We start from the raw sequence: 57,671 nt of genomic DNA on the forward strand, positions 1-57,671 counted from the left end.
GAACTCTTTCGAATAAATCTTTTCATAAAATAACTCCTAAAGATGTTGTGAAATTAATTTCTTCGTTTTTTAAATATTTGTCGAATATTTTATTAATTATTTAGGTTTAAGATTATCAAAATTATTCAACAAATTAGTTTGCGCACATAAATTAATTACGCTTTTTCTTCTCTTTGCCAATGTCTATGTTTGGCAATCGCGCTAATAAATTCTTTACTTATTTGACTGGCTGCAGCAGTTGTACCCACGATCAGACCGGGGTCATCATCGGAGTCGGTGGCGACATTGGTACGTTTTATCAATTCATAGCCTTCACCATTACAAGCAATGGTTTTGCAATGCTTATAAGCATCATTAATAAAATCGCGCGTGTCGTTTTCTTTGCTCAGCGCAGCAATACTTTTTGCGCCGCCGGGTATATAAACAGCATCGAAAAGGACAGAACTGGTAGTTAATAAACTATGATCAACTAAAATTTCTGTGCCATCCATGCCGGTTATGCTGCCACCATGAGGCGCAATAATTTTTGTTTGAGCACCGGCTGCACTCAGCGCTTTTTGCATCGTTAACAGCGTAGTTTCATTAACTCCGTTAGCTGCTAAAATTGCAATTTTACGAGTATGAATATTATCTAGCGCTTGCTTGGCCATGCTTAGCGCAGGTGATGGCGTAATAGCTTTATTAATTGCTTTGGGTTGATAATCTTTTGGATTGCCATCGGCAGGAATGCTTCTATTAAGTGGCAGTTCGATTTTTACAGAAGGAGAAATACCTAAACCCGCTGCTACGCGAGCGCTTAAGTTTTTATCAATATGAGCTAACATTCCTACCATACGCTCACGAATAGCAGGTGTTTCTACTTTGCCTAATTCAAATTGCAATGCTTTTACCATATGTTGTTGTTCCCAATCAGCTTGACTGTGGAAAAACATCGCGGCTTGGCTAAAGTGATCAAAAAATTTCTCACTTCGCTGGTGAGTTTTTTGAGCATTAATTTTTTCGGGGTGACTCACAAAACCGCTCATATCGACACCGGCTTGCATAGGGCAACCGCCGCCTAAGCTATTGGGGGAATAATTTGCGCGGCCTTTATTAATAGTTTGGCGCATCAGCCCATCGCGCTGATTGTTATGTACTGGCGCAATTGAGCGGTTAATAGGAATTTCATGAAAATTGGGACCGCCTAAACGCAATAGTTGAGTGTCGGTATAGGAAAATAAACGGCCTTGAAGTAGGGGGTCGTTAGTAAAATCAATCCCAGGAACGATATGACCCGGATGAAATGCCACTTGTTCGGTTTCAGCGAAGAAATTATCTGGATTACGATTTAGCACCATTTTGCCAATGCGTTGAACTGGCACTAATTCTTCCGGAACTAATTTGGTGGGGTCTAACAAATCGAAATCAAAAAGATGTTCATCTTTTTCTTCAATAATTTGTACGCCGAATTCCCATTCAGGAAAATCGCCATTTTCAATTGCTTCTGCTAAATCACGACGATGAAAATCTGAATCTTTGCCTGAAATTTTTTGTGCTTCATCCCATACGACAGAATGTATGCCTAATAAAGGTTTCCAATGAAATTTTACAAAACGAGATTTTCCAGCGGCTGTGATCAAACGAAAGGTATGTACTCCAAAACCTTCCATCATTCGATAGCTACGCGGAATAGCGCGGTCGGACATCGTCCACATAATCATATGCATGGATTCCGGCATCAAAGAAATAAAATCCCAAAAAGTATCATGTGCAGAAGCCGCTTGTGGAATTTCTTTATCAGCCTCTGGTTTAGCGGCATGAATTAAATCAGGAAATTTAGTGGCATCTTGAATAAAAAAAACAGGCATATTATTGCCAACCAAATCGTAATTGCCTTCGGCAGTATAAAATTTTACTGAAAAACCTCTTACGTCACGCGCGAGATCGGTAGAACCGCGTGAACCTAACACAGTTGAAAATCGCACAAATACAGGTGTTTGCACGGCAGGATCTTGTAAAAAACCTGCTTTAGTTAAATGTGCTTGTGATTCATATACTTGAAAATAACCATGCGCTGCCGCACCTCGTGCATGTACCACACGTTCTGGAATGCGTTCATGATCGAAATGTGTGATTTTTTCACGAAGAATAAAGTCTTCTAATAAAGTCGGCCCGCGTTCACCTGCTTTTAAGGAATTTTGATCATCATTAATGCGCAAACCTTGATCGGTCGTAAGGTATTGTTCAGTGCCATCTTCTTTAAATGGCGTTAAATCAGCTTGTTTTAGATTTTTATCTTGTGGTTTGGACTTTTTCATGTGGACATCTCAAAATAAGAAGTAGGGCAAGATTGAAGCGTTCAGAGCAAAGGATCTGTGCGGGAACGCACGAAAAGTTATTTTGAGTTTGTTTTGCTAAATTTATATTTATACCAATTTACTAGGCTCTGCGCCTGGTCTGCGCCGGTATTAAAATGGCTGGTAATAAATACGTTGTATTTTTCGATTTATAGATAAGCATGGAAGAAATAGTAAGTGATACTATTTCCTCCATAGTTTTTTGCATGAAACTTTATTTATAATAAAATTTACATTATTGCCGCGCTCATTTTGCGGCAGCTGTCTGCACACGCTTTGCAAGCGACCACACAGGCTTCCATATCACCGACTTCATCACAGCTAGCTGCACACGCATCACATATCTTCGCGCAAATAGCACAAATGTCTTTATGAAAAGCAGAACCGCTTAACATGAAATGGGTGGATGTTTCGCAGATTTCTGCACAATTCATTAACAAGCGAAAATGTGCGGGTTCTACATGTTTATCTCCGACCGCTAAGCAATGCATCATCGCGGTATGTAAACAGGTTTGATGACAATTGTTACAAGCCTCAATACATGCCTGCATGTCTTTATTAATGTGGCGATCATGAGCTAGGTTGTTCATATTCATAAGATTCTCCAGATTTCTGATATAAGTTAGTAAATATAAATACAGCATCTTTAATGTATATTTTAGGATTCATTATTTCTGTTCGTTGAAACGCTTAAATAATTAAACAACATGAACTTTTACCAGCCGGAAAACCACTTAAATTATTAGTTATAAAAAAATAGGAATTAAAAAAGCCCGCGGGGAAGCGAGCTTTTTAATGAGAAAGTAGTTAATAAATAGATTAAATTTTTCTACGTATTAACAACAGAGCGCCACCTATGGCAATGGCACCAATACCTGCCCATACAGGTACATTGACTCGTTCTTTATCATCAATAGCAATGCTGACAGGCCCTACATCCGCTTTATGAGTTTCTTTGGTATAAGTAAAACCACCATAAACCAATGCTAAAGTACCGGCAATTATTAGTAAAATAGCAATAATTTTCTGTGCGCTCATATTAATTCCTCTTAATTTTTTTTAAACGTATTTTTTGAAATTACACTCTTCGGCCTTGGATGAGGCGCACTACTATTACGATAATAGCTAATACTAAAAGGATGTGAATAAAGCCGCCAACAGTGTAAGAGGTGACTAAGCCTAATAACCACAGAACCAATAAAATAACTGCAATAGTTTCTAACATGATAGAACTCCTTCGTTTTAATGAATAATCAGTAAGAAGAAGCTTAATTTAGCTTTGTAAGTGAATCTGTGCGTTATCGCACCTAAGTGTGTTTTTTATAGATAGTCAAAAACAGCTAATAGGGTACTCATGCTTCGAAGTATCGTTTATAGAAAGTGTTTTTTATGTTGTTTTCGTCATGGTTTGAAAATTTTATAATTTTAGTGGTTCGTTAATTATAATGCTTTTATGTTTATGAAAGAATAAGTGCCTCATTAATAAAAAAGCAGTCATTTTTACAAAATGACTGCTTTTAAGGGTAGATACAAAAATATATTTAGAATTTAAAAAACGCACCTATGCTGGCTACATCAAGATTATATTTTTGATCTAAATTGCCGCCATTTGCATCTTCATCTAGGTCTAGTTTATAGCGTTCGATTTCTAAACGAAGTGCTACTCTTTCGTTAAAATGGATATTCATCCCCGTGCCATAAAAGCGATCATTACCGCTAATATCGTCGCTATAGGTATTGAAATATTTTACGTCATTATTCCAGTGAAATTTTCCACCTTTGACAAAAGCTTCATACTTGTCAGCTACCGGTAAAAAATCCGATAACGACATATAGCCAACAGCAGCTACCGTCAAAGCAGTTAGTTCTGAGGAATAGCCTGATGATTCAGAAGATCCAAAATCACTCAACGCAGCTTCTATGCCGAAATAATCTTTGAGTTTGATTCCTCCAAAACCTTTAATGGCGATGTCCTTATCATCAAAATCAGATTTAGAGACACGAGTATGGCCTACGGCGCCACCAGCATAAAATTCTGCTGCTTGAACGTTGAAAGAAAAAAGTCCTAATAAACCAACACAGAATCCCATATTTAAGAAACGACTGGTTTTGGAGGTGAGAAGTATTAAATTCATATATAAACCTCTTAATTTGTTGTAGATAAAAATATTTCAGATTTGATCTTAACTTATTGTCAATATGGTTCTGTGCGGTTGCGCACCGACTAAAGAAGTATGAAAACATATCACACAAAAAAATGCCATCTGGTGATAACCAGATGGCATTGTGTTGTTTAGAGCAGATCTTTGCTAAAGATTTATAAATGATAGTTGTTTAAAGAATTAACGTTGACCGCGGTCTTGTTGGTTTTGGCCTTGCCCTGGGCGCTTACCTTGGTCTTGACGTTGAGCTTGACGTTCGCTTTCAGCTTGGTTGTCATCTTGATTTTCATCTTGGCTTTCATCTTGGTCAGCAGCATTAAGTTCATAACGACGTGGAGATTCTTCTTGTGAATCATTATCTACATTATTTTTTTGAAAGCTTTTATCTTGATTTTGGCCTAATTCAATATCTTGTGAAAATTTGTCATTACGATTTTTGGTTGGACGTGCGAAACCGTCTGCAAAATCATCGCTTTGATCGTCACGGGGGGTAACGTTAAAACCTTCTTGACGGTTTTTTTCCTGTTGATCAAAATTTGTTTTATCGACACCAGAGTGTTGATCCCGTTTGCTAGAATCTGATTTAGAATCTTGGTTATTGTGATCCGCATTTTGGTTTTGGCTTTTGTTGCTCTTATCACTACCTTTGTTATCCGTAGATGATGGATTTCTCGTGTTGTTATTCATGATAATTACCTCTGTTGTAAATTTAGGCACTTGGCATATGCTAAGTGTGTAGGCTTAGAGTAATTATTGTAGATTCACTTGTGCGTGCGTTATGTAACTTAAACTGAAAATAAATTCATCTTGTGAGTTACATTAGGTGCGATGACGCACAGAAGGATTGGCTCTAGGCTATTAATATGAAGCTGTAAATATTATAGTTTTTTTATTACTAGGAGATTACCATGGACAATAAATCAAATACTTTTCCACATGATATAAGTTCATCAGCAAAATCTGCTGTTTCTAATGCATCTATTAGTCGTCAAGCTAATAATGTGAAACAGTCGGTAAGTTCTTTAGCCAGCAGCTCGCGTTCACGCATATCAGAAGAATTTCATAATTTTCTGGCGGATATCGAAGAGCTGATTACTCAAACCACTTCTTTATCAGGTGAAGATTTAGCGCGTGCTAAAGAAAAACTGAATGAGCGTGTAGAAATGGCACGTGAATCTTTAGACGATATGGGCGGTGTTATTGCGCAACGTGCTCGTCAAACAGCGGCAGCTACAGATAATTATGTACGTGATCAACCGTGGACTGCGATCGGTATTGGCGCTGCATTGGGCGTAATACTGGGCGTTGTTTTAGCGCGTCGTCAATAAACTAGAGGATGCTGATATGACTTGGGTACCCCCAGTGACTAATGGAAGCCATTATGAACCATTACCCCACATACAGTCAGCTTCTAGAGGCGTAAATCCGCTGGATGCAATTCGTATATTGCGTTCAGCGGGTGGAGCCCTTATAGGGCAGATCTCTTTGTATGGGCAGCTTGCAGAAGTAGAGTGGGCAGAAGAGAAAGAGCGTCTTTTCAAAATGGGTTTAATACTCTTAGGAGGTTTAGCTTGTTTATTGTGCGCTATGCTGTTCGTAGGTGTAGTAGTTTTAATGTTAAGTTGGAATACCGAATATCGTCTAATAGCAGGGGTTAGTTTAATCTTTGTGTATTTAGCCGGCTTAGGCGTTGCCTATAAATATTTTAATTCTTGCTTAAAAAGATCAGTGCGTGCGTTTTCGGCCACACGTGAAGAAATTGCAGCGGATATTGAAATGCTTAGGAGTAAAGTATGACTACATTTACTAACCAATCATTGGCTGAGCAACGTAAAACTTTACGTGAACGGTTGCTCACTCAACGTCAATTAATTGCGCAGCAGATTCAAAAGCCTGCACGTACTGCTCCTGGAAATATGCGCAGTATGACTATGCGTTTATTAACGCGTAAACCTGCATTAACCACTGGTATTGTGTCAGGGTTAAGTACATTTTTAGTGCCAGGAAAGTTATTAAAATCCGTAAGTGTCATTATTGCCATTACAAAATTTATACAAGCCAGTAAAAGAAGTAGCTCCACATCTGATAATGCTAGCGTACAAGAAGACTATTAAATAATATAGCAACAGTTTTATTAAAACTGTTGCTATCTTTTCAAGCATGTATCTGGTTATTTATTTGGATCGTTAAAACGGTTTAAGCGGCTGCTTTTTAAAACAATCAAACCTAAAATAATAGCTGCAACTGCAATCAACCATTCAGTCGGAATATTAAGTAATGTGCCTGCGTAAATTAACCCGCTTATAAAAATGAGCGCGCCAATAATATATAAGTAATATGGCATGTGTTTACCTATCTGGAATATGTGGCTATGAAAACGAGATAAAATAAGGCAGGAAATATTTTCCTGCCTTATTAACGAGCGCTTTACTTAGTGACAGGCTTGTGGATCAAGTCACTTTTAACATCTTTAACGCCTTTAACATTCTTTGCGACTTGAACGGCTTTATCTATTTGCCATTTTGAATCAACAAAACCTGCTAATTGCACATTGCCATTAAAAGTAGTGACGCTAATGTCAAAAGAATTAACATCTTTTTCAGCTAATAAAGCGCTTTTGACTTTTGCAGTAATGCCCACATCAGTCATAACTTCGCCATTTTTTTGATCATTTTCGGCATTATTTTTGTCATATTTAGAAGTGTTCGTGCAAGCACTCAATAAACCGACGCTGCTAATAATGAAAATGCCAGCTAATAATTTATTAATCTTCATAATTTTATTTCCTTAGGTTTTTAAAATATGCGGATCGCATACCCTAGTATTGAATACCCCCTTATAACATTCTGTTCGATATCGAACATATGATTTAAGGTCAGTATTTTAATGGCGCTGCTAGCTCTTTCTATTTATTGGAGGTGAGGTTATTCAATTGTACGCTTTTCACACCTTGTACATTTTTGGTCAATTCTATGGCTAACGCACGTTCTGCGCCGCTATCCAGTGTGCCGGTAAGGGTAACCACTGCCTGGTCTGTAGTAACCGTTATGTTACTGCTATTGATATTACTGGAATATAACAGGGTAGATATTACTTTGGCAGTAATCCATCCGTCGTTAACGTTATATTTAACTTCAGTGGCAGCAGCTTCAAGTTTATTAGTAAAGGAATTGCTACCGATTAGCAATTGATTATTAACGGAGATAACACCCTTCGTGTTTTTAGCCAAATTTTCAGCAAGGGTTTTGGCTTCAGCGCTGTTGGCCCGACCACGTAAAGTAACTTTTCCGAATAAGGTGTCTACATTGATTTCTGTGCTATCCGTATATCGACTCCAAATGAGTTTGGATTTTATAGTAGTTGTGATAGTAGTATCGTCAATGATTTGACCATAACTCCGCTCTGATGGATTGAGCGCAGGTTTGTAGTTCTCTTGAACCATGAGTCTATTGTCGACGGTTCTGATGCCTTTTACCCCTAAGGCTATTTGTTCTGCTAAGTCTTTATTAATGTCTTCATTAACTATGCCCGTTATAGTGGCTTTGCCATCCCGAACAAACACTTTTATATCTTGTGTGTGTAAATAAGGATTTAATGCATAGGTTGTCCAAATTTGGCTTTCTTGACGTGCATCAATCACCTCTTGACTCATTTTATTTTCAGCAATGGAGGTGCTGCTTATGGCCATTAGGAACAAGACGCTAATAGACACGCTACAAGCTATTATTAATTTTCGAAATGTATTATAGAAATACATAGCTTCTCCTTGATATAAATATTTTGTGTTATTAATTCAAAGCGCTTATATAAATAATTTAAAATCGAAAAATAGGAAAAACCTACTGCTTGCAAGGCAAGCAGTAGGTTTAGGACGTAATTTTAATATTGATTTTTTTTAAAGAAATCTTCGACTTGTTTTTCTGCATCTTCACGTGATAAGGCATAACGTTCTTGAACTAGACCAGCCAGTTTTTGACCATTGCCTTCAATTTGCAATAACTCATCATCCGTTAACTTGCCCCAAGCAACTTTCGCATCGCCTGCATATTGCTTCCATTTTGCTTTTACTTGATCGCCATTTAAAATATTCATAATTAGATCTCCAGGTTGAAAGTGTTTAAATGGTTGCTCGCTCCACAGCGAGTTTCCATGAAACCATATTTGCGATTTTGGTGAAATTTTTCTGTGCGATGTCGCACGTATCACTGGGGAGAAGATTTTTTTAATAGAACGAACAAATATAAGAAGTAAAACGGGGAGGCAGGCTGATATAGAAAACTATATACCAGCCTGATTATTATCAATTAAAGTTTACGGCCTCGAATTAAGCGAATCAACACGATCACGATGGCGATAACCAATAAAATATGAATAAAACCACCAATGGTATGAGAAGACACTAGGCCTAACACCCATAAAATGAGCAAGACAACGGCAATAATTTCAAGCATGTTAAAAACCTCAAATATCAATTAATAGGACGCGGACGGCGCATGTTAATCGTTTTGAGGGTTATAGTTAAACCAATTTACGATAGCAGGCATATTTTTCTCGAAATTTCCGGGAATCGAAAAATTTAAAACGCCGGCGCGCGCAGCGCTTCGATTTTCAAAGTCGTGGGGCACACCGCCCGGCGCTAAGACAAAAGCGCCTTTGGGTGCTTCCACCCATTCACCGTTAATGAAAATTGACATAATGCCTTCCAGAACATAAAAAACGTCATCCTCATTTTCGTGTGAATGGATACCGGGACCTTTCGTATAGGGCTCTAGCCACCATTCGGAAATCGAGTATTTGCCATTTGTTTCAACATCGTCGGCTTTAAACACACTGCTTAAATTGCCCATCGAATAATGGCGACCTTCATTGGGTTGCAGGATGACAATTTGTGCGGTTTTTTTGCTCATACCATTACCGATTACTGAGAAATTATATTGTGGGAAATTATAGTTTAAGTTTTGCATGCACGAGGGTAGCTGTCTATCCCTACATTCCCAATGCGGCTTGGTAAGGGTCTATTTTCAAGAAGAGCCATAAATAGAGAGGGTTTTTAAATATCAGTAATTCCAATAACTACTATCGGAAATTGTGATTAACAAGAGAGCAGAGGCTTCTTATTATTGTAAACAAGGACAAAAGTTAGTTTTATTTTTCAGGGGGATATTTCTTAAAAATCTCTGCCATAGCTTTATTAATATGTTTAGTTATTTCTTCCAGATTTTCATCCGTACTTTCATCGGTATTGGGACTATCGACCACCGTTGGAATTTGAGAAAAGAAGCGCTAACGAGGTGCTCGTTTTATCTCGGTAACATCACGAGTAAGATCAAATGCCATTGGAGTTCATAGAAGAGGCCACAGGAGTGTGATCCATTTTAGAATAAATTGAACGGCCCATATAAAACTCTTCTGTATTTTGCCGGGGGACAATACCAATCATGTTAAATGCCATATTGGTTGCCTGCATTTCAAAATCATGTACTTTCATAGCCGGCTGGCGGGTAAGCCCACCGTTACCACCTACACACCATTGATAATACTTTTGTTGATGAAAGTTGTAGGTTCCCGACATAACTGTCTTATTGAATTGTTCTTCAAAGATTACTCTTGCCGGCGTTAGCTTCCAGTAAATTTCCATTGCTTCATTAAATTTTCCATCTAATAGCAACTTAAAATATTGGGTAAGGAATGGTTTTTCAGGCGATTGGAATACTTCATAACATCCTGCACCCATCCATTGCATTTTAAATCCTGCTGTTAGAAGAGGCGCATAGCGTTCTACCGGGCATCCTACAAGAATTTTGTCGCCTACCAAGGCATGACATTGCGCAAATAACCCCAGTTCACCCACTTTAATCGCAACTACATTTTCCAGATCAGCCACTTTTTCCAATATTTCTAACGGAAATCCGCTGGGATGAAATTTAGAAAAATGAAAATGGGGAGATGGATAAATGATTACATGCATATTTGTAGCATCGCAAAATCTTTTAGTTTGCTCATAAACTTCGGCTGCGGAGTGGGGATAAAACGAAGGTGGATATCCAAGCAAAATCCCGTTTACACCTGATTTTTCAGCATGTTCCATGAGTTCCATGTTGTCTTCAAACGAATCAAGGATCAATGAAACAGAAACCAGAATTTTCCCTTTGGCTTCATCAGCTGCAATTTCAACGAAACGCTTGGTCTCGCTTAAGGAAAGTCCTGTTTCAGTTGCGCACATGGCTGAAAAAAAGCCGTGTTTTATGCTTTGTCTTACATCCAATCGTATTCCATCTTCATCAAGATTTTTCATATCCTTGGTGAAAGAGGGGAAAAGGGTATTTTCAACACCTTTTAAATGCTCTTTTGCCCATTCTTTTAATTCTGATTTTTTTCTGTTCATTTATTTTACCTTTAAAGTACTTGGTGCGCTAATAACGCAATTTTATTGTTTTATAGGAAATTTTATTTTTTAGTTTGTGCAAAGCTGTTCTGGTCAATCCAAATCAATCACATTCATTTGAGATAACCAAAAGTTAATGAGTTATGGTTTAAAAGTCGTGTCCGATTATTGCTGAATTGGCAAACGAAAAATGAGGTGATTAAATTTTACTTTTTAGGTGGATATTTCTTAAAAATATCTGCGACAGATTGATTAATCAGTTTGGTTATTTCTTCAGGACTTTCATCGCTTATTTTGATCGTATTATTGCCGCGCCATTTTAAGGTTTCTGTTTGAGGTTCTAAAAAATCCACAATTATGCTTACATCACGTATGGTTTTGCTTTTACCTAGTGGAATACCTAATGAAATGCCCATCCCTAAACCACCGCTACCGCCACCTAAGCCAATACCACCGCGTTTATTGGATGATTCACTGGAAATAGTACTCTGGATATCTGTTCGCACTAACAAGTCAGGATTTGTTGTTGTCTCTATAAAGCCGGCATCTTTTAATTGCTGTGTGACCGCTTGTTTTGCGCGCTCATCTAATAAGGGATTTTGAGAGTTTGGAGCGGAAGCCGGAATTTTCCAGCTATAAGAATCAAACAGAGAAAAATCAGTTTGGACATCATAGTCCACCCGCGCTCTGTTGGTCTGGCAGGCGCTTAAGAATATGAAAGCTATGATCGCAAAATGATTAATTTTCAACATATCGTAATTATATATGGAGTTTAATTTATTTCTGTGCGGTACAGAACAGAGTTTAATAAAAAAATAGGGTGTTATGGTGGGATAAATTCCTTCCTTAAAAACATATAATAGCGCCTGCGGAGCTAGATAATGATAAATGCATTAAAAACGCAAGTTTGGTACGCACAGCTTACCAAACCTTTTTTTGCGCCGCCTGCTGAAATATTTGGTCCCGTATGGACGGTTCTCTATATTGTTATTGCGATTAGCTTTGGCTATGTTTTAATTCAGTTTATAAAACGTCGTTTACCTTTTTCAGTATTGTTACCGTTTATTTTAAATTTTATTTTTAATTTTACGTACCCTCCAATTCAATTTGGTTTAAAAAATAATTTTCTGGCTACTGTCGATATTATTATCGTGTTAGTGACCTTAATATGGGCAATGATTGCAATCTGGAAATATATAAAGTGGGTATCCTATGCCAACATTCCTTATTTGTTATGGGTGATTTTTGCAACCATCTTGCAAATCAGTATTACCTATTTAAATTAAGGGTTGTTGAGTCGTGTAATTATTTTTTAAAAGGGCATAATGAATAACATTGACACAGTAGTAGAGTTTTTTGCGCAACGAAATTTAAAAATTACGACAGCAGAATCGTTTACAGAGGGTTTAGCGGCGTCGTTGTTGAAAAAAGCCACTGGGTCAGAAGCGGTCTTTGAGTTTGGGTATGTTGTTTATTCAGAGCACGTAAAACATAGTTCTTTAAAAGTTTATCCAAAAAATATTTCTCTGTTGGGATTGGGCACTGAGCTGACCGCAAGAGAAATGGCTTTGGGTGCTTTAGAATTAAATAACTTCGATATGGCTCTAGCTATAACCGGATGCGCAGAATCGGAGGATGGGTTAGAAGAGGTTATGTGTTTTGCTTATGCTTTTCGTGGTAAAACGCAGATTTCTGTATTAAGTGAAGCCGTTAAGTTTAGTGGTGGTCATAACAAAATTAAACAAGCTGCTGCTGAACACGGGATTGTGCAATTACCGATTTATTACGAAAAACTTCAAACTCAAACGACTAAAGAGGGAAAGTTGTCAATGATAACTGAACCTTCTTGGCTCAACCGTCTTGGATTATAAATTGTATTTTTAAGCTTTAGCGTTTTAACGTTAATAGGGAAAGCTTATACCGGCTGGCATGAAAACAATGAAGAACATTTGAAAAAAGATTTGCCCATCTTTACATTGGGTGAGCATTTGTATTCAAGCCATTTTTTGAAAACTGCGCTATAAAATTGGCAAAGTTAATTTCTCTCCATTTATTGGTACTTTGTAATTTAGTTATGTATCAAAAAAAACTAATTATAAAAACATTAAACAACGGCTAATTAACTATTAATCCATTTTTTAAATATAAAAGGCTCCATAAAGGAGCCTTTTATATTTGGCGGCGGCGGGATTGTTCGGCTCATCCTTGAGCCTCACCCCTTTGGGGTCTTTGCTTTGCAAAGTCCAAAATCGTTCCAGACGATTTTGTCGACCCGCTACGCGGGTTGCTTAATTCCACGGTAATCAAAAATCATCAAAACAAAAGGCCCTTGCGGGCCTTTTGTTTTGATGATGGTGGAGGCGGCGGGAATCGAACCCGCGTCCGAAAGTGCTCCGCCTTTGGATACTACATGCTTAGTCGCTTATTTAGTTTAGCCGCGAAGCCACGAACCGACACGTTGCTGCTTGGCGAGTTCGGATTGCTTTAGTGACTACGACGCCGAACGCGGTCAGTCACGATCTTGTGTGGATGACCTCTGGGTCTGAGCGCACAAGCACATATCAGTCAGAGGTTAGCTGCGATTAAGCAGCTAAGGCGTAGTTGTCGTCGTTGGCAACTAAAAGTTTTGCAGCTGATTTACGAGGTGACTGCACCTCGGCATGCACCTCCAGTTTTGCTACCCCCGTCGAATCCAGGTCGCCCCCTTTTGGTTTGGTGATTCTACGTCAATTTCACCTTATAAGCTTAGGTTTAAGGGCATTGGTTAAAAATTCAAGGTGCCATATATATAGAGTGATTGAAAAGGCGGATTGATAATTGGCCATGGGGCGGCTTTGCTTTATTATGGCGGCTGGTTTTTCCTGTTGCTCAGTTCCCCGACGTCGTTCGCATTTAGCGCGGCACTTCGGCTATTGATAGTCTCCGAATTTGTTCTTTGAAGGTTGTTTTCATGCTGTCTGCCGCGCGTGTGTTGTTGTTCTATCCTGGTTCTAGTGCTTTATCATCTTTTCGCCACGCTAAATTACTGGCTGTTGCCCGGCAACAGGTGCCAGATTTGGCGGTATTGGAAAGCCATTATGTGCATTTGGTAGATAGTGCACCTTTAGACGTTGAGCAAACGCAGCGTTTAGCGACCTTGCTGCAATATGGTGAATTTCCTGCGCAACAAATTACCCAGCCCAACTTGATCGTGATTCCACGCATCGGCACGATTTCGCCGTGGGCATCGAAAGCGACCGATATTGCGCATAACGCAGGTTTAACGTTGGTACGGCGCATTGAACGCGCACAAGTATATTCATTGCAGTGCACGGATGCGCGCGACTTAACCACGAGTGAGTTCGCAGCATTAGCCGCTTTATTGCATGACCGTATGACTGAATCAGTATTAACTGATTTAGCGCAAGCGCACGTTTTGTTTGAAGAACAAACGCCGCGCGCTTTACAACGCATCGCCTTATTAAAAGAAGGGCGGGCGGCCTTAGTGATCGCGAATCAACGTTTAGGTTTAGCGTTGTCGGATGATGAAGTCGATTATCTTGTCGAAAAATTTACCGCCATGCAACGCGATCCTAGCGATGCAGAATTAATGATGTTCGCTCAAGCCAATTCGGAACATTGCCGACACAAAATTTTTAATGCTGACTGGGTCATTGATGGCGCGCCGCAGAAAAAATCATTATTCAAAATGATTAAGCATACGTATGAAACACATCCTGCGGGTGTGATTACTGCGTATTCAGATAATGCATCTATTATTGAAGGCGCTGTTGCGCAGCGTTTAAGTTTAAATGTTGATAGTGGTGAGTATCATCACATTACTGAAGCTGTGCATATTTTAATGAAAGTCGAAACGCATAATCATCCTACTGCTATTTCACCTTTCGCGGGTGCTGCGACGGGTTCGGGTGGAGAGATACGTGATGAAGGTGCAACCGGTCGTGGTTCGCGTGCGAAAGCGGGCTTGTGTGGATTTTCTGTTTCAAATTTAAAAATCCCGGGTTTTGAACAACCGTGGGAAAAAGATTTTGGTAAACCGGATCGTATTGCATCAGCGTTAGAGATTATGTTGCAAGGCCCGATTGGTGCCGCGGCTTTTAATAATGAATTTGGTCGGCCTAATATTGTTGGTTACTTCCGTACCTATGAAGAAGCTGTAAATGATAACGGCAGCACTTCACTGCGTGGTTATCATAAACCCATCATGATCGCCGGCGGCATGGGTAATGTGCGTCCGATGTTAACTAAAAAAGCGACATTGCCTGCGCGCACCGCAATCGTTGTGTTGGGTGGGCCCGCAATGTTAATTGGTTTAGGCGGTGGCGCTGCATCATCTGTTGCATCGGGTAGTAGTGCAGAGGCGTTAGATTTTGCGTCCGTGCAGCGCGGCAATCCTGAAATGCAGCGTCGTTGCCAAGAAGTGATTGATCGTTGCACTGCGTGCGGTGATGAAAATCCTATTTTGTCGATACACGATGTAGGTGCAGGTGGTTTATCGAATGCGTTGCCAGAAATTATTAATGATGCCGAGCGCGGTGGTCATTTTGATTTACGCAAAATTCCCTGTGATGAACGCGGCATGTCACCCATGGAAATTTGGTGTAATGAATCACAAGAGCGTTATATGTTGGCTATTTCACCGGAACGATTAACGCGCTTTGTTGAGTTTTGTGAACGAGAGCGCTGTCCTTATGCGGTGTTAGGTTACACGCAAATCGAAAAAGATTTAATCGTTGAAGATAGCTTGTTAAACGATACGCCCGTGCATATGCCCTTAGATGTATTGTTAGGCAAGCCACCTAAAATGGTACGACACGGCCAACATGCGAATAAATCATTACAGCGTTTTGATACTGCATCTATAGAGCTGCGTGACGCAGTTCGCCGCGTATTGCGCATGCCCAGTGTTGCTAGCAAAAACTTTTTAATTACGATTGGTGATCGCAGCGTCGGCGGTTTAGTGTGTCGCGATCAAATGGTCGGGCCGTGGCAAGTGCCTGTTTCGAATGTGGGTGTGACTACTACTACTTATGAATCTTATACCGGCGAAGCAATGGCGATGGGTGAACGTGCACCGTTGGCGTTAGTGTTAGCGCCTGCATCGGGTCGCATGGCAGTAGGTGAAGCGATTACGAATATATTGGCAGCGGATGTAAATGATTTAAGTGATATTAAATTATCTGCGAATTGGATGGCCGCTTGCGGCGATCCCGTAGAAGATGCGGCGTTATTTGATACCGTGCGTGCAGTGGGTGAGGAGTTATGTCCTGCTTTAGGCATTTGTATTCCAGTGGGTAAAGATTCTTTATCAATGCGCACTGCGTGGCAACAAGCAAGTACATCGCAAGTGATGACGGCACCCTTGTCTTTAGTAGTGTCTGCTTTTGCGCCGGTAACCGATGTACGTCGTACTTTAACGCCGATGTTGCGCACTGATATTGGCCAAACTGATTTAGTGTTATTAGATTTAGGTAAAGGCAGACAGCGTATGGGCGGTTCTGCTTTAGCGCAAAGCGTAAATCAAATTGGCCATGAAGCACCGGATTTAGACGATACCCATTTATTTAAATTGTTTTTTAAAACCATGACGCAACTAAAGCGCGAAGGTTTAATTAAAGCCTATCACGATCGTTCCGATGGTGGCTTGTTAGTCACACTGTGTGAAATGGCATTTGCTGCGCATTGTGGCATGACTATTAATCTAGATAGTTTAGGCAATGATCCAATTGCGGCTTTATTTAACGAAGAATTAGGCGTGGTGATTCAAGTGCGGCGCAGTGATCGCGCGAAAGTGCAGGCGATCTTAGCTAAATCTGGATTAGTGTCGATTGCGCATTTTTTAGGTTGGCATTCCGGCACTGATCAAATTCTAATTCGCCAAGCCGATGCGAATTTATTAATCGAGCATCGCAGCTATTTACAAAAGCTATGGACAGAAACCAGTTATCACTTGCAAAAATTACGCGATAACCCGCAGTGCGCGGAAGAAGAATTTAACGCCTTGCGTGATATTAACGATCCAGGCTTACATGCAACATTAAGTTTTGATCCGAAAGAAAATATAGTCGCGCCGTATATCAATAGCAAAACCAAACCAAAAATTGCTATTTTTCGCGAGCAGGGCGTCAATGGGCAGTGGGAAATGGCGGCTGCATTTGAACGTGCGGGTTTTATGCCTATTGATGTGCATGTTAGTGATTTACTGGCGCAACGCATCAATTTAAATGATTTTAAAGGTTTAGCTGCCTGTGGCGGTTTTTCTTATGGCGATGTATTAGGTGCGGGTGGTGGTTGGGCGAAAACCATTTTATTTAATTCACAGTTAGCAGATGCATTCAGTGAATTTTTTAAGCGCACCGATACGTTTGGTTTAGGTGTGTGTAATGGTTGCCAAATGATGTCGCAATTAAAAGACTTGGTGCCCGGCGCGCAACATTGGCCACAATTTTTACGTAATCGCTCTGAGCAATTTGAAGCACGTTTATCTATGGTTGAAATTATGCCTTCGCGTTCTATTTTATTACAAGGCATGGCAAGTACACGCGCACCTATTATAGTGTCGCATGGTGAAGGTCGTGCGGTATTTGCGAATAACGGATTGGCATCATCTGATATCGTCATGCGTTATGTAAATAATTACGGCGCGGCGACGGAGCAATATCCTTTTAATCCGAATGGTTCTCCTCAAGGCGCAACGGCGTTTACTAATGATGATGGTCGCTTCACTATTATGATGCCGCATCCTGAGCGAATATTCCGGAGCGTGCAAGCATCGTGGGCACCGCGTGAATGGGGCGAAGAAAGTCCATGGTTACGCTTATTTCAAAATGCACGTTCATGGATTGCGTAAAAAATTATTAATATTACAAAAAAAGGGAGCATAAGCTCCCTTTTTTATTTAAAACATTTATTTTTTGTTACGCGAGACGACGATATTTGATACGTTGTGGTTGATTGCCAGTATCGCCTTTGCGACGTTTATAGTCTTCTAAGTAATCCGCATAATTACCTTCAAACCAAGTGACTTCGCTGTTACCTTCAAAAGCTAAAATATGTGTGGCGATACGATCTAAAAACCATCGATCATGCGAAGTAACAATCGCGCAGCCGGGAAAATCTAATAACGCTTCTTCAAGTGCACGCAAGGTTTCAACATCTAAATCATTAGTCGGTTCGTCGAGCATTAAGACATTGCCGCCGCTGCGCAGTAGTTTAGCTAAATGCACACGATTACGTTCACCGCCCGATAAATCACCTACACGTTTTTGTTGATCGGCACCTTTGAAGTTAAAGCGTCCAACATAGGCACGTGAGGGGGTTTCATAACGACCGACTTGAATAATATCTTGGCCATCACCAATTTCTTCCCACACGGTTTTATCGTTATTGAGTGAGTCGCGGCTTTGATCGACATACGCAAGTTCAACGGTTTCGCCAATCGTGATCGTGCCGCTATCCGCTTGTTCTTGTCCGCTAATTAAACGGAACAGGGTAGTTTTACCCGCGCCGTTAGGACCGATTACACCGATAATGCCACCGGGCGGTAAACGGAAATTTAAATTTTCGTACAGCATTTTATCGCCGTAACTTTTGGTAACATTTTCAAACTCAATTACTTTGTCGCCTAAACGTGGACCGGGTGGAATATACAAATCTTTAGTTTCACTGCGTTTTTGATATTCTTGCGAAGATAACTCTTCAAAGCGACTTAAACGCGCTTTGCTTTTTGCATGCCGGCCTTTCGGATTACTGCGTACCCATTGCAATTCAGTTTCCATGGCTTTGCGACGTGCGGATGCTTGTTTTTCTTCAGTCGCTAAACGATTGCCTTTTTGCTCTAGCCATGAAGAATAATTACCTTCCCATGGAATGCCTTGACCGCGATCTAATTCTAAAATCCAACCAGCGACATTATCTAAGAAATAACGATCATGTGTAACCGCCACTACAGTGCCTGCGTATTCTTGTAAATACCGTTCTAACCACGCGACTGATTCTGCATCTAAATGGTTAGTTGGTTCATCAAGAATTAACATTTCGGGTGCCGATAATAATAAACGACATAAGGCCACGCGCCGACGTTCACCACCTGATAAATGTTCAACGCTGGCTTCCCAAGGTGGTAAGCGCAATGCATCAGCCGCGATTTCTAATTTGCGATCAATATCCCAACCGCCAACAGCTTCTATTTTATCTTGCAAATCGGCTTGATCGGCAAGCAGTTGATTCATTTCATCATCGCTCATGGGCTCAGCAAATTTCATACTGAGTTCATTAAATTGTTGTACTAATGCTTGGATACTAGCGACGGCTTCTTCAACATTGCCGCGCACGTTTTTAGTGTTGTCGAGTATGGGTTCTTGAGGCAAATAACCAATCTGCGTGCCGGGATGTGGACGTGCCTCGCCTAAGTGTTCTTTATCTATACCCGCCATGATGCGCAGCAAAGTTGATTTACCAGAACCGTTGTAACCGAGCAGGCCGATTTTCGCACCGGGGAAAAAATTTAAAGAAATGTTTTTTAAAATTTCTTTATTGGGTGGGACAACTTTGCCCACGCCGGACATGGTGTAAATATACTGCGCCATATGAACAATCACGTTTGAATAAGAATGGGCGCACATTATCAAGAATTTATGCGGTCTTTCCAAGGGAGAATGAGCGATTAAACGTCAACTAATTGGCGATTTGAGGCGTAAGGCAAGCAGATTACCCATTTATTCGCGGCATTGTTCTTGCAATAGCAGCTCTATTAAATTTTGTTATGGAGCACTACATGTCTGCCATTCTTCAGCAAATTTCTGTTGAACCTATTACTGCGTCTAAACCGCTAGAAATAGGCGATTTATTAGTCGCTTATCTTGAACAGCTTGGCGTTGAATACGTCTTTGGGATTCCCGGCGGCGCGATCGAGCCTTTATATAATGCGTTGGCGCGTAGTGCGCGCCGAGGCAGTGTCCGCGCCATTGTCGCGCGGCACGAAACCGGCGGCGCTTTTATGGCGCATGGTTATGCTCAAAACACGGGGCGTTTAGGTGTTTGTTGTGGAACTTCGGGGCCGGGCGCGACCAATTTAATCACGGGCGTTTCTTCAGCGTATGAAAGCCGCGTGCCTATGTTAGTCATTACTGCACAAACAGCGATTACACATTTTGGCAGAGATGCTTTTCAAGAATCATCGTGTACCGGTGTAAACGTGTTGGGCATGTTTGAATATTGCACGGCGTATAACACGTTGATTTCACATGTAGAACAATTTGAACATAAATTATGCGCTGCGATTATTACTGCTTTTCGTGAAAGTCGTCCGGTGCATATTAGTATTCCGGTTGATATTTTTAGAGCACCCGCAAACATCAAAAATCCTTCTTATAATTTAGAAAATTTTATGCAACAAGACAATCTGTTGGATCAAGTGGCTGTCGATAAATTAAAAATAATATTAGCCGAAGCAAAAAAACCAGTTTTCCTAATTGGCGAAAGTGCAGCAGAAGGAATTGGTCATATTGCAGAATTAGCGTCACGTTTGAATGCGCCGATGATTTCTACACCTTTGGGTAAAGGTTTGGTCAATGCTTATCATTCATTATATAGAGGTATATTTGGAGTATCCGGCCATCAAGAAGCTAGCGATTTGCTCGATAACCCCGATGTTGATGTAATCATTGCTATCGGTACTACACTCGGCGAATCCGCTAGTAATAGTTGGGATCCGCAATTATTACGCAATAAAAAATTAATTCATGTTGATGCACGATGGTCGCATTTTATGCATACGCCCATGGCAAGTTTGCATGTGCATGGAAGATTGTCAACCATACTTACACAGTTGCTAGAAGATTATCCTGTGAATAGTTGTTCGACATCGACTCTTACTGAAAATGACAACTTATCTTTCAGTTTGATAGAGCTTTATAAGTGCTATGAAGAAAATAAACTTTTAAATCCACAACGACTAATGTACGAATTGCCTAAAAAAATTCCTGTGCACACTCTCTATTTAGCGGACACAGGAAATAGTGTTTATTGGGCAGCGCATTATTTGCATCCTATTGATAGACGTATGAGTGGAGCACGTTCAATTAAAGGTGGAAATTTTCAAACAGGTATGGAATTTGGTTCTATGGGGTGGGCGATTGGTGCTGCGATTGGTGCTGCTTTAGGTAATAACGATATTCCAGTAGTGGCACTAGTCGGCGATGGTAGCTGGTTAATGAGCGGACAAGAGTTAACGGTTGCAGTACAAGAATCATTAAATATTATTTTTATAGTATTAAACGATGGGGCCTTAGGTACGATAAAACATGGGCAGCGTTTAGCGGGTGCAGAACAGTACGCTTATGAAATTAGTTTTGTTGATTTTGCGAAAATGGCTGAAGCGATGGGGGCGCGAGGCATAACGATTAATACTACAGAAGATTGGATCGCATTAGATTTCGCAAATTTATTACAAGAATCAGGTCCTTTAGTCATTGATGCACGCATTGATGGTGAGCAGGTTCCACCGATTAGTTCTCGTATGAAAGCGTTGGGCACAGTAAAGGCAGGGTATCATGACATTAATGAATAACGCTATTCATGGGGACATGATAAGCACAAAAATATGGCAAGAAGAAACTACTGCAGAATCTCCCTTTGTTGCACAACGCAGTTTATGTGCAGGTTACGATGTTTATAATCAAGTATTAGGCAACGCGAGTTGGGCGGAATTTTTATATTTATTATTTAAACAAGCACGACCCACAGCAAAACAAGCAACCATGCTCAATGATTTAGCGGTGGGTTTAGCGAATGCAGGTCCGCGCGATTTTGCAGTGCGCAGTGCTATTAATGCGTCTATTGCTGGTGGTACAGCAGCATCTGCATTGATGGCGGCATTAGCAACGGGTGCGGGTAGTTTGAATGGCGGGCATGCGGTGGTGTTGATGAGTCAATTGATTAAACAATGCGGTAGTGATCTTGCTGCTTGGCAATTGGCATTTTCCACCGCGCAGTTTTATCAGAATAAAGATTGGCCTGCTGCACCGCAGCCACCGGGATTTGATGCGATGTCAACATCCACATCAGAACCTGTTTTAAAAATGTTAACGCATTTTTCAGCATTAGATGAAACCGCTTATTGTGCGTGGTGGCGAGAAAATATTGCTACCTTAGAGTCTTATGCGGGTTGGCCCTTAGGCATGCACGGTGTTGCCGCTATTGTATTGTCTGCTTTAGATTTTACTGCGCGGCAAGCGGAATATTTATGGTTATTAATGCGTTTGCCCGGTGCCGCTGCGCATGCAGAAGAGCAATATATGCAATGGGGACAAACACAAGTATTCACCGATTGCATTGAATTTAAGAGACCATTAATCAATGCATAAACAACATAATCCAGTATTGGGCAAAGAGTTTCAGTTGAGTTTGCAAAAAGCCGCTGTACGTTGGCATACCCGTATGGGCTTGCTTTATCCAGGTGAAGAAGTGTGGTTACGCGATAAAAAATTATTAACTGATTTTCCGGAAAAAAATTGGTTTGCCATTTTGTTGTATGCCATCACAGGAAAAGATTTTACCGCCGCGCAATTACATATAATGGAAGCTATCTGGTCGATTTGTTTATGTTTTCCAGATCCGCGCATTTGGTGTAATCGAGTTGCCGCACTGGGTGGCACCGCAGGCACCACCGGCAGTTTGGCGATTGCGGCGGCGTTAGCAGTTTCCGAGTCAGAAATATACGGTCAAAAACCGGTGCGTCGTGCCGTACAGAGTTTATTAGATATAGAAAATGAATTAGGTAGTAAAAAATTGCCGGATATATTAGAGGAATGGAAAATAAAAAATAAATTAATTTATGGGTTTGGCAGACCAGTAGCATTAAGAGATGAGCGTGTGGTTACATTATTTTATTTATTAAAATATCATAATCTTCATGAAGAAAAATTTATCTGCTTAGCGTTTGATATTGAAATAATATTGCAACAGCGCAATCAACGCTTATTTTTAAATGCAGGCGGTATAATGGGAGCGATCGCCTGTGATTTTGGTCTCACTGCTCAGGAATTTTATTTGTTTACTTGCAGCGCGTATTCAGCGGGCATTACAGCTTGTTATTTAGATGCTTATCAGCAACCAGCTGGGCATTTTTTTCCTATGCCCGTGGGTGCTGTGAAGTACGCCGGACCAGAACATAGGGCCTGGTAATACGAAGCTACGTAAAGAAACTCTAAAGTCTACGGCTAGGAAGCCGTTATGAAGGGTAAGCAAGCATAAGGATGATTGCAAGCATGGATGCGTACTGCAAAAAACAGAGTTCTATCCTCTGCCAACTGTGCATGGGTTTTATGGTTGCGCTCTTCAGTCATGCCGCTGTTTCGGCCGAAGCATTTTTAGGCGCAGATGATGAGTTATTCGTTAGTATTGCGACTGGGCAAAGCAAATCTATCAAATTAGCACCGGCGGTAACCACGGTTGTGACTGCAGCGGAAATTACTGCCATGGGCGCAACGACATTGTCCGAGGTTCTAGAGTCAGTCCCAGGTTTACATGTATCAGCCAATGCCATTGGCTACGGCAAGCTTTATCTTACACGCGGCATTTATTCAGAATATAACCCACAATTTTTAGTGCTAATTGATGGTCAGCCCGTTACTGGTTTACAGTTTGGTAATCGAGGTTTCTATTTAGGCGAGTATTCTATTTATGGTATTGAGCGCGTAGAAATTTTACGTGGACCTGCATCTGCTGTATACGGCGCAGATGCTTTTTCTGGCATCGTTAATATCATTACAAAAAACGTTGAAGATATTGATAAAACTGAACTAGGCGTAGCGTTCGGTAGTTTTGAATCTAAAGAGGCATGGATTTTAGCTGCTCACGAATGGCAAGGATTAAAATTCGCTTACAGCTTAACGGCTTCATCATCAGATGGCAGTGATCAAATTATCGAAAGTGATGCGCAAAGCAATTTTGATTCATTATATGGAACACAAGTCTCCTATGCGCCGGGCAGTGTTAATGCGGCTTCTGAAAAAATAGCCGGACATTTAAAAATTAATTACAATGATTGGAATGCGCGTCTCGATTATCAAGTAAATCAGAATGTAGGTATGGGCGCTGGCGTCGCTTCTGCATTAGATCCGCTTGGCAAAGGTGATGCCGAGCGATATTTAGCTGAATTATCTTATGGCACAAATGTTTCAGATGTTTTGAAAGTTTCGTCATTTTTAAATTATCTCAATCTTCAATCAAATAGCTTCTTTTATTTATTTCCTGCGGGCGTAAATTTTAATAGCCCAATCCCTCCGCTGAATGGCGATTATTTTCCAGAAGGTGTTTTTGGTGAATTAGTTTTGCGCGAGCATCATATGCGTTTTGAGAGTTCTGCTTTTTATAGTGGTTTTGAGAATCAAAATTGGCGCGTAGGCGCCGGTTATTTGTTTCAAGATATGTATCATGTAGAAGAGCGTAAGAATTTTTATATCCAGCCTAATGGCATTCCCGGGAATTTGGGGAGCGTTGTTGATTATAGCGATAACAATGCATTTTTGCCGGAAACAGATCGTCGTGTTCAATATACGTTTTTGCAAAATGAGTGGCAGCTATATCCAGATTGGGAGCTGACCGCGGGTGTGCGTTATGATCGGTATTCTGATTTTGGTGATACAACTAATCCGCGTCTTGCTTTGGTTTGGCAAGCGGCTTATGACTTAACGTTTAAGGTTTTATACAGCGAAGCCTTTAGACCGCCTTCTTTTTCGGAACAATTTAATATTAATAATCCGGTAGCGTTAGGTAATCCTAATTTAAAACCAGAAGAAATTAATACGATTGAATTAGTGGTCGATTACAGCAGCAGTGATGTGTTGCGTCATACGTTTAATATATTCCAATATAAAGCCAACGATCTTATTCAATTTATTCCAGATGCAGCCCCTGCAACATCTAAAACCGCACAGAATATCGGCGAGCAAAGTGGTTATGGCGTTGAATATGAATGGAACTGGCGTATAGACGATGTTACCAAAATAAAAGGTAATATTGCGTGGCAACATTCGGTGCAAGGGGTTAACGATGATGCAACTATTCATTCGCCGGCTTTGCAAGCGTATTTGCAGGCCAATAGAAATTGGCTAGTGAATTTTGATAGCGGCATGACATTAAAATATGTTGCTGATCGAGAACGCGTCAGTTATGACGCGCGCGCACCTATTGATGATTATGTAACAGTCGACGGCTATGTGGCGTATTCATTTCTCAATTGCCATAAATCTAGATTGACATTACATGTAAAAAATATTTTTGATGAAGACATAAAAGAGCCTTCGGTTGGATCTGTGCCGCCGGTACCCACATCCATTCCTGATGATTTGCCTATGAGTGGAAGAAGCTTTTTATTAACACTAAAAACTTATTGGTAATTAAATACTTATGATAATTAAAAATATTTTGGCCATTCTAATTTTATTAGCATCTACTTCTGTATGCGCTGAGGATATGTTGCTATTCGGCGAAGATGATAAATCTTTTGTGGAAATCGCCAGTGGTCAACGCCAAAGTATCGCACGTGCACCGGCTATTGCTTCACTCATTACTGCTGATGATATTCGTCGCATGGGTGCTACGACTTTAGAAGAGGCGCTGGAATCTGTGCCGGGTTTGCATGTATCAGCGAATACGTTTTCTTATACTTCTGCATTTTATATTCGTGGTCTAGCTACTTCTAGTAACTCGCAAGTATTGGTGTTGGTTGACGGCGTGCCTATGACGCAACTATATGGCGGCAATCGTGGTTTTACGTGGAATAGCTTTCCTGCACAATTAATCGCACGTGTTGAAATTATTCGTGGCCCGGCCTCGGCGGTATATGGCGCAGAAGCATTGGCCGGTGTGATTAATGTGGTAACTCACGCTTCCCAAGGCACTAATGAAAGTGTGGGCGTACGTGCGGGATCTTATGACACCTATGCGGTATGGGTTAATGATTATTATAAAATTTCTGATTGGTCATTCGGGGTTAGTGCTTCATTTGGACAAACTGATGGCGCCACACCGCTTATTAAAAGCGATGCGCAATCATCACTAGACCGCCTTTTTTTTACTTCTGCTTCTTTGGCGCCAGGTCCCGCGCAGCTTGAAGGTAAAGGTCGTGATCTTTATTTGCACGTTAATAACCAAAGCGTCGAATTAGATATCGGATACATGGCGAGAAATGATTTAGGCACCGGCGGTGGCCTTATTGCAGTTATAGATACGGAAGGTAAACAAGATGGTGAGCGGATATTTTTGAATGGGACTTACCATATTCCAAGCGTCGGTGATTGGCGAGCTGACTTATCATTTAATTATATGAATAGCCAAACCGTAGCGGATTTGCGATTGTTGCCGCCAGGCATAGATTACACCTTCGCCGGTGGTGATTATTTTCCAGAAGGTGCTTTTGAAGATTTACGTATAAAAGAAAACCATTTCCGTATTGAACCTCGAATTTATTATGATGGATTTGATGCGCATAAACTGTGGTTAGCGCTGGGTTATTATAAAGGTGATATGTATGAAATTAGAGAAGCGCGAAATTTCATAGTAAATCAAAATGGTTTTCTTGTTTTGTTGCCTGGTTTAGTTGATGTATCGACTTTTCTTCCAACGTTACCTGAGCAATCTAAAACCGTAAAATATATAAGCGTGCAAGATCAGTGGCAAATGGCGGCTGATTGGGAGCTTACGACGGGTGTGAGAATAGATGAATATTCCGATTTTGGTACAGAGGTTAATCCTCGATTAGCGATTGTGTGGCAAAGCACCTATAACATAACTACTAAGATTCTGTATGGCCATGCCTTTAGATCACCATCTTATGAAGAACAATTTGTTCAAACAAGTCCACTTGCACAAGGTAATGATGACCTTCAGCCCGAAACTATAGATACGCTAGAGTTAGGTGTTGATTACGCTATAACAGATGATGTGCATATTACAGCAAATGTATTTATGTATGAGTTAAGCGATATGATCCGTTCAATCCAAGATCCTAATGAACCAAATCGTGCCCCCATTGAAAATGTAAACACTGTGCGCGCGCATGGCTATGAAGCGGAGTTAGCGTGGCATATTTCGCCTTCTTGGAATTTAAACGGTAACTACGCGTATCAAGAAACTGAAATACAAGAAACGGGTGACACATTAGAAGCTGCTCCTCGTCATAAAGTGTATGGCTTGTTGAGTTTTGATGGGATAGCAGGATTTAGCAGCAGTCTTAAATCGTTGTATGTTGCAGACAGACGACGGTTAAGTATTGATAGTCGTGATGAAGTTAAAAATTACAGTCGGTTTGATTGGATAGTTAATTACGAAAATGCCGCTCGCAAACACAATGTTCAGTTGGTAATAAAAAATTTATTAGACAAAGAATATAATGAAGCCACGTATTATGGGCGGCTTTATCTCCAAGATGACTTGCCGATGCCTGGTAGATCGCTATCTACCCAGTACGAGTATCGGTGGTGATTATGAAAACGATAAACTTATTTAAAGTGGCAATTAAATTGGATAATGTCATGCGAAATTTTCTTTTGGCTTGCGTGGTCTTTTTAATATGCGGAGTGACTACGAGTTATGCTGCGGAACGTACCGCAATTATTTTCCCTGATGTGCGTGAGCCATACCGTACTATTTTTAGAGACATTGTAACGGGTGTAAAAAATTCGTCAGCAGTGACGCCTTTAATTTACAGCTTTGATGAAAATTGGCGCGCAGAAGAATTACGCGCATGGGTTAGCACTAATCAGATCACCAATCTGGTGGTATTAGGTAATCAAGCATTAAATTTGGCGCATGCTGGAAATTTAACAGATGTACGTATTACTGCCGGCGCTATTACTAACTGGCCTAATCATGTCGCAGTGAATGGTGTTGCTTATTTGCCGGCGCCGAGCGCCTTATTCAAAGAGTTGACTCGTTATGCCAACACTGTCCGGCGTGTTCATGTGATCTATGAATCTTCGGTGAATGCATGGCAAGTTGAGATCGCCCAGCGTGAAATAGAACGATTAGGTTTTAGCTTGCAAGTCTATAAAGTTGCAAGCCTTCAAGAGGCAGCAAAAACATATAGCAATTTATTGTCTGGCATCAATCCAAAAACGGATGCGATATGGCTGCCATTAGATGATCAGTCATTAGATTCACGCGTTATTTTACCGATGATTCTTAAAGAATCATGGAATCGTGCGATTGTGGTGTTTTCAAGTAATCCCGCACATGTATCACGCGGTGTGTTGTTCTCTTTGTATCCTGATAGTCGTTATTTAGGACAACAATTAGTCCCGCTAAGCCAAGCAACTACTGCTTCAGTATTGCCTGCGGATAAACTGAAAAAGGCCTTTAATATACGTACAGCGGAACATCTAAATATAAATATTACGGATGCAGAACTAAAGAAAATTGATATTTTATTTCCTGCTCGCTAGGTAATTTTGCATTATGATGCAGACTATTAAAAATATAAAAAAAATAAATCGCTTTCATTATGGCTTTATGCAGCAATTGGGCATCGTATTCGCGATTGGTATACTTTTACTGGCTATTTGTTCTTCTATCGCGGTATCAACATTAACCTCAAAAATTGTTTCCAATCGGCTTGTTGACGAAGGTGCTCAGCTAACCAAAGTATTAGCCGATCAAAGTCCTTTGGCTTTGCTATATGGCAGCGCAGAAAATATTGAAGAAACCTTGAAAACCGTCATGCGGTCACCTGATGTCGTGGGCATAAGAATTATAGATAAAGAAGGCGATGTCTTAGTTTCGATGGGCGAATGGGAATTTTTAGATACCGATATTAATAAAGTTAAAGAAATTCATTTAATAAGTGAGACAGATGAAATTTGGGAATATGCGGCTCCTGTTTATGTGCATGACAATAGCACGTCTGATTCTGGTTTTTTATTAAATCAAGCTCCAGTGGTTTCCGCGCAACGCATTGGTAGTGTGCGTTTGGCGCTCAGCAAAAAAACTTTGCACGCTATGACGTCGTCTATTTATAAAACTAATACTGCCGTTACGGCTGGTTTGGCTATTTTGTTATTATTAGTAATTTTATTAGTAACCAAAAGGATTACTAATCCATTAAGAAATTTAGGTAATATAATGCTGCGTGCCCAGAATGGAGAAACGCATCTACGTGCTAATACGCCAGGCCCCATTGAAATTTATATTATGCAACAATCATTTAATAAAATGATGGATGTATTAGAAGCACGAGAAAGTGAATTAGTAAAAGCACGAGATATTGCATTAGAGTCGGCAAAAGCAAAAGGTGAGTTTGCTGCGAATGTCACGCATGAGCTGCGCACACCCATGAATGGAATTTTGGGTATGTTAGAGCTGTTAGCCGGCACGGGTTTAAATTTCAAACAAACTGAATATATAGAAACGGCTCAAAATTCTGCTCAAGCACTATTGTTATTGGTTAACGATATTCTGGATTTTTCAAAAATAGAAGCGGGTGCAGGGCAACTGAATCCAGAAGACTTTTATTTATATACTTTATTGGATGATGTAGTCGATTTGTTGTCGCATCAAGCAAACAAGAAAAATATTAGTTTAGGGTACGTAATTGATCCGTCAGTGCCTGCGGCGGTGCATGCAGATCAAAATAGAATGAGACAAATCGTTATTAATTTAATTGGTAATGCTATTAAGTTCACTGCAAAAGGCGGTGTAAAAATTAGAGTTTCTGTGATCAAAGATGCTGCTAATGACACTGAGATGCTAGAAATAGCCATCAAAGATACAGGCATAGGTATTCCTCACGAAGCGCAACAACGTATTTTTGAAGCTTTTCAACAAGCCGATGGCTCTACTTCTCGTCAATATGGCGGCACGGGATTGGGTTTGGCTATTTGTGCCAAGTTAATTAATTTTATGGAAGGCACTATTGCAGTAGAAAGTCATATAGGAGAAGGCAGCTGCTTTTCATTTAAAATTCCATTAAAGCGCGTCTTGCTTCCTCCTATACGTAAAAGAAGCGGAGTTAGTTCTATAGCTGGCGAGCATGTTGTGGTGTTTGCACAAGATACGGCGATGGCTGAAGAAGTAATGCATTTGTTAGATAGCTGGCAAGTTATGTCTGCACATGTTAACAGCCTTGAGGCCTACCAATTATTGTTGCGTGAAAGTAACAATAAGGTTGTATTAGTCGCACATGATGAAGTTGATTACGTAAAAAATCTCATTGCTCTATTAAGAGAAGAATACCCTTTATCTAAATTATCAATTATTTGGTTGTTACACGGTTCAGTCAGCAAGCTTAATATGCCGGCCGACAAAATTTCTGCGTTAATAGAATTGCCTGCCCAAGGAACACGTTTATATGATGCGATTGCGGCGGTAACCGGAAAAATAAAAACTCATTCAGGCACGGAAAAATCCACAGAGCCTTCGATCCCACGAGGTCGTCAAGTATTAGTAGTGGATGATAATCGCACTAATCAGCAAGTTGCTTTTGGTATGTTGGAACGTATGGGTTGCATTGTTGATTTGGCATCTGGCGGTAAAGAAGCATTAGATGTTGTATTTACTAAATCGTATGACTTGGTAATGATGGACGTGCAAATGCCTGGCATGGACGGTTACGAAGTTACTGATCAAATTCGTCGCTTAGAAGAAGGCACTAATCAACATATTCCGATTATTGCGATGACGGCAAATAATAGTGATGATGATGTGCGCCATTGCTTAGCAGTCGGGATGGATGATTTTCTTTCAAAACCTTTAAAAATGGCTTTCCTAAAAGAAAAACTAGCCATTTGGCTGAATACTGAATCGAATCACGCCATGGAAAACTATTTGCCGGCAGCAAATGAACAAGATAAACATTTAGCCGCCGTTACGAGTTTACATTTGATCAATGAAGAAACCTTGGCTGAGTTAAAGAAAAATGCCGGCAATGTGTTTATGGAAATGATTGAAGTTTATTTAGAAGACAGCGAACTTTATATCGAGTCTATAAAGCGTGCATTAGAAGAAAAAGATGAGAAATTATTAAGACGCTCGGCGCATTCATTAAAAGGCAGTAGTCGTAATTTTGGTGCTGAGCGATTAGGTGAAGTTTGCCGTATTTTAGAAGAATGTGGGGAACAAGCGGATATTGATAAAGCGCGTACTTATGTTAATACCTTGATTGATGCGTTGGGTGAAGTGAGTGCTTTATTGCAAGCTCAATTAAATGCCATAAAAAACAAACAAGCAGGTCCGGTTAAAAATAGCAAAACCAGTTCCAAAATATTAGTAGTTGATGATGATCGCAGTCAACGTATGACGTTGCGCGCGGTGCTAGAAAATGATGGTTACACAGTAGAAGAAGCTAATACTGGCGGACACGTAGTGACGATGTGCGCGAAATCTATGCCGGATTTATTATTGATGGATGCAATGATGCCAGGCATTGATGGTTATACTGCATGTCGTCGTATTCGTGAAATGCCGGGTGGTGCTCATGTGCCGGTGTTAATCGTAACGGCGCTGGATGATGAAGCTTCTATTGATAAAGCTTTTTCTGCTGGCGCTAATGATTTTATTCCGAAGCCAGTCAATTTTGCTGTTATGCGCCAACGTATTTCACGTTTATTAGAAGCTAGCAAAACTGAGCAACACGTACGTCATTTGGCTTACCATGATCCTTTGACGGGTTTGGCTAATAGAACTACGTTCATTGAAACGTTAAATGATTACTGCGTCAAAGCGCGTGGTAATGGCGAGATGGTAGCGGTTTTATTTTTAGATTTAGATAGATTTAAAATGGTTAATGACACGATGGGTCATGACGCCGGCGATTTATTATTAAAAGCAGTTACGCAACGCATACAAGGTGTTGTCCGAACTACTGATTTAGTTGCGCGTTTAGGTGGTGATGAATTTACCGTGATTTTAGGTGGTTTGAAAGAAATGGAAGTGATTGGGCGTATTGCGCAAAAAATATGCGAGTCGCTAGCGAAACCGTTTAATTTGTTAGAGCAAGAAGTTTATATTAGCAGCAGTATTGGCATCGCTATTTGTCCTAATGATAGCGACGATATTAATGTCATTATTAAATATGCCGATACGGCAATGTTTAAAGCCAAAGAAAACCGTAATACCTTTTGTTTTTATGAAGCAGGAATGGATACTATCATTGCAAAACGTATGGCCATGGAAGGTGCGATGCGGCGGGCTTTAGAGAGCGATCAGTTTTTATTGTATTATCAGCCGCAAGTTGCATTAAATACTTTACAAGTGACCGGTATGGAAGCATTAATTAGATGGCAACATCCTGAAAAAGGCATGGTTTCGCCGGCTGATTTTATTCCAATTGCAGAAGAAACAGGATTAATTGGTGCTTTAGGTTATTGGGTGTTGCGTGCAGGTTGTCAGCAGTTACGACGTTGGCTGGATAGTGGTTATAAACCTATTAAGTTATCGATTAACGTCTCTAGTCGTCAATTAGAAGATGTTAAGTTTTTAGAAAATGTATCAGTTATTTTACAAGAAACTCAGGTGCCTACACATTTGTTAGAGTTCGAAATTACCGAAAGTGCCATCATGAAAAATCCTGACGAAATGATTGAAGTGCTGCGAAAATTTCGGGAAATGGGTATAGAAATAGCGATTGATGATTTTGGTACAGGCCATTCTTCGTTAAGCTATTTAAAACGTTTGCCGGTTAACACTTTAAAAATTGATCGTTCTTTTGTTAATGATATTGATTCTAGTGATGATGCTGTTTTAGTCACGGGCATTATTGCTTTAGCGAAAAGTTTACGTTTAAAAATAGTCGCTGAAGGTGTGGAAACACAATCGCAGCAAGATTTTCTAGCTGCCTGTGACTGTGATACGGTGCAGGGCTTTTATTTGTATAAGCCAATGCCCGCTGCGGATTTTGAAAAGAGAATATTTTTAGCAGATCTTGAATCCGTTAAAGTAATTCATTCTGGATAGTGCTGTTAAGCTTTTTTTGTTTGTTTATTAATGGTGTTATTGGTTTCTCTTGCTTGAGGTTTTAAAAAACGATTAAGTGCTGCACGAATAATGGCATTAATCGATACGCCTTTTTCTTTAGCTAATTTATTCAGTGCTTCTAATTGGTCTTCGCTTACTTCAATAGTCAATTTGTGAAACTCAACCGGTTTGGTTTTGGGTTTTATAGGCGTTGTGTTATTGCTAGCCGCCGAGTTAGTTGCGGGAGAGGTTTTGGTGATAGCGGGAGATGTGTCATTGGCTGCGGGTTCTTTGCTGATGATACGCGCGGCAAAACGTTCTAATCCTTGTAGTGTGCGCAGCATTAAGCTATCGGGTTCTTCATTACGATGCGGTGCTTCGAATTCAATGGGTGCTTTGGCGGATCGATTATTAAAATTAATAATCCAACCTTCTGGAGTAGTAATTACTTTTTTATGTATAAATGCTTTCTGAGTTTGCCCTGCTTGTTGGGAGGTCAGTAAATGTTCGATGACGTCATGGGGTACTTTCATTTTTTCCAAACAATGACGTAACTCTTGTTGTTGTTCTTTGGGTAGTCCGACGCGCATAAATAACTCCGCTGCTGTCTAGGGTCTTACTCAATCACGCTGATTGAGCACGAGACATATATATAGTGTAGCTTTATGACAGGAATTCACCTGAATAAGTTTCAAGCTAATTATGAAACCACAGCATACTGTGGTTTCGCGCCTACAAAACCCCAAGATTTGCATGCTTCTAGGGGAGACTTGCAGTATTATTCGCAGCCCCTAGGGTGTCTCCTTTGGGGGTGTGTCTTTCGGGCTTAGGCCCGCATTTATAAACGTCCTGGTACGTCCAGGCTCAGCCTAATATAGGATCACGGTCAGATGTATAACAAATCCATGACAATTGCTGGTTTCGACGCTGATTTATGGCATGCCATTGAGCAAGAAACCTTACGCCAAGAAGAGCATATCGAGCTGATTGCTTCGGAAAATTATGCCAGTCCCCGAGTTTTGGCGGCACAAGGTTCTTCTTTGACCAATAAATACGCGGAAGGTTATCCGGGTAAGCGTTATTACGGGGGTTGTGAATATGTAGACATTGCTGAGCAGTTAGCAATTGACCGCGCTAAAGCCTTGTTTGGTGCTGATTATGCCAATGTGCAACCGCATTCCGGTTCGCAGGCGAATGCCGCTGTGTATCTGGCTTTGTTACAACCCGGCGATACCATTTTGGGTATGAGTTTGGCGCATGGTGGACATTTAACGCATGGCGCGAAGGTTAATTTTTCCGGCAAGCTTTTTAATGCCGTTCAATATGGTTTGGATACACGCACTGGCGAAATTGATTATGACCAATTAGATGCGTTGGCAGACGAGCATAAACCTAAAATGATCGTGGGTGGTTTTTCTGCTTATTCACGCGTAGTCGATTGGGCGCGTTTGCGTGCGGCGGCTGATCGCGTGGGTGCGTATTTAATGACCGATATCGCGCACGTAGCGGGTTTAGTGGCAGCAGGTGAATATCCTAATCCGATTGCATTAGCCGATGTGGTGACGACAACCACACATAAAACTTTACGCGGACCCCGCGGTGGTTTGATTTTGGCGCGCAGCAATCCCGACATTGAGAAAAAATTAAATTCGATGGTGTTTCCCGGTACTCAAGGCGGACCTTTAATGCATGTGATTGCAGCTAAAGCAGTCGCTTTTAAAGAAGCCTTGGAACCTGAATTTAAAACCTATCAGCAACAAGTGAAAAAAAATGCACGTGTGATGGCCAACACCTTAATTGAACGTGGTTATAAAATTGTTTCAGGCGGCACGGATAATCATTTGTTCTTGTTGGATTTAATCGACAAAAACATTACGGGCAAAGAAGCCGATGCGGTTTTAGGTAGCGCCAACATTACGGTAAATAAAAATGCAGTGCCTAACGATCCTCAATCACCTTTTGTCACCAGCGGGATTCGTATTGGTACACCTGCAATTACTACGCGCGGTTTTGGCGAAACAGAAAGTCGTGATTTAGCGAATTGGATTGCGGACATATTGGCTGACATTAATAATCCGCAAGTGATTGCAAGCGTGCGCGACAAAGTTTTGGATGTGTGTCGCCGTTTTCCCGTTTACGCAAATTAATACGTAACCTAAAGGCGAAACCTAGTGCGTTGTCCTTTTTGCGGTGCGCAAGATACCAAAGTCATAGACTCGCGTTTAGCGAGTGATGGCGATCAAGTGCGTCGACGCCGTGAATGTTCTGAATGCTCAGAACGTTTTACGACGTTTGAACAAGCTGAACTTAGTATGCCGCGCATTGTGAAAACCAATGGTAGTCGTGAACCTTTTACAGAAGAGAAATTGCGTGCGGGTATGTTGCGCGCATTAGAAAAGCGTCCCGTTAGTACCGACAGTATTGAAACCGCGGTTGCGCATATTAAACGTGAATTGTTGCATCGCGGTGAACGCGAAACGGCTTCACGCGTCATTGGTGATTTGGTTATGCAGGAATTACGTAAGCTGGATCAAATAGCTTATATTCGTTTTGTTTCTGTTTATCTTAGCTTCGCTGATATCGATGCGTTTCGTGAAGTGATTAATCGTTTAGAACAAGATCCCACACCTGAAATGCATCGTGATCAAATTTCTTTATTGCACGATTCTTGATTGGAATAAGAAATCAAGCGCATGCATAATTTTATATTTACAGCTGACGATTCGCGCTACATGGCGCAAGCTTTACGTTTAGCAGAGCAGGGTTTGTATACCACGGATCCTAATCCGCGCGTCGGTTGCGTCATCGTGCGCGAGCATAAAATTATTGGTGAAGGTTATCATCAAGTTGCTGGCGACGCGCATGCGGAAGTGCATGCTTTACGCGCAGCGGGTGAGCAAGCGCGTGGCGCGATTGTCTATGTAACGTTAGAACCGTGCGCACATCACGGCCGTACACCACCGTGTGTTGATGCATTAATTGCGGCAGGTGTTAGTGAAGTAGTGTTTGCTGTGCAAGATCCCAATCCGCGAGTTGCAGGTAAAGGCATGTTAGCGTTGCAAGCCGCGGGCATTCAAGTTCGTTGGGGTTTAATGAGCGAACAAGCGGAATTATTGAATGTGGGTTTTATAAGTCGTATGCGTCGTGGTCGCCCTTGGCTACGTTTAAAATTAGCCGGCAGTTTAGATGGTCGCACCGCATTAAAAAATGGTGAAAGTCAGTGGATCACGGAAGAAGCTGCGCGTACGGATGTACACCAGTGGCGTGCACGTGCGTCGGCTATTATGACCGGTAGTGGCACTATTATGACGGATGATCCACGTTTAAATGTACGTTGGACTGCGCCTCATCAATCATCGCCTAAAATTATTCCTCGCGTGATTTTAGATAGTCAGTTGCGCATACCAACAACAGCAAAAATTTTTCAACATCCGGGGCCTGTTTGGTTGATGAGCAAAGCTGGTTTAGTAGCTAGACCTGCTTTTCTAGATGATGCACAGACGCCAGTTGAAATTATTCAAATCTCCACTAATCAAGACAGGCGCTTACATTTGCCAGATGTGTTAAATGAGCTAGGCCGTCGTGAAATTAATGAATTGCATGTTGAATGTGGTGAAACATTAGCGGGCGCTTTATTAGAAGCGGGCTTAGTAGATGAGCTGATTGTTTATCTTGCGCCTTGTATTTTAGGTCGTGATGCACGTGCCATGTTTGGTTTGTCGATCATTAATAAATTATCTGCGCGAATAACGTTAGAGTTTGCCGATATTCGTCAAGTGGGACGCGATTTGCGTATCATTGCAAAACCTGTATTTCTGAATCAATAAGGCTTAAGCATGTCAACCATTGTAGTTGTACGTAAAAATAATCAAGCTTGCATCGCGGCGGATACGTTGACGACTTTTGGCGATTTAAAATTAACGGCTGCGCGCGATCGTTTTCACGAAAAAATTCAAATAAGCAACACGAGTTTTTTTGGTATTGTCGGTAGTGCAGCACATAGTTTGGTAATGGATGATGTGATCAGTGAAGGTGAAATTACTTTAGATTTAACGTCTCGCCATGCCATTTTTCAAAGTTTTTTAAAATTGCATAGCGTCTTAAAAGATCATTATTTTTTAAATCCAAAAGGCGAAGATAATGATCCGTATGAAAGTTCGCAAATTGACGCGTTGATTGCTAATCCTTCAGGGATTTTTGGTGTGTTTGGGTTGCGTGATGTAAATGAGTTTACGCAATTTTGGGCAATAGGTTCGGGCGCTGATTATGCTTTAGGTGCAATGCACGTGTTATATGATCAGCTTGAAAGTGCAGAAGCAATCGCGTTGGCGGGCGCTGCTGCAGGTGCGGCATTTGATAATGCATCGGGTTTGCCGCTTACGCATCGAGTTATTACCTTGGCAGGAAATTAAAATGTTTACCGGCATTATTGCTGATGTAGGTTCCATTGCATCATTAGAATCGCTGGGTGGCGATGCGCGCATTTCTATATCCGTAAATAATTTAAATTTAGCTGATGAAACGATGGGTGCAAGCATTGCGGTCAATGGCGTTTGTTTAACGCTGGTTGAAAAATCTCCACGGCATTTTTCGGCTGATGTTTCTTTGGAAACCTTGGCTCGTACTACTTTAGGCAAATTAGAAATTGGTAATCGTGTTAATTTAGAATCCGCACTGCGTCCTCAAACTGCTTTAGGTGGACATTTAGTCAGTGGTCATGTTGATGGTGTTGCAACGGTTGTATCGCGTGATGCTGATGCACGTTCAGAACGTTTTGTATTTTCTGCGCCAACGGGACTTGCACGTTATATAGCCACAAAAGGTTCGGTGTGTTTGGACGGTGTAAGTTTAACGGTGAACGAAGTAGATGCGCTGCACTTTGGCGTTAATATTGTGCCTCACACCTTAGCGAATACGATTATGGGTGATTATAAAATTGGCAGTATTGTTAATTTAGAAGTAGATATTATTGCGCGTTATTTAGAACGTTTATTAAATGCTCAGCAGAGCCATTGAGTGAAACTAACGATATGTCCTTAAATACGACCGAAGAAATTATTGAAGACCTACGTTTAGGTAAAATGGTCATCATCATGGATGATGAAGATCGAGAAAATGAAGGTGATTTAGTAATGGCGGCTGCAGCCGTCCGCCCTGAAGATATTAACTTCATGGCCTTATATGGTCGCGGTTTAATTTGTTTGACCTTAACGCGTGAACGTTGCAAACGTTTAAATTTGCCCTTGATGCCAAAATTTGGTCAAGGATTACATTCCACTAATTTTACTGTGTCTATTGAAGCGGCGCACGGCGTCACCACTGGCATTTCTGCGGCTGATCGTGCGGCGACGATTCGTGCCGCAACTAAACCCGATAGTAAACCGGAAGATTTAGTGCAACCCGGTCATGTGTTTCCATTGATGGCAGAAGACGGTGGTGTTTTAGTGCGTGCCGGTCATACAGAAGCAGGTTGTGATTTAGCGCGTTTAGCTGGTTTTGAAGCATCAGCAGTGATTGTGGAGATTTTAAAAGAAGACGGCAATATGGCGCGTCGTCCAGACTTAGAAGTTTTTGCGGCTAAACATAATTTAAAAATCGGTACTATCGAAGATTTAATTCGCTATCGAATCTTAAATGAACACACCGTTGAACGTATTGATGCAACACTTTTTTCCAGCGAATACGGTGATTTTGAATTAGTAGTTTTTAATGATCGCATTCATCATGCAACGCATATCGCATTAGTCAAAGGACCTATCGATTCAAATAAAACCACGTTAGTGCGCGTGCATGTAGAAAATCCTTTATATGATATGTTTGCCGCACGTGATAGCCGTGGGTGGCCCTTGCATGATGCGATGAAACGTATCGCATCGGCTGAGCAAGGTGTATTAGTTTTCTTAACACGCGCACATGCCGGTTTGGGTTTACTTGATCAAGTGCAGCGTTTAAAAGCGAGTCATAATCAGCAAGAAGTTGAATCTGATCAAAAGCCCACTGATTTACGTACCTATGGTATAGGTGCGCAAATCTTGGCAGATTTAGGTGTAAAGAAAATGCATATTTTAAGCGCACCTAAAGTCCTGCATGGTTTGGGTGCTTTTGGTTTGGAAGTGTTGGATTATATTTCTGAATAAGAATTAGCGAGCGATTATGTCAAACGATTTATTATATTCATCGGGTAAGACCTCGGCATTGCGTGCGGAAAATTTTCGTTTTGCAATTGTTGCAGCGCGTTTTAATGCGCATATCGTTGACAAATTATTAGCAGGCGCTGAAAAAGCTTTGCTCACACACGGTGCTGATTCTAAAGCGCTTACAGTGGTGCGTGTGCCTGGTGCGTTTGAATTGCCTTTAGCGGCGCAAAAATTAGCTGCGACGGGGCGTTATGATGCAGTGATTACCTTAGGCTGTGTCATTCGTGGTGACACACCCCATTTTGACTATGTTTGTAATGAATGCGCACGTGGCATTAATGAAGTTGCATTAAAATATAATATGCCGGTTATTTTTGGTGTATTAACGACCGATAATACGATGCAAGCCGAAGTACGTGCCGCAGATAATAATAACAAAGGCATTGATGCGGCTTTAACAGCGATTGAAATATTACAGCTTTATCAAACTGAGGCATTTAAACCCGCATGAGTATGAGTCGTCAACATCAAGGCCGACGTCATGCACGTCGTCGTGCGTTACAGGGCTTATATCAATGGCACATGAATGCGGTACCAGCGTCAGATATTTATACACAGTTTGTTGAGACGCAAGATATGCGCAACACTGACATGGAATATTTTAAACAGTTGTTAGTGGGTGTGATCGCTGGTGTTGAAGCGTGGGATCAGTTTATCAGTAGCTACGGTCATATCCCTTTAGTGCAAATGGATCCCGTAGAACGCAATATTTTACGAATTGCATTTTATGAGTTGCGTGAATGTTTAGATATTCCTTATCGCGTGACTATTAATGAAGCGGTTGAGCTCGCCAAAGTGTTTGGTGCAGAAGATGGCCACAAATATATTAATGCCGTATTAGATAAAGCCTGTAAAACATTACGTTCGGAAGAGCAAGGCCGTCCCTAATGGAATTTGATCTCATCAAACGTTTGACGGAATTAAATAGCGTACAACGTGAAGATGTGATTTTAGGGATTGGTGATGATGCGGCGCGCTTATTAGTGCCCGATGGTCATGAACTAATCGTTAGCATGGATACTTTGGTTAGTGGAGTGCATTTTCCAGAAAATACGACTCCACAAGCGATTGGCTACAAAGCGCTTGCCGTTAATTTAAGTGATTTAGCTGCGATGGGCGCAGAACCTGCGTGGGTAACATTAGCGTTAACGATGCCGCAAGCCAATTCTTTGTGGTTAGAAGCATTCGCGCAAGGTTTTTTAACACTAGCACGCGAACACAATGTGCAATTGATTGGTGGAGATACCACGCAAGGGCCACTCAGTATTACAGTGCAAGCGCATGGTTTTACACCACGAGGTCAAGCGTTGACGCGTGCAGGTGCAAAAGTAGGTGATTACATTGCCGTAACTGGCTATCTGGGTGATGCGGGTCGTGAACTTAAAAGCTTAAATAAATCATCACCACTTAATGATGCTATTAATCGTTTAAATTATCCTTATCCACGTGTGCAAGCAGGATTGGCATTGCTTGGCATTGCAACTGCTTGCATTGATATTTCAGATGGTTTGATTGCAGATTTAGGCCATATCTTAGAACGTAGTCAAGTTGGCGCGCGTGTTTTACTTGATAAAATTCCCATATCAGAAGCAAGTTTGCACAGTAAAGGTTTTCCTGTTTTAGAATTAGCGTTAACCGCAGGCGATGACTATGAGCTGTGTTTTACTTTTCCTGAGTCACGTATAGATGATATTAATAAAATTCAACATCAGCTCAGTTTGCCTATGACGCATATCGGGTTCATTGAAGAAACTAGAGGTTTACGTTTACACAGACCTGATGGCCGTCCTATAGAAATTGCTAATAATGGTTATCAGCATTTTTCTAAGAAAAAATAATGAACCAACCTAATTTTAAAACCTTATGGTCGCGTCCTATTCAATGTTTAGCATTTGGTTTTGGGGCGGGGCTGTCGCCTAAAGCGCCTGGCACTATAGGTACTCTCATCGCTATACCTATTTGGTGGGCGTTAATACAATTTTCTTTTACTTTTTATTTAATCGCCAGCATTTTTATTGCAATTGTCGGCATATATATTTGTCAGCGCGCCGCCGAGCAGTTAGGTGTACATGATCATGGTGGTATTGTTTGGGATGAAATTAGCGGCTTCTTATTAACTATGTTGTTTTTGCCGCCAACGTGGCAAGCCGTTGTTGCAGGATTTTTAGCTTTCCGCTTATTTGATATTGTAAAACCTTGGCCCATTAGTTGGTGTGATCGAAATGTGAAAGGTGGCTTCGGTATCATGCTCGACGACTGGCTAGCAGGTTTATTGGCTGGTTTTTTAATCTTCTTGCTGCAATATTATTGTCATTGCTTGTTCTAATTTTTGCGCTAGCAAGTTTTTCGAATTTATAAAAAACTATGTTAACATAGCGCGCTTTTATTTTTCTAAGACTATTTTAAAAAAGACAATAACACATCAAATGGAATTATTACTATGAGCATCATGCTGCGTTTATTTATTATTTTATTGTTTACACTTTCTCAATCTGCTTGCGTTAAAACCCCTGAAGCTGAAAAAACTGATGAAGTTTATTGGTTATCCAGTCAGAACTGGCAGCCAGGTGAGTGGCATTGGTGGTATCACATACAACAAGGCACTTCCTTATTTCCTTACGATTGGTTTGTGGCATTAGAACAACCGACGTTATCTTGGACAGTTTTTGGTGAAGTACCTTTATTTTCTGCGCCAGATTATTTAGGGCGCTTTGGATTTTTGCCGGATCATGAAAGCAAAATAAATCCAGATAGTTTGCCTGTTGGATTTGCCAAAGGGGATGAGTTTGTTGATCCCTATACAGACGAAGCTCAAACCGTATTAGATCTAACATGCGCGGCGTGTCACACTGGCCAATTAAATATTCGTAAAGATAATAAATTAATTGGTGTGCGTATCGATGGTGGCCCGGCCATGATCGATTTGCAGAGTTTTGAAAAAGCGTTAGGTTATTCCACGGTTTTCACCGATAAAATTCCAGGTCGCTTTGATCGTTTTGCTAAGCGTGTATTAAAAGAAAATTATAATGATCAAACTAAAGCAGCATTAAAAGCTAAATTCAGTGCTTTTTTAAAAACGGGTTTAGCTGAACAAAAAATTATTAAAGATAAAAAAATCTATCCAGTAGAACCTGGTTTTGCACGAGTTGATGCACTTGGACGTATTGGCAATCAAGTGTTCGGCTTTCAATTAAATCTAGATAATTTGCGACCTGCTGATGCGCCAGTAACTTATCCGCATCTTTGGGATACTTCATGGTTTGATTGGGTTCAATATAACGGTTCAGTACAACAGCCTATGGGACGCAGTGTAGGTGAAGCTTTAGGCGTGAAAGCACCTATTGTGTTGCGTGGCGATAAGAAAAATCATTTTAAAACTTCTGTGCATGTTGAAAATCTTCATAAAATTGAATCGTTATTAGCAGGTTCAAAACCTTATGCTGGTTTGCGTGCGCCAGCATGGCCAGAACAACATTTTGGCAAAATAGATCGTGACAAAGCCGCCCGCGGTAGAGCGCTGTATGAGGATTATTGTCAGAGTTGTCATTTGCCCACTATTGAAGTGTTGATGTCTGATTTGGATACGAAAGAACCAAAATATTGGACAGCTAAAAATAATCATGGCCGTCGTTTTATTAAAATGGTGATGGTTGATTTAGATGTTATTGGCACAGATCCTAAACAAGCTATCAATTTTATGGAACGCAAAGCGCAAACCGATGATCTTGGTTTAGGTGAGCAGGGGGCAGGCATTGGTTTGGATCATGTCAGTACCTCTGCTACACAACGTTATTATGCTGATAATAATTTCGATAAAACTAAACAAGATAAATATAATCAGTACCGAGATTTTGCCGAAGATGGTGCGCGTGAATTAAAAGCTTACAAAGCGCGTCCCTTAGATGGCGTGTGGGCAACGCCGCCATTTTTACATAATGGTTCGATCCCTAATCTTTATCAATTATTATCTCCGGTGGAAGAGCGTGTTGCGAGTTTTTATTTGGGCACACATGAGTTTGATCCGGTGCAGGTCGGTTATGTGCTAAAAGATATCAAAGGTGGTTTTTTATTTGATACCCGTATTATCGGTAACAGTAATAAAGGCCACGAGTTTGCTGATAAACCGCTAAGTAATGGGGTTATCGGTCCAATGTTAACCAAAGAAGATCGTTGGGCTTTGATAGAATTTTTGAAAAGGATCTAGATTTTAATATTTATTGCAAAAAAGGCGCTGTCCATGTGATAGCGCCTTTTTTTATTATTCGGTTTTATTTGTTATAAGATTTGCGTTTGGTTAAGACGCTTTATCACGAGCTTTGAGATAAAGCTCGTACATATACTTTTGCATATTCTGTGCGTGAGTTTCTATTTCTGTTTCCGTTGCTTTGGCGTCTATTATTAAAGGCTCACCAATCGTTAAAACAAAACGTGTGAAAGGTTTTGGCAATATAAAGCCATCCCAGGAATTAAATTTCCAGCATTTATCAGCGTGTACACTTAAGGGTATAACCGGTGCACCTGTAAAGCGCGACACAATCAATGCGCCCGATTTAAATTCATGTACTGGGCCGCGAGGCCCATCGGGTGTTATGCATAAAGAACGACCTTCACGTTTAATAATGTTAGTCATTTGGCGTAAGGCGCTAGCACCTGTTTTAGATGAAGATCCACGTACAGTAGGAATGCCCCAGTCGCGCATAGCGCCGGTTGGTATTTCTCCATCTTTGGAAGGACTGATGAGAAAGGTTAATTTAAGACGGCGTTGTTGATGCAATCGAATGATTAACATTGAGGGCGCCAACATATGTTGGTGCCAAAAACACGCAATAATAGGTTTTTTGGCAAGCAGAAATGGTTCTATATGTTGCATGCCTATAATGGTTTTACGAGATCCCCACCATAAAACACGTAGATATAATTTTAGAACTTGTCGGCCTAGCCAAAATTTGAAGGCTTTGTCTTTTTTGGGTGCGGTAGTTTCATCGCTCATAGTGAAGTGTTCCAAATAGCGTTAATGTATTTAATGGTAACTTCGCTGATGTTTTCGCTGGCTAAACATCCTGCATAGTTTTCATCAGGTGAAAAATAATGTAAATGCCATTTTTTTTTGTGTAACAAGGCAGATTTTTCAGCAGATAGATTATTGCTTAAACGAACTTTGCGCAAATTAGATAAACCAACGGTGCCCGCGGCTTTGATGACGGCTTCTAGAGCTGTCCAATGTTGATAAAATTCTTGTAAGTTAAGTTTATCAAAGTCAGGAATGCTATCTGCCAAATAAGTAGAAAACTGCTGATAATTGCGTTGACGAATATATTCAATATCCAGCCCAATACTTTGTTGACTGATGGCGCAACTGATGATGTCTTTAGAATGGCTTAAATTAAATTGCCAAGCGTTAAACTGATTTATTAAATAAGGTTTCGCATAATCATTGGGATAAACGAGGTCTTTAAAATCGAAATGTTGATGATGAATGGATTGCATGCCGAGCTGCAATAAGCGTAATCCGATGCTGCGACGATAGCGTAGCGCAGGATCTTTAAGTGTTAATACCGAATCGCGTTTGTCGCAAGGCAAGGTTTGCAGCCAATCATCTAGTGGCGCCAGCTCTGCTTGATTCATATGATGAATCAATAACAAGGAGGTGTTGAGCATTAGCTTATTAAACCGCTGATCTTTAACCAGCGTTGATAAAATGGTTTTGAAAAACTCTGCAATTTATTAATGCGCTGATCTAGATCCTTAGCAATGTCTTCAGGAGTTTGCACATAGGTTTGATTAGGCGTGAGCTGTTCAGCGAAATGTTGGAGCCAGGTATGCACGATAGTGGGAGTAACTTCTATATGACATTGCAAGGCTAAAATATTATTTAAAACCCATGCTTGATGTTGGCAGGCGGTGCTGCCAAATAAATGTTGTGCGGCAGTAGGAATTTCAAATTGCTCGCCATGCCAATGAAAAATTTCGCAGCTTAAATCTAAATCTTGTAACCATTCATTGCTGACAGCCGAGTTAACTGGATTAACAGGATGCCAGCCAATTTCACGATAGCCCATAGGCGCTACTTTTGCACCCAACGCTTTGCTAAGTAGTTGTCCTCCCAAGCAGTGTCCGAGCATCGGAATGTTGTGTTGATGTGCGTACTGAATTAATGCGAGCTCCGCGTGTATCCAGGGGAGGTCATCATTAACGCTCATGGGGCCGCCCATAAATACTAAGGCGCTGATTTCATTAACGTTATGTGGAATGGTATCGCCTTGTTCTATATTGATAATGCGATACGCTAATTTATGTTCATCAAATAGTTCCGTTAAATAACCCGGACCTTCGCAATGTATGTGTTGAAAAATAGTAATTTTTTTCATGATATAAATTAAGGTATAGCAATACCTAATTGATTGAACATGCGGGTCAGGGCAATGAGCGGTAAACCAATTAAAGCCGTGGGATCATCGCCTTCGAGTTTTTCAAATAAGCTAATGCCTAAACCTTCGGATTTAAAGCTGCCTGCTGCATTATAAGGTTGTTCCATCTGTAGATAGCGTTCGATTTGCGCTGGCGTCAATTGACGAAATAAAACGCTGAAATGAATATCTTCGCAAAAACTTTTTTGAGTTTGAATATCGAGCACACAAAGTCCGGTGTGGAAATGCACCCATTTGCCCGATGCTTGAGTGAGTTGCTGCACTGCATTTTGATGGTTGCCAGGTTTACCTAATATGTCGCCTTCAAGTTCTGCAACTTGATCAGAGCCAATGATAATAGCGTCAGGATATTGCGTACTGACGGCTTGCGCTTTTTCTTGTGCTAGACGTTTTACTAAATGCGTGGGCGCTTCGTGGTTTAAGCGGCTTTCATCAATATTCGGTGAACAAATTTCAAATTCAATATGTAAGCGTTCTAATAATTGCTTACGAAAAGGGGAGCTTGACGCAAGTATGATTTTTCTGTTGGACATATAATGACTTATTCGATTTCAATCAAGGTTTCGTCAGGATTAACGCTGTCGCCTTTTTGTACATGAATGGCGACAATTTTTCCATCAATAGGCGCTTGAATTTCGGTTTCCATTTTCATCGCTTCCGTAATCAGAATAGCATCACCTGTTTTGACCATAGCGCCTTGTTTGACTAATACTTCAATGATAGTGCCGGGCATTGTCGTTGTCACATGACCGGGTTTAGTAGCTTTCATACGTTTTGATTGTTTGCTACTGGTATTAGGTTGGCCTTTGCCACCATCTGGATTTATTACTTCAATTGTTTCTAAGAAAACTTCTTCGCGTTGTCCGTCTACCGTTAAATAGAAAGGACGTTTGTCTTGGGTTTTGTGGCCGGTACCATCAACACGAATATGATAGGTTTCACCATGCAAAGTAATTTCAAACTCTACAGGTATAGGTTCTTTTGATGCGTTATTAGGGCTTATAGATTTTAAAGGCTCGGGTACTAACGTGCCGGCGTTACGTTGTTCTAAAAATTCACCGCCGATATCAGGAAACATTGCATAAGTTAGTACATCTTCTTCGCTGTTGGCGAGGCCTGCAATTTTACTGCGTAATTTTTCTAATTCGTTAGGTAGTAAGTCTGCTGGACGACAATCAATCGTTTGCTCATCACCAATGGCTTGTCGGCGTAAAGCTTGATTAATTTTTCCCGGTGCTTGCCCATATTTGCCTTGTAAATATAATTTCACTTCATTCGTAATGGTTTTGTATCGTTCGCTAGTTAAAACATTCATCACCGCTTGGGTGCCGACAATTTGCGAAGTAGGCGTGACTAATGGTGGGTAACCTAAGTCGGTACGAACACGAGGAATTTCTTCTAACACCGCACTCATTTTGTTAAGTGCATTTTGTTGTTTAAGTTGATGGCTTAAATTAGAAATCATGCCGCCCGGTACTTGATTGATTTGTACGCGTGTATCAACACCGGTGTAGTCACTTTCAAATTGTTTATATTTTTTACGAACATCATGAAAATAAAAACCAATTTCTTGCAAGGCTTCTAGATTTAAACCGGTGTCGTAAGGTGTGTCACGTAAAGCGGCAACCATGCTTTCGGTAGGAGGATGACTTGCACCTCCTGCAAAAGCGGATATAGCGGTATCAATATGCGTGCAGCCATTTTTAATCGCTTCCCATTGGCATAACTCAGCAAGTCCAGAAGTCGCATGCGAATGTAATTGAATCGGTACATCTAGTGCAGCGACGAGCGCTTTGGTCAGTTCGCCGGTCGCTTGCGGCGTTAATAAACCGGCCATATCTTTAATGGCGATGCTGTCACAACCCATGTCACGCATTGCGATGGCCATCGTAACGAATTGTTCATTCGTGTGAACGGGGCTTACGGTATAAGAAATAGTGCCTTGTGCATGTTTACCGGCTTTTTTTACTGCTTCGATAGCCGTGCGTACATTGCGGACATCATTCATTGCATCAAAAATGCGAAATACATCGATGCCATTGGCGGCTGATTTTGCAATGAAAGCATTAACAACATCATCGGCATAGTGGCGATAGCCTAATAAGTTTTGACCCCGCAGTAACATTTGTAAACGCGTGTTGGGTAATGCGGCGCGGAGTTTACGTAAACGCTCCCACGGATCTTCTTTTAAGAATCGCACGCACGCATCAAAGGTTGCTCCGCCCCAGCACTCTAATGACCAATAGCCAATATCATCTAATTTTTTGCAAATAGGTAACATGTCTTCTGTGCGCATGCGGGTGGCGATTAAACACTGATGAGCGTCACGCAAGATGGTTTCGGTTATTTGTATTTGTGTCATGAATGATTCCGACGAGGACTAGTAGTGTATTTAAAGTTGTAAATGCGCTGCAATGGCTGCGCTGACAACCGCCGCGAGTTCATTGCGTGATGCTTTTACGGAGTATTGCGTCAATTCGGGATGTTGTTCAACAAAGCTAGTATCAAAAGAACCCGCGATGAAATCTGGATGTTGCAAAATTTGTTGATAATAAGGCAGTGTGGTTTTAACGCCTTGCACTTTAATATCTTTGAGCGAACGTTTAGCACGCGCGATAACGGCATCCCAATCTAATGCCCAAACAATTAATTTTAATAACATGGAATCATAATGCGGTGGAATATGATAACCAGTATAAATGCCACCATCGGTGCGCACGCCTGGCCCGCCAGCAGCAAAATAGCGTGTGATGCGACCAAAGCTGGGTAGAAAATCATTTTGCGGATCTTCTGCGTTAATGCGCATTTCCATCGCATAACCACGAATGCGAATATCTTCTTGCTTGAAGCGTAAGACTTCGCCTGCGGCAACACGAATTTGTTGTTGAACTAAATCGATGCCGGTAATAGTTTCGGTAACCGGATGTTCAACTTGCAAACGTGTGTTCATTTCCATGAAATAAAATTGTTGATCTTGAGTTAACAAAAATTCAACTGTTCCCGCATTTTCGTAATTGACAGCTTGCGCTGCGCGCACGGCGAGTGCGCCTAAATATTCGCGTTGTTCGCTATTAATTTGAGGAGATGGTGCAATTTCTAATAGTTTTTGATGACGACGTTGAATAGAACAATCGCGTTCATATAAATGTACGGTGTTGCCATGGCTGTCGGCTAACACTTGTACTTCGATGTGACGGGGATTGATGATGGCTTTTTCGATAAAGACATCGCTGTTGCCAAACGCTTTGGTCACTTCTGAAATAACACGATCATAATTGCGGATTAACTCCGCTTCGTTATGACAAAGCCGAATGCCGCGACCGCCGCCGCCCGCAGTGGCTTTTAACATCACGGGATAGCCAATTTCATTTGCGATCTGTTGCGCTTCTTCTAAGTTTGCCAGGCTGTGATCACTACCAGGCACGACTGGAATTTGCGCTTGCTGCATGGCTAAACGTGCTTCGATTTTATTGCCCATGCGACGAATGATGTCCGCATTAGGACCAATGAAACGAATACCGCGTGCCGCGCATTGTTCAGCCAAAGCCGGATTTTCAGATAAGAAACCATAACCCGGATGGATGGCATCGCAGCCGGTGGCCACCGCTAAATTGACGATTCGAGGAATGCTTAAGTAGCCGGCGACTGACTCGGGACCAATATTATAAGCTTCATCCGCTTTGCTAATGTGCAATCCATAGCGATCTGCATCGGTATAAATAGCCACGCATTTTATGTCCATTTCAGCGCAGGCGCGGGCAATTCGAACTGCAATTTCCCCGCGATTCGCAATCAGAATTTTTTGTATAGGTTTTTGAATATTCATTTTAAAATCAAAAGGATAGAGCTACTATTTAATCCTGTTAAGCATATGAAGGCCGGTCAAAAACCAAGGTTTGAAAGGAGGGCGAACATAATCCCGACGGCTTATGGGGCGCAAGTGTAGCAGGTTTGCTCTGAGTGAGGCTTTTCTGATAGCGCGTAAAACCGCAGAATCTTCAGCAGAAATAATGACTTATTGCATCATGATCTTTGACAGTGAGCCCATAGATTCATAGAATTGCGCGCCTATGCATCCGGACAAATTGCCTGACGTTCTGCACCCGGCAAGGTTCGCCAAAGCACGGCTGGATATTGCGGGATCTTTTCCTCAAAGTCGGCTGTTACGCTTAGCGGAATTGGTTGGTTTGCAAAGTGATGTAGACGTTGAGTTGAGCTTTGCTGAGACGCATTTTAATCGCATTAGCGTGCTCGGTCAGTTGCGTTGTACGGTGCGTTTAACGTGTCAGCGTTGTCTTGATGAGTTCGATTACATCTTGGATGCGCAAGTGAAGTTGTTAGTTACGACGGATGAAAAAGATTTAGCGCAAGCTGAATCGGAAGATTTCGAAGCGTTGCAAGTTGATGCCGATGGTTCTGTAACCACTGTGCGTTTGATTGAAGATGAACTGATTGTGCGATTACCCATTTTTCCCGCACATGAAACATTGGCAGCGTGTAATGCGGATATGTTGGTGCGTTTGCGTGCCGACTTAAGTACGGAGCCAGCAGTTGATAAACCTGTTGGATCACGACCCAATCCATTTGCGGTTTTGCAATCACTCAAATCACCGAGTGAAAAGTAGACATGATTGTTTTAATTTTTTAGTGGAGTATTTAGCATGGCTGTACAACAAGCCCGTATGACCCGTTCGCGTCGTGGCATGCGTCGTTCGCATGACGCATTGTCTGCACCGACTTTGTCAGTAGATTCAACTTCTGGCGAAACCCATATTCGTCATCAAATCACCGCTGATGGTTTTTATCGCGGTCGTAAAGTACTCGACTTAGCGAGTGCACCTGAAGTCGATAGCGAAGAATAATCTTTGAAATACCTCTGCGCCGAGCGAGCGGCCGATATCGGTTGTCTCGCTCGATGCGTTTTGTGGCGACCAAAAATAATCGTCACGTTTAAGGTGTTGAATGAGCCCTAAAATAATAAGCGTTGCACTGGACGCGATGAGTGGTGACCATGGCCCGCAAGTCACTGTGCCTGCTGCATTAACTATTGCTAAAGAATATCCGAATTTACATTTAATATTGGTTGGTCAAACACCCGTATTAGAATCTATATTAAAAATCCATCCTGATTATGCTGCGTGCGTTGAGCGTATAACGATTCAACATGCCTCAGAAATTGTAGCGATGGATGATCCGCCGGCGCAGGCGATGCGCAATAAAAAAGATTCTTCTATGCGCGTGATGATTAACCTCGTAAAAGAAGGCAAGGCGCACGCGTGTGTGAGCGCTGGCAATACAGGCGCATTAATGGCGACTGCACGATTTGTTTTAAAAATGATTCCAGGAATTGATCGTCCTGCTATTTGCTCGCCATTGCCCGCGATGCAGGGCCGTACTTATATATTAGACTTGGGTGCCAATGTTGATTGTACCGCTGAACATTTGCAGCAATTTGCAATTATGGGCAGTGTGTTAGCGTCAGCGGTGACCGGTATTGTGCGACCACGAGTGGGTTTATTAAATATTGGTGAAGAAGATATTAAAGGCAATGAAGTTGTTAAAGAAACCAGCGTCTTATTAAATAAAAGTTCTTTGAATTATATTGGCTACGTTGAAGCGAATGATATTTTTACACGCAAAGCCGATGTAGTCGTTGCTGATGGTTTTGTCGGGAATGTGTTATTAAAAACCGCAGAAGGCACCGCAAAATTAATGGCGCATTTTATGGAAGCAGAGTTTAAGCGTAACCTCTTCAGTAAAGTAGGCGCGTTGTGCGCGTTGCCCGCATTGCGCGGTTTGAAAAAAAGAATGGATCCACGTATGTATAACGGCGCGAGCTTATTAGGCTTGCAAGGTATCGTGGTTAAAAGTCATGGTGGCGCGGATCAAGTGGCATTTGCTGCGGCTATTCGTGTTGCAGTGCTTGAAGTTGAGCATAATGTATTGTCACATATTGCCGCAGGTATCAGCAGCGCCAGCGCTGAGCCGGTTAATTAAGGAGATTGTTTGTGGTGTATTCGCGGATTAAGAGCACGGGTGGATATTTACCTGATAAAGTTTTAACTAATAAAGACTTAGAAAAAATAGTTGAAACCTCGGATGAATGGATTCGTGATCGTACGGGTATAAGCGAGCGGCATATCGCAGAAAATCAAACCGCCACTGATTTGGCTGAGCATGCTTTGCGTTCGGCTTTAGAAGCTGCTTCTATGGAAGCCAGCGCTTTAGAATTAATTATTGTTGCAACCTGTACGCAAGAAAGTAGCTTTCCGAGTACCGCAGCACGTTTGCAAAAACGTTTTAATGTAAAAGGTTTCGCTGCCTTTGACGTGAATGCGGCTTGCTCTGGTTTTATTTACGGCATCGCCATTGCGGATGCGATGATTCGTTCAGGACAAGTTAAAACGGCTGCCGTTATAGGCGCCGAAAAAATGTCGTCTATCGTTGATTGGACTGATCGTGAAACTTGCGTGTTGTTTGGTGATGGCGCGGGCGCCATTATTTTAGAAGCAGCTGCTGAACAAGGTGTGATTTCTACTCATATTCATGCCGATGGCAGTTACGAAGATTTGTTGTATCACGAACCCGTGTGCAATGTGATTAAAATGAAAGGCAATGAAGTGTTTCGAGTCGCGGTGCGTACCTTAGAACGTATTGTTGATGAAACCTTAGAAGCTAATAACATGACTAAAGAAGATGTGGATTGGTTAATTCCGCATCAAGCAAATATGCGTATTATGTCGGCGACAGCAAAAAAATTAAATTTGCCGGCGGATCGTATGGTGGTAACAGTTGATAAACATGGCAATACCTCAGCGGCCTCCATTCCTTTAGCATTAAATCATGCAGTGCGCGCAGGCAGCATAAAACGTGGTGAAGTGTTATTGATGGAAGCGTTTGGCGGCGGTTTTACATGGGGTTCCGCTTTAGTACGTTATTAATCACTGGGCAGTGAAGATGATAAAACTATTGGTCGTAGACGATCATGATTTAGTGCGTGCCGGCGTGGTGCGTTTGTTAAGTGATGTGCCAGAAATAGAAGTCATCGGTCAATGTTCTAGCGGCGAAGATGCATTGAAGGCGTGTCAAGAAAAATTCCCCGACGTAGTGTTGATGGATTTGCATATGCCCGGTATGGGCGGCATGGAAGCTGCAAAACGTATTATTGATCGTTATAAAAAAACGCGGGTAATCATTCTCACCGCGGAATCTGAAACACCCATTTCAAAACATACTATTAAATTTGGTGTAGCAGGCTATCTCACCAAAGGTTGCGATTTAGATGAAATGATTCGTGCCATTAAACAAGTGTGTGTAGGACAGCGTTATATTTCTCCGGTGGTTGCGCAAAAACTAGCGTTATCTATTTTAGATGGCGACATGTCGCCGTTGGATAGATTATCTAAACGAGAAATTGAAGTGTTAATTCGAATTAGCCAAGGTTTTAGTAATCGGCATATTGCAGAAGAATTACATTTAAGCCCTAAAACCACGAGCACCTATCGCTCACGCTTGCTAGAAAAACTTAATTGTGCAAATGATGTTGAGTTGACTCGCATGTGTATGGAAGGCGGATTGCTCAATCGCCCCGCAAGTCGACCCGGCACCGATGATGTATGAGTGTGTATTTTAATTTAGAGTGTCAGCAATGTCCTCGGTTAGCCCAGCACTTAAAACAAATTAGAGTTACTCACCCCGATTATTTTGCGAAACCCGTGCCGCCGTTTGGTGATCCGCACGCGCGTTTGGTGATAGTAGGCTTAGCACCGGGTATGCATGGCGCAAATCGTACTGGCCGACCTTTTACCGGTGATCATGCGGGTATTTTGTTGTATGAAACCTTATATCGTTTTGGTTTTTCTACTCAAGCGGTTGCTGAACATGTGGATGATGGTTTGATATTAAAAAATTGCCGTATTACGAATGCTGTCAAATGTTTACCGCCGGAAAACAAACCCACGACTGACGAAATTAATATGTGCAATCAATATTTAGCGGCAGAGTTAATAAACGCCGTGCCGCATGATGCTGTGATAGTTGCGTTAGGAACGGTGGCGCATAATGCCGTATTAGCTGGATTCAAATTAAAAAAATCGTCTTATCCTTTTGCGCATGCAGCGCAACATAAACTTCCATCAGGACAATGGTTAATTGATAGTTATCATTGCAGTCGTTACAACACGCAAACTCGCCGTTTAACCACGGAGATGTTTCACGCTGTATTCGCCACGGCCAAGCATTTACTTGATTAATTATTATGTTCGACGCCAAAGCTTTTCTCGCTAATGTCAGCACCTTGCCGGGTGTTTATTGGATGCTGGGTGAGCGCGATGTTATTTTATATGTGGGTAAGGCCAAAAATCTTAAAAATCGTTTAAGTAGTTATTTTCGTCAAAGCGGTTTAGCGGTCAAAACTCAAGCATTGATGGCGCAAGTGGTCAATGTTCAAATTACTATTACACGCAATGAAGTGGAAGCTTTGTTGCTGGAAAGTAATTTAATTAAAGCGCATAAACCCCGTTATAACGTTTTATTGCGCGATGATAAAAGTTATCCCAATATTTTTATTTCGCCGCATGTGTATCCGCAGCTGGCATTTGATCGGGGCAAACAACGCGGTCAAGGTGAATATTTTGGACCTTATCCAAGCACGGTCGCGGTGCGCGACACGCTAAACTTATTACAAAAAGTTTTCCAAATTCGACCCTGTGAAGATAATTTTTTCAATAATCGCTCGAGACCGTGTTTGCAATACCAAATTAAACGCTGCACAGCGCCTTGCGTAGCATTCATCAGTCCAGGAGATTATCAACGGGATGTTGATAGCGCGCGTTTATTTTTGCAAGGTAAAAATCAAGCCGTGATTGATCGCTTAATTGCGCAAATGGATGTTGCTGCGGAAAAATTGGATTATGAACATGCCGCACGGTTACGCGATCAAGTACAACAATTGCGACGCGTGCATGAGCAGCAATATATAAGCGGTGAAAAAGGCGATCTGGATATCGTCGCGGTCGCTGTGGAAAATGGCCTAAGTTGTGTGCAAGTATTTTTTATTCGCCATGGGCGTAATTTGGGGAATAAAAGTTTTTTCCCGAGCACGCCCGCTAATGCTACGGCGGAAGAAATTGCGCAGGCTTTTATTTCGCAGTATTACAGTCAAGGCCAACGCGTGCCTGCAGAAATTATTGTGAATGTAGAAATTTCCGAGCGCGACTTGCTAGAAGTCGCGTTGCAAGAAGTGATGCAAAGTAAACAACGCATCATTATTACGCATCGAGTTAGAGGCGAGCGATTACGTTGGCTCAATATGGCGCAAGCGAACGCGGATAATGCATTGAAGGCGCGTTTACGTTCGCGGCAAGGCATGACGGAGCGTTTAGAGGATTTAACTGAAGCGTTGAGCTTGGAAACGCCGCCTACGCGTATGGAATGTTTTGATATTTCGCATACGCAAGGCGAAGCTACCGTAGGTGCTTGTGTCGTGTTTGATAGTAATGGCCCGCTGAAAACGGATTATCGTCGTTTTAATATCGAAGGAATTACACCGGGTGATGATTACGCTGCGATGCGTCAAGCACTGGAGCGCCGCTATACGCGACTTAAACGCGGTGAAGGTCGCTTACCCGATATTTTATTTATTGATGGCGGTAAAGGGCAGGTAGCAGAAGCGGTAGCGGTACTCACTGAATTACAAGTGGAAGGCGTGTTGATTGTTGGCATCGCTAAAGGCGCTGAACGAATTCCAGGGCAAGAAAAATTAATTTTACCGACACTAGCACGAACCTTGTTACTCAGTCCGGAACGCCCGGGTTTTCATTTGATACAACAAATTCGTGATGAAGCGCATCGCTTTGCGATTGCGGGACATCGCGCACGTCGTGGTCAAGCACGCCAACGATCTGTCTTAGAAGATATTCCGGGCTTAGGACCGAAACGTCGTCAGCAATTACTCAAAGCGTTTGGCGGTTGGCAAGGTGTGAAACAAGCCGGCATTGAAGAGCTGGCCAAAGTTCAAGGAATCAGCCCTAAGCTCGCGGAAGCCATATACAATAGTCTGCATACGGATGAGAGTTAATCATGCTTTGGACTTTACCTAATATATTGACCGTTTCCCGAATGCTGCTCATTCCCGTAATGATGCTGATATTTTTTCTGCCTTATTCGTGGAGCTCACCAGTAACCGCAGTAATATTTTCGCTTGCAGCAATTACAGATTGGTTAGATGGCTATTTGGCACGTCGTTTAAAACAGCATTCCGCGTTTGGCGCGTTCCTTGATCCCGTTGCCGACAAGCTCATGGTCGCCGTTGCACTGGTTCTCGTCTTATATAAAGAACCTACATTAGTGTTAGCCGTAGCAACGGCGGTTATCATTGGTCGTGAAATAACTATTTCGGCTTTACGTGAATGGATGGCGGAATTAGGCAAACGCGCCAGCGTGTCCGTCTCAGCTTTAGGTAAATTTAAAACCACCTTTCAAATGATCGCCATTATTTTGCTGCTATATCGTGAACCTTTATTCGGCATATCAATTTATCACCTGGGTTATGTGTGTTTAATTATCGCCGCGATCTTGACGGTGGTCTCCATGTTGATTTATCTGCGCGCGGCGTGGCCCTACATGAAAGAAAACGCAAACTAATATCTTCCGAAAGAAAGCATTTGATTGCTTGACTCAAATAAACGCGCCGCTACAATACGCACCTCACCAGGCGGGAATAGCTCAGTTGGTAGAGCACGACCTTGCCAAGGTCGGGGTCGAGGGTTCGAGTCCCTTTTCCCGCTCCAAATATTTTGCAGGAAACCTCGGTTTACCGAGGTTTTTTGTTTTAGGTGATGTGGTGTTGGTGGCAGACTTGTCATCAACAACATAATAAGAGAGGATTAAGCGACCCAGAGGCTGGGTGGCAGAGTGGTTATGTACCGGCCTGCAAAGCCGAGGATGCCGGTTCGATTCCGGCCCCAGCCTCCATTTCGCTTTGCGGCGCTAAACAAAGTAAGTGTAAGTTCAAGATGCCCGGGTGGCGAAATTGGTAGACGCAAGGGACTTAAAATCCCTCGAGGCTTAACCCCTCATGCCGGTTCAAGTCCGGCCCCGGGCACCATTAGTTAGTATCGAAATTTTAGTAAGCTATCGTCTAGATACCTATATATATTCACAATCTCTATGTGGCGCTGAAGTACATTTATGTCTCAACACGCTCACGATCATCAAGTTCACGCGCCAGATCACGATCATCATCAGCATTTTAATTTACAAAATCGCCGCGCATTTATATTCGCGTTAATTTTAAATGGCGGTTTCGTCATTGTTGAATTAGCGTTTGGTATCTTTGCGCATTCTTTAGCGTTAATTGCTGATGCCATTCATAACTTCGGTGATGTTTTAGGTTTGATGTTAGCGTGGGCGGCTTTGCATTTTGCCCAACGCAAAGCGACGGCGCGGTTTACGTACGGGTTTGGTAGTGCGACTATTTTGGCCGCTTTAGTGAACGCTATTTTATTAATACTAGTAGCGTGTGGCATTGCTTGGGAAGCGTTACATCGTATGCAACAGCCTATTGCAGTTAATACTTCGGTAATGATGGCGGTTGCAGGCATTGGCATTGTGATTAATGCAGCAACGGCGTGGTTGTTTGTTGCGCGTCAACACGAAGATATCAATATCAAAGGCGTGTATTTGCATATGGTGGCCGATGCTTTGGTGTCGGTGGGTGTGGTATTAACCGGTATCGGTATTGCCTTCACTGCATGGCAATGGTTAGATCCAGCCATCAGCGTGCTTATCGCAGTTGTGATTATCGGCAGCACGTGGTCTTTATTGCGTGATGCTGTGCGCATGGCTTTACATGCAGCACCGAATAATATTGATGTTGAAGAAGTGCGCGCTTATCTTCAAAGTTTACCAGGGGTCGCACAAGTACATGATTTACATGTTTGGCCTATCAGCACGACTATCACCGCATTGACTGCTCATTTGCTGATACCAGAAGGTAAGACGAGCGATGCTTTCTTATTAAATACCGCTGCTACCATTAAACAAAAATTTGGCATTGGGCATAGTACTTTGCAAATTGAAACATCTTCGACTACGGAACATATGTGTCATAGTTGGGATGCTGATAATTAATATTTAAACGGGATTTCTATACTTTAAATATTTTTGCACAAGGCTATCGATAATCCATAACAATAATAATGAAATACCTA

Annotated in this window: 57 protein-coding genes, 3 tRNA genes and 1 other RNA gene (2 of these 61 cut by a window edge); 36 read left to right on the forward strand and 25 right to left on the reverse strand. The window is 41.6% G+C overall.

Annotated elements, in window-relative coordinates:
* From H0W44_06095 to H0W44_06125, 7 genes are all read right to left on the reverse strand, one after another.
* On the reverse strand, positions 1–26 hold the 5' end (the start) of the coding sequence (locus H0W44_06095; GenBank protein ID MBA3582011.1) for a DUF4142 domain-containing protein. Its footprint begins 613 nt before the window's first position; the window shows 26 of its 639 coding nt (coding positions 1–26); its start codon is at positions 24–26; its stop codon lies beyond the left edge, outside the window.
* A gap of 129 nt (positions 27–155) precedes the next feature.
* Positions 156–2,297, reverse strand: coding sequence for a catalase (locus tag H0W44_06100; GenBank protein ID MBA3582012.1), 2,142 nt, complete (start codon positions 2,295–2,297; stop codon positions 156–158).
* 269 nt (positions 2,298–2,566) lie between these two features.
* The gene (locus tag H0W44_06105; GenBank protein ID MBA3582013.1) at positions 2,567–2,926 is read right to left on the reverse strand and encodes a four-helix bundle copper-binding protein; all 360 of its coding nucleotides are present in this window, start codon (positions 2,924–2,926) and stop codon (positions 2,567–2,569) included.
* 229 nt (positions 2,927–3,155) lie between these two features.
* Positions 3,156–3,374, reverse strand: a complete 219-nt coding sequence (locus H0W44_06110; GenBank protein ID MBA3582014.1) for a hypothetical protein — start codon at positions 3,372–3,374, stop codon at positions 3,156–3,158.
* A gap of 40 nt (positions 3,375–3,414) precedes the next feature.
* Positions 3,415–3,561, reverse strand: coding sequence for a lmo0937 family membrane protein (locus H0W44_06115; protein MBA3582015.1), 147 nt, complete (start codon positions 3,559–3,561; stop codon positions 3,415–3,417).
* Positions 3,562–3,877: 316 nt separating this feature from the next.
* Positions 3,878–4,471, reverse strand: a complete 594-nt coding sequence (locus H0W44_06120) for a porin family protein (protein MBA3582016.1) — start codon at positions 4,469–4,471, stop codon at positions 3,878–3,880.
* Between the two features lie 207 nt (positions 4,472–4,678).
* Positions 4,679–5,185, reverse strand: a complete 507-nt coding sequence (locus H0W44_06125) for a hypothetical protein (GenBank protein MBA3582017.1) — start codon at positions 5,183–5,185, stop codon at positions 4,679–4,681.
* Between the two features lie 221 nt (positions 5,186–5,406).
* Between H0W44_06125 and H0W44_06130 the strand changes: the two genes are divergently transcribed.
* Genes H0W44_06130 through H0W44_06140 form a run of 3 tightly spaced genes read left to right on the forward strand, consistent with a single transcriptional unit; the run spans position 5,407 to position 6,612 of the window.
* Complete coding sequence (locus H0W44_06130) at positions 5,407–5,826, forward strand: DUF883 domain-containing protein (GenBank protein ID MBA3582018.1); 420 nt, start codon at positions 5,407–5,409, stop codon at positions 5,824–5,826.
* 16 nt (positions 5,827–5,842) lie between these two features.
* On the forward strand, positions 5,843–6,295 hold the full coding sequence (locus H0W44_06135) for a phage holin family protein (protein ID MBA3582019.1): 453 nt from the start codon (positions 5,843–5,845) through the stop codon (positions 6,293–6,295).
* A complete protein-coding gene (locus H0W44_06140; GenBank protein MBA3582020.1) occupies positions 6,292–6,612 on the forward strand; it encodes a hypothetical protein in 321 nt (106 codons plus the stop codon). The genes H0W44_06135 and H0W44_06140 overlap by 4 nt, the downstream gene beginning before the upstream one ends.
* Before the next feature lie 56 nt (positions 6,613–6,668).
* Here H0W44_06140 and H0W44_06145 read toward each other — a convergent pair whose 3' ends face one another.
* From H0W44_06145 to H0W44_06180, 8 genes are all read right to left on the reverse strand, one after another.
* The gene (locus H0W44_06145; protein MBA3582021.1) at positions 6,669–6,842 is read right to left on the reverse strand and encodes a hypothetical protein; all 174 of its coding nucleotides are present in this window, start codon (positions 6,840–6,842) and stop codon (positions 6,669–6,671) included.
* A gap of 83 nt (positions 6,843–6,925) precedes the next feature.
* Positions 6,926–7,273 carry a BON domain-containing protein gene (locus H0W44_06150; protein ID MBA3582022.1) on the reverse strand — a complete coding sequence of 116 codons (348 nt, stop codon included), beginning with the start codon at positions 7,271–7,273 and terminating at the stop codon, positions 6,926–6,928.
* 130 nt (positions 7,274–7,403) lie between these two features.
* On the reverse strand, positions 7,404–8,255 hold the full coding sequence (locus H0W44_06155) for a BON domain-containing protein (GenBank protein MBA3582023.1): 852 nt from the start codon (positions 8,253–8,255) through the stop codon (positions 7,404–7,406).
* A gap of 122 nt (positions 8,256–8,377) precedes the next feature.
* Positions 8,378–8,590: a CsbD family protein gene (locus H0W44_06160; protein MBA3582024.1), complete on the reverse strand. Its 213-nt coding sequence runs from the start codon at positions 8,588–8,590 to the stop codon at positions 8,378–8,380.
* 212 nt (positions 8,591–8,802) lie between these two features.
* Complete coding sequence (locus H0W44_06165) at positions 8,803–8,949, reverse strand: lmo0937 family membrane protein (GenBank protein MBA3582025.1); 147 nt, start codon at positions 8,947–8,949, stop codon at positions 8,803–8,805.
* Positions 8,950–8,994: 45 nt separating this feature from the next.
* A complete protein-coding gene (locus tag H0W44_06170; protein ID MBA3582026.1) occupies positions 8,995–9,405 on the reverse strand; it encodes a cupin domain-containing protein in 411 nt (136 codons plus the stop codon).
* Between the two features lie 419 nt (positions 9,406–9,824).
* The gene (locus H0W44_06175; GenBank protein ID MBA3582027.1) at positions 9,825–10,883 is read right to left on the reverse strand and encodes a dihydrodipicolinate synthase family protein; all 1,059 of its coding nucleotides are present in this window, start codon (positions 10,881–10,883) and stop codon (positions 9,825–9,827) included.
* Positions 10,884–11,089: 206 nt separating this feature from the next.
* Positions 11,090–11,635 (reverse strand): DUF4136 domain-containing protein, encoded by a 546-nt coding sequence (locus H0W44_06180; protein ID MBA3582028.1) that lies wholly within the window; start codon positions 11,633–11,635, stop codon positions 11,090–11,092.
* Between the two features lie 129 nt (positions 11,636–11,764).
* Here H0W44_06180 and H0W44_06185 point away from each other — a divergent pair, with 129 nt between their 5' ends.
* Positions 11,765–12,169, forward strand: coding sequence for a tryptophan-rich sensory protein (locus tag H0W44_06185; GenBank protein ID MBA3582029.1), 405 nt, complete (start codon positions 11,765–11,767; stop codon positions 12,167–12,169).
* A 39-nt stretch (positions 12,170–12,208) separates the two neighbouring features.
* A complete protein-coding gene (locus H0W44_06190) occupies positions 12,209–12,754 on the forward strand; it encodes a nicotinamide-nucleotide amidohydrolase family protein (protein MBA3582030.1) in 546 nt (181 codons plus the stop codon).
* Between the two features lie 481 nt (positions 12,755–13,235).
* Here H0W44_06190 and ssrA read toward each other — a convergent pair.
* Positions 13,236–13,588: a transfer-messenger RNA gene (ssrA, locus tag H0W44_06195) on the reverse strand.
* Positions 13,589–13,854: 266 nt separating this feature from the next.
* Between ssrA and purL the strand changes: the two genes are divergently transcribed.
* Positions 13,855–17,733, forward strand: a complete 3,879-nt coding sequence (gene purL / locus H0W44_06200) for a phosphoribosylformylglycinamidine synthase (GenBank protein MBA3582031.1) — start codon at positions 13,855–13,857, stop codon at positions 17,731–17,733.
* A gap of 67 nt (positions 17,734–17,800) precedes the next feature.
* Here purL and ettA read toward each other — a convergent pair whose 3' ends face one another.
* Positions 17,801–19,471 (reverse strand): energy-dependent translational throttle protein EttA, encoded by a 1,671-nt coding sequence (gene ettA / locus H0W44_06205; GenBank protein ID MBA3582032.1) that lies wholly within the window; start codon positions 19,469–19,471, stop codon positions 17,801–17,803.
* Between the two features lie 188 nt (positions 19,472–19,659).
* Between ettA and H0W44_06210 the strand changes: the two genes are divergently transcribed.
* The 7 genes from H0W44_06210 to H0W44_06240 all read left to right on the forward strand — a co-directional run bounded on the left by H0W44_06210 (position 19,660) and on the right by H0W44_06240 (position 32,834).
* Positions 19,660–21,453 (forward strand): thiamine pyrophosphate-binding protein, encoded by a 1,794-nt coding sequence (locus tag H0W44_06210; protein MBA3582033.1) that lies wholly within the window; start codon positions 19,660–19,662, stop codon positions 21,451–21,453.
* Positions 21,437–22,249 carry a citryl-CoA lyase gene (locus tag H0W44_06215; GenBank protein MBA3582034.1) on the forward strand — a complete coding sequence of 271 codons (813 nt, stop codon included), beginning with the start codon at positions 21,437–21,439 and terminating at the stop codon, positions 22,247–22,249. Before H0W44_06210 ends, H0W44_06215 begins: the two co-directional genes overlap by 17 nt.
* Positions 22,242–23,069 (forward strand): hypothetical protein, encoded by an 828-nt coding sequence (locus tag H0W44_06220; GenBank protein MBA3582035.1) that lies wholly within the window; start codon positions 22,242–22,244, stop codon positions 23,067–23,069. Before H0W44_06215 ends, H0W44_06220 begins: the two co-directional genes overlap by 8 nt.
* 83 nt (positions 23,070–23,152) lie before the next feature.
* Positions 23,153–25,285, forward strand: coding sequence for a TonB-dependent receptor (locus tag H0W44_06225; GenBank protein ID MBA3582036.1), 2,133 nt, complete (start codon positions 23,153–23,155; stop codon positions 25,283–25,285).
* A 76-nt stretch (positions 25,286–25,361) separates the two neighbouring features.
* Positions 25,362–27,371, forward strand: coding sequence for a TonB-dependent receptor (locus H0W44_06230; protein MBA3582037.1), 2,010 nt, complete (start codon positions 25,362–25,364; stop codon positions 27,369–27,371).
* Positions 27,372–27,421: 50 nt separating this feature from the next.
* Complete coding sequence (locus H0W44_06235) at positions 27,422–28,330, forward strand: hypothetical protein (protein ID MBA3582038.1); 909 nt, start codon at positions 27,422–27,424, stop codon at positions 28,328–28,330.
* Positions 28,331–28,343: 13 nt separating this feature from the next.
* Positions 28,344–32,834 (forward strand): EAL domain-containing protein, encoded by a 4,491-nt coding sequence (locus tag H0W44_06240; protein ID MBA3582039.1) that lies wholly within the window; start codon positions 28,344–28,346, stop codon positions 32,832–32,834.
* Between the two features lie 5 nt (positions 32,835–32,839).
* Here H0W44_06240 and H0W44_06245 read toward each other — a convergent pair whose 3' ends face one another.
* Positions 32,840–33,424, reverse strand: coding sequence for a CopG family transcriptional regulator (locus tag H0W44_06245; GenBank protein ID MBA3582040.1), 585 nt, complete (start codon positions 33,422–33,424; stop codon positions 32,840–32,842).
* Positions 33,425–33,724: 300 nt separating this feature from the next.
* Between H0W44_06245 and H0W44_06250 the strand changes: the two genes are divergently transcribed.
* From H0W44_06250 to H0W44_06300, 11 genes are all read left to right on the forward strand, one after another.
* Entirely contained in the window at positions 33,725–34,981 is a 1,257-nt protein-coding gene (locus H0W44_06250) for a serine hydroxymethyltransferase (GenBank protein ID MBA3582041.1), read from the forward strand.
* A gap of 24 nt (positions 34,982–35,005) precedes the next feature.
* The gene (nrdR, locus tag H0W44_06255; protein MBA3582042.1) at positions 35,006–35,506 is read left to right on the forward strand and encodes a transcriptional regulator NrdR; all 501 of its coding nucleotides are present in this window, start codon (positions 35,006–35,008) and stop codon (positions 35,504–35,506) included.
* Positions 35,507–35,566: 60 nt separating this feature from the next.
* Positions 35,567–36,661 carry a bifunctional diaminohydroxyphosphoribosylaminopyrimidine deaminase/5-amino-6-(5-phosphoribosylamino)uracil reductase RibD gene (ribD, locus tag H0W44_06260; protein MBA3582043.1) on the forward strand — a complete coding sequence of 365 codons (1,095 nt, stop codon included), beginning with the start codon at positions 35,567–35,569 and terminating at the stop codon, positions 36,659–36,661.
* 9 nt (positions 36,662–36,670) lie between these two features.
* Positions 36,671–37,246: an MFS transporter gene (locus H0W44_06265; protein MBA3582044.1), complete on the forward strand. Its 576-nt coding sequence runs from the start codon at positions 36,671–36,673 to the stop codon at positions 37,244–37,246.
* Between the two features lies 1 nt (position 37,247).
* Positions 37,248–37,850 (forward strand): riboflavin synthase, encoded by a 603-nt coding sequence (locus tag H0W44_06270; protein MBA3582045.1) that lies wholly within the window; start codon positions 37,248–37,250, stop codon positions 37,848–37,850.
* A gap of 14 nt (positions 37,851–37,864) precedes the next feature.
* Positions 37,865–38,971: a 3,4-dihydroxy-2-butanone-4-phosphate synthase gene (gene ribB, locus H0W44_06275; GenBank protein MBA3582046.1), complete on the forward strand. Its 1,107-nt coding sequence runs from the start codon at positions 37,865–37,867 to the stop codon at positions 38,969–38,971.
* A gap of 16 nt (positions 38,972–38,987) precedes the next feature.
* Entirely contained in the window at positions 38,988–39,482 is a 495-nt protein-coding gene (locus H0W44_06280; GenBank protein MBA3582047.1) for a 6,7-dimethyl-8-ribityllumazine synthase, read from the forward strand.
* Between the two features lie 2 nt (positions 39,483–39,484).
* The gene (nusB, locus tag H0W44_06285; protein MBA3582048.1) at positions 39,485–39,919 is read left to right on the forward strand and encodes a transcription antitermination factor NusB; all 435 of its coding nucleotides are present in this window, start codon (positions 39,485–39,487) and stop codon (positions 39,917–39,919) included.
* Positions 39,919–40,869 (forward strand): thiamine-phosphate kinase, encoded by a 951-nt coding sequence (gene thiL / locus H0W44_06290; GenBank protein ID MBA3582049.1) that lies wholly within the window; start codon positions 39,919–39,921, stop codon positions 40,867–40,869. Before nusB ends, thiL begins: the two co-directional genes overlap by 1 nt.
* Positions 40,869–41,357, forward strand: a complete 489-nt coding sequence (locus H0W44_06295; protein ID MBA3582050.1) for a phosphatidylglycerophosphatase A — start codon at positions 40,869–40,871, stop codon at positions 41,355–41,357. The genes thiL and H0W44_06295 overlap by 1 nt, the downstream gene beginning before the upstream one ends.
* Positions 41,358–41,471: 114 nt before the next feature.
* Positions 41,472–43,235 (forward strand): hypothetical protein, encoded by a 1,764-nt coding sequence (locus tag H0W44_06300; GenBank protein ID MBA3582051.1) that lies wholly within the window; start codon positions 41,472–41,474, stop codon positions 43,233–43,235.
* A gap of 90 nt (positions 43,236–43,325) precedes the next feature.
* On the opposite strand, the gene H0W44_06305 is transcribed toward H0W44_06300, so the two are convergent.
* The 6 genes from H0W44_06305 to H0W44_06330 are packed head-to-tail and all read right to left on the reverse strand — an operon-like array spanning position 43,326 to position 49,285.
* Positions 43,326–44,021: a lysophospholipid acyltransferase family protein gene (locus H0W44_06305; GenBank protein MBA3582052.1), complete on the reverse strand. Its 696-nt coding sequence runs from the start codon at positions 44,019–44,021 to the stop codon at positions 43,326–43,328.
* Positions 44,018–44,689 (reverse strand): 4'-phosphopantetheinyl transferase superfamily protein, encoded by a 672-nt coding sequence (locus H0W44_06310; protein MBA3582053.1) that lies wholly within the window; start codon positions 44,687–44,689, stop codon positions 44,018–44,020. Before H0W44_06310 ends, H0W44_06305 begins: the two co-directional genes overlap by 4 nt.
* Positions 44,689–45,399 (reverse strand): type 1 glutamine amidotransferase, encoded by a 711-nt coding sequence (locus tag H0W44_06315; GenBank protein ID MBA3582054.1) that lies wholly within the window; start codon positions 45,397–45,399, stop codon positions 44,689–44,691. Before H0W44_06315 ends, H0W44_06310 begins: the two co-directional genes overlap by 1 nt.
* Positions 45,400–45,407: 8 nt before the next feature.
* Positions 45,408–45,992: a septum formation inhibitor Maf gene (gene maf, locus H0W44_06320; GenBank protein MBA3582055.1), complete on the reverse strand. Its 585-nt coding sequence runs from the start codon at positions 45,990–45,992 to the stop codon at positions 45,408–45,410.
* 8 nt (positions 45,993–46,000) lie between these two features.
* On the reverse strand, positions 46,001–47,821 hold the full coding sequence (oadA, locus tag H0W44_06325) for a sodium-extruding oxaloacetate decarboxylase subunit alpha (protein ID MBA3582056.1): 1,821 nt from the start codon (positions 47,819–47,821) through the stop codon (positions 46,001–46,003).
* Between the two features lie 30 nt (positions 47,822–47,851).
* Complete coding sequence (locus tag H0W44_06330) at positions 47,852–49,285, reverse strand: acetyl-CoA carboxylase biotin carboxylase subunit (GenBank protein ID MBA3582057.1); 1,434 nt, start codon at positions 49,283–49,285, stop codon at positions 47,852–47,854.
* A gap of 244 nt (positions 49,286–49,529) precedes the next feature.
* Between H0W44_06330 and H0W44_06335 the strand changes: the two genes are divergently transcribed.
* From H0W44_06335 to H0W44_06390, 12 genes are all read left to right on the forward strand, one after another.
* Positions 49,530–50,084: a DUF177 domain-containing protein gene (locus H0W44_06335; protein MBA3582058.1), complete on the forward strand. Its 555-nt coding sequence runs from the start codon at positions 49,530–49,532 to the stop codon at positions 50,082–50,084.
* Between the two features lie 36 nt (positions 50,085–50,120).
* Positions 50,121–50,321, forward strand: coding sequence for a 50S ribosomal protein L32 (gene rpmF, locus H0W44_06340; protein MBA3582059.1), 201 nt, complete (start codon positions 50,121–50,123; stop codon positions 50,319–50,321).
* A 100-nt stretch (positions 50,322–50,421) separates the two neighbouring features.
* Entirely contained in the window at positions 50,422–51,456 is a 1,035-nt protein-coding gene (gene plsX / locus H0W44_06345; GenBank protein ID MBA3582060.1) for a phosphate acyltransferase PlsX, read from the forward strand.
* Positions 51,457–51,467: 11 nt separating this feature from the next.
* Positions 51,468–52,400 carry a ketoacyl-ACP synthase III gene (locus tag H0W44_06350; GenBank protein ID MBA3582061.1) on the forward strand — a complete coding sequence of 311 codons (933 nt, stop codon included), beginning with the start codon at positions 51,468–51,470 and terminating at the stop codon, positions 52,398–52,400.
* A 16-nt stretch (positions 52,401–52,416) separates the two neighbouring features.
* A complete protein-coding gene (locus H0W44_06355; protein MBA3582062.1) occupies positions 52,417–53,079 on the forward strand; it encodes a response regulator in 663 nt (220 codons plus the stop codon).
* Positions 53,076–53,711, forward strand: a complete 636-nt coding sequence (locus tag H0W44_06360; GenBank protein ID MBA3582063.1) for a uracil-DNA glycosylase — start codon at positions 53,076–53,078, stop codon at positions 53,709–53,711. Before H0W44_06355 ends, H0W44_06360 begins: the two co-directional genes overlap by 4 nt.
* 5 nt (positions 53,712–53,716) lie before the next feature.
* On the forward strand, positions 53,717–55,537 hold the full coding sequence (uvrC, locus tag H0W44_06365) for an excinuclease ABC subunit UvrC (GenBank protein MBA3582064.1): 1,821 nt from the start codon (positions 53,717–53,719) through the stop codon (positions 55,535–55,537).
* A 2-nt stretch (positions 55,538–55,539) separates the two neighbouring features.
* Entirely contained in the window at positions 55,540–56,103 is a 564-nt protein-coding gene (gene pgsA / locus H0W44_06370; GenBank protein ID MBA3582065.1) for a CDP-diacylglycerol--glycerol-3-phosphate 3-phosphatidyltransferase, read from the forward strand.
* Positions 56,104–56,173: 70 nt separating this feature from the next.
* Positions 56,174–56,249: transfer RNA gene (locus tag H0W44_06375), tRNA-Gly, on the forward strand.
* A gap of 110 nt (positions 56,250–56,359) precedes the next feature.
* A tRNA-Cys gene (locus H0W44_06380) sits at positions 56,360–56,433 on the forward strand.
* 43 nt (positions 56,434–56,476) lie between these two features.
* Positions 56,477–56,566: transfer RNA gene (locus H0W44_06385), tRNA-Leu, on the forward strand.
* Between the two features lie 83 nt (positions 56,567–56,649).
* Positions 56,650–57,591 carry a cation transporter gene (locus H0W44_06390; protein MBA3582066.1) on the forward strand — a complete coding sequence of 314 codons (942 nt, stop codon included), beginning with the start codon at positions 56,650–56,652 and terminating at the stop codon, positions 57,589–57,591.
* Between the two features lie 3 nt (positions 57,592–57,594).
* Here H0W44_06390 and H0W44_06395 read toward each other — a convergent pair whose 3' ends face one another.
* On the reverse strand, positions 57,595–57,671 hold the end of the coding sequence (locus H0W44_06395) for a PepSY domain-containing protein (GenBank protein MBA3582067.1). It continues 1,318 nt past the right edge of the window; the window shows 77 of its 1,395 coding nt (coding positions 1,319–1,395); its start codon lies off the right edge, out of view; its stop codon occupies positions 57,595–57,597.

The sequence above is a fragment of the Gammaproteobacteria bacterium genome, assembly GCA_013817245.1.
GTDB lineage: Bacteria > Pseudomonadota > Gammaproteobacteria > HTCC5015 > HTCC5015 > JACDDA01.

Coding starts and splice junctions, on each gene's coding strand:
- H0W44_06100 (MBA3582012.1), bottom strand. CDS start 2,297: ATGAAAAAGTCCAAACCACAAGATAAAAATCTAAAACAAGCTGATTTA.
- H0W44_06105 (MBA3582013.1), bottom strand. CDS start 2,926: ATGAACAACCTAGCTCATGATCGCCACATTAATAAAGACATGCAGGCA.
- H0W44_06110 (MBA3582014.1), bottom strand. CDS start 3,374: ATGAGCGCACAGAAAATTATTGCTATTTTACTAATAATTGCCGGTACT.
- H0W44_06115 (MBA3582015.1), bottom strand. CDS start 3,561: ATGTTAGAAACTATTGCAGTTATTTTATTGGTTCTGTGGTTATTAGGC.
- H0W44_06120 (MBA3582016.1), bottom strand. CDS start 4,471: ATGAATTTAATACTTCTCACCTCCAAAACCAGTCGTTTCTTAAATATG.
- H0W44_06125 (MBA3582017.1), bottom strand. CDS start 5,185: ATGAATAACAACACGAGAAATCCATCATCTACGGATAACAAAGGTAGT.
- H0W44_06130 (MBA3582018.1), top strand. CDS start 5,407: ATGGACAATAAATCAAATACTTTTCCACATGATATAAGTTCATCAGCA.
- H0W44_06135 (MBA3582019.1), top strand. CDS start 5,843: ATGACTTGGGTACCCCCAGTGACTAATGGAAGCCATTATGAACCATTA.
- H0W44_06140 (MBA3582020.1), top strand. CDS start 6,292: ATGACTACATTTACTAACCAATCATTGGCTGAGCAACGTAAAACTTTA.
- H0W44_06145 (MBA3582021.1), bottom strand. CDS start 6,842: ATGCCATATTACTTATATATTATTGGCGCGCTCATTTTTATAAGCGGG.
- H0W44_06150 (MBA3582022.1), bottom strand. CDS start 7,273: ATGAAGATTAATAAATTATTAGCTGGCATTTTCATTATTAGCAGCGTC.
- H0W44_06155 (MBA3582023.1), bottom strand. CDS start 8,255: ATGTATTTCTATAATACATTTCGAAAATTAATAATAGCTTGTAGCGTG.
- H0W44_06160 (MBA3582024.1), bottom strand. CDS start 8,590: ATGAATATTTTAAATGGCGATCAAGTAAAAGCAAAATGGAAGCAATAT.
- H0W44_06165 (MBA3582025.1), bottom strand. CDS start 8,949: ATGCTTGAAATTATTGCCGTTGTCTTGCTCATTTTATGGGTGTTAGGC.
- H0W44_06170 (MBA3582026.1), bottom strand. CDS start 9,405: ATGAGCAAAAAAACCGCACAAATTGTCATCCTGCAACCCAATGAAGGT.
- H0W44_06175 (MBA3582027.1), bottom strand. CDS start 10,883: ATGAACAGAAAAAAATCAGAATTAAAAGAATGGGCAAAAGAGCATTTA.
- H0W44_06180 (MBA3582028.1), bottom strand. CDS start 11,635: ATGTTGAAAATTAATCATTTTGCGATCATAGCTTTCATATTCTTAAGC.
- H0W44_06185 (MBA3582029.1), top strand. CDS start 11,765: ATGATAAATGCATTAAAAACGCAAGTTTGGTACGCACAGCTTACCAAA.
- H0W44_06190 (MBA3582030.1), top strand. CDS start 12,209: ATGAATAACATTGACACAGTAGTAGAGTTTTTTGCGCAACGAAATTTA.
- ettA (MBA3582032.1), bottom strand. CDS start 19,471: ATGGCGCAGTATATTTACACCATGTCCGGCGTGGGCAAAGTTGTCCCA.
- H0W44_06210 (MBA3582033.1), top strand. CDS start 19,660: ATGTCTGCCATTCTTCAGCAAATTTCTGTTGAACCTATTACTGCGTCT.
- H0W44_06215 (MBA3582034.1), top strand. CDS start 21,437: ATGACATTAATGAATAACGCTATTCATGGGGACATGATAAGCACAAAA.
- H0W44_06220 (MBA3582035.1), top strand. CDS start 22,242: ATGCATAAACAACATAATCCAGTATTGGGCAAAGAGTTTCAGTTGAGT.
- H0W44_06225 (MBA3582036.1), top strand. CDS start 23,153: ATGGATGCGTACTGCAAAAAACAGAGTTCTATCCTCTGCCAACTGTGC.
- H0W44_06230 (MBA3582037.1), top strand. CDS start 25,362: ATGTTGCTATTCGGCGAAGATGATAAATCTTTTGTGGAAATCGCCAGT.
- H0W44_06235 (MBA3582038.1), top strand. CDS start 27,422: ATGCGAAATTTTCTTTTGGCTTGCGTGGTCTTTTTAATATGCGGAGTG.
- H0W44_06240 (MBA3582039.1), top strand. CDS start 28,344: ATGATGCAGACTATTAAAAATATAAAAAAAATAAATCGCTTTCATTAT.
- H0W44_06245 (MBA3582040.1), bottom strand. CDS start 33,424: ATGCGCGTCGGACTACCCAAAGAACAACAACAAGAGTTACGTCATTGT.
- H0W44_06250 (MBA3582041.1), top strand. CDS start 33,725: ATGTATAACAAATCCATGACAATTGCTGGTTTCGACGCTGATTTATGG.
- ribD (MBA3582043.1), top strand. CDS start 35,567: ATGGCGCAAGCTTTACGTTTAGCAGAGCAGGGTTTGTATACCACGGAT.
- H0W44_06265 (MBA3582044.1), top strand. CDS start 36,671: ATGTCAACCATTGTAGTTGTACGTAAAAATAATCAAGCTTGCATCGCG.
- H0W44_06270 (MBA3582045.1), top strand. CDS start 37,248: ATGTTTACCGGCATTATTGCTGATGTAGGTTCCATTGCATCATTAGAA.
- ribB (MBA3582046.1), top strand. CDS start 37,865: ATGTCCTTAAATACGACCGAAGAAATTATTGAAGACCTACGTTTAGGT.
- H0W44_06280 (MBA3582047.1), top strand. CDS start 38,988: ATGTCAAACGATTTATTATATTCATCGGGTAAGACCTCGGCATTGCGT.
- nusB (MBA3582048.1), top strand. CDS start 39,485: ATGAGTCGTCAACATCAAGGCCGACGTCATGCACGTCGTCGTGCGTTA.
- thiL (MBA3582049.1), top strand. CDS start 39,919: ATGGAATTTGATCTCATCAAACGTTTGACGGAATTAAATAGCGTACAA.
- H0W44_06295 (MBA3582050.1), top strand. CDS start 40,869: ATGAACCAACCTAATTTTAAAACCTTATGGTCGCGTCCTATTCAATGT.
- H0W44_06300 (MBA3582051.1), top strand. CDS start 41,472: ATGAGCATCATGCTGCGTTTATTTATTATTTTATTGTTTACACTTTCT.
- H0W44_06305 (MBA3582052.1), bottom strand. CDS start 44,021: ATGAGCGATGAAACTACCGCACCCAAAAAAGACAAAGCCTTCAAATTT.
- H0W44_06310 (MBA3582053.1), bottom strand. CDS start 44,689: ATGCTCAACACCTCCTTGTTATTGATTCATCATATGAATCAAGCAGAG.
- H0W44_06315 (MBA3582054.1), bottom strand. CDS start 45,399: ATGAAAAAAATTACTATTTTTCAACACATACATTGCGAAGGTCCGGGT.
- maf (MBA3582055.1), bottom strand. CDS start 45,992: ATGTCCAACAGAAAAATCATACTTGCGTCAAGCTCCCCTTTTCGTAAG.
- oadA (MBA3582056.1), bottom strand. CDS start 47,821: ATGACACAAATACAAATAACCGAAACCATCTTGCGTGACGCTCATCAG.
- H0W44_06330 (MBA3582057.1), bottom strand. CDS start 49,285: ATGAATATTCAAAAACCTATACAAAAAATTCTGATTGCGAATCGCGGG.
- H0W44_06335 (MBA3582058.1), top strand. CDS start 49,530: ATGCATCCGGACAAATTGCCTGACGTTCTGCACCCGGCAAGGTTCGCC.
- rpmF (MBA3582059.1), top strand. CDS start 50,121: ATGGCTGTACAACAAGCCCGTATGACCCGTTCGCGTCGTGGCATGCGT.
- plsX (MBA3582060.1), top strand. CDS start 50,422: ATGAGCCCTAAAATAATAAGCGTTGCACTGGACGCGATGAGTGGTGAC.
- H0W44_06355 (MBA3582062.1), top strand. CDS start 52,417: ATGATAAAACTATTGGTCGTAGACGATCATGATTTAGTGCGTGCCGGC.
- H0W44_06360 (MBA3582063.1), top strand. CDS start 53,076: ATGAGTGTGTATTTTAATTTAGAGTGTCAGCAATGTCCTCGGTTAGCC.
- uvrC (MBA3582064.1), top strand. CDS start 53,717: ATGTTCGACGCCAAAGCTTTTCTCGCTAATGTCAGCACCTTGCCGGGT.
- pgsA (MBA3582065.1), top strand. CDS start 55,540: ATGCTTTGGACTTTACCTAATATATTGACCGTTTCCCGAATGCTGCTC.
- H0W44_06390 (MBA3582066.1), top strand. CDS start 56,650: ATGTCTCAACACGCTCACGATCATCAAGTTCACGCGCCAGATCACGAT.